Annotated in this window: 48 protein-coding genes and 1 tRNA gene (1 of these 49 cut by a window edge); 41 read left to right on the forward strand and 8 right to left on the reverse strand. The window is 72.7% G+C overall.

Annotated elements, in window-relative coordinates; genetic code table 11:
* A partial coding sequence (locus ACYVK5_RS08185; RefSeq protein WP_460703695.1) for an SDR family oxidoreductase occupies positions 1-1001 on the reverse strand: 1001 nt, incomplete at its 3' end.
* A 107-nt stretch (positions 1002-1108) separates the two neighbouring features.
* Here ACYVK5_RS08185 and ACYVK5_RS08190 point away from each other — a divergent pair.
* Entirely contained in the window at positions 1109-1708 is a 600-nt protein-coding gene (locus tag ACYVK5_RS08190; RefSeq protein ID WP_460703697.1) for a TetR/AcrR family transcriptional regulator, read from the forward strand.
* Positions 1709-1749: 41 nt separating this feature from the next.
* On the opposite strand, the gene ACYVK5_RS08195 is transcribed toward ACYVK5_RS08190, so the two are convergent.
* Together ACYVK5_RS08195 and ACYVK5_RS08200 are read right to left on the reverse strand one after the other, a co-directional pair.
* Positions 1750-4152, reverse strand: a complete 2403-nt coding sequence (locus tag ACYVK5_RS08195; RefSeq protein WP_460703699.1) for a tetratricopeptide repeat protein — start codon at positions 4150-4152, stop codon at positions 1750-1752.
* Between the two features lie 57 nt (positions 4153-4209).
* Positions 4210-4845 carry a metallophosphoesterase gene (locus ACYVK5_RS08200; RefSeq protein WP_460703700.1) on the reverse strand — a complete coding sequence of 212 codons (636 nt, stop codon included), beginning with the start codon at positions 4843-4845 and terminating at the stop codon, positions 4210-4212.
* A gap of 277 nt (positions 4846-5122) precedes the next feature.
* On the opposite strand from ACYVK5_RS08200, the gene ACYVK5_RS08205 reads away from it, so the two are divergent.
* A complete protein-coding gene (locus ACYVK5_RS08205) occupies positions 5123-5842 on the forward strand; it encodes an HAD family hydrolase (protein ID WP_460703702.1) in 720 nt (239 codons plus the stop codon).
* Between the two features lie 12 nt (positions 5843-5854).
* Here ACYVK5_RS08205 and ACYVK5_RS08210 read toward each other — a convergent pair whose 3' ends face one another.
* Entirely contained in the window at positions 5855-6709 is an 855-nt protein-coding gene (locus ACYVK5_RS08210; protein ID WP_460703704.1) for a RecB family exonuclease, read from the reverse strand.
* Positions 6710-6802: 93 nt separating this feature from the next.
* Between ACYVK5_RS08210 and ACYVK5_RS08215 the strand changes: the two genes are divergently transcribed.
* The 23 genes from ACYVK5_RS08215 to ACYVK5_RS08325 all read left to right on the forward strand — a co-directional run bounded on the left by ACYVK5_RS08215 (position 6803) and on the right by ACYVK5_RS08325 (position 31693).
* A complete protein-coding gene (locus tag ACYVK5_RS08215; protein ID WP_460703706.1) occupies positions 6803-7960 on the forward strand; it encodes a site-2 protease family protein in 1158 nt (385 codons plus the stop codon).
* 62 nt (positions 7961-8022) lie between these two features.
* Positions 8023-9069 (forward strand): tRNA (adenine-N1)-methyltransferase, encoded by a 1047-nt coding sequence (locus ACYVK5_RS08220; RefSeq protein WP_460703708.1) that lies wholly within the window; start codon positions 8023-8025, stop codon positions 9067-9069.
* Between the two features lie 122 nt (positions 9070-9191).
* Positions 9192-10577 carry an extracellular solute-binding protein gene (locus ACYVK5_RS08225; protein WP_460703710.1) on the forward strand — a complete coding sequence of 462 codons (1386 nt, stop codon included), beginning with the start codon at positions 9192-9194 and terminating at the stop codon, positions 10575-10577.
* 10 nt (positions 10578-10587) lie between these two features.
* Entirely contained in the window at positions 10588-11946 is a 1359-nt protein-coding gene (locus ACYVK5_RS08230; RefSeq protein WP_460703712.1) for a carbohydrate ABC transporter permease, read from the forward strand.
* Positions 11943-12884: a carbohydrate ABC transporter permease gene (locus ACYVK5_RS08235; RefSeq protein WP_460703714.1), complete on the forward strand. Its 942-nt coding sequence runs from the start codon at positions 11943-11945 to the stop codon at positions 12882-12884. The genes ACYVK5_RS08230 and ACYVK5_RS08235 overlap by 4 nt, the downstream gene beginning before the upstream one ends.
* Positions 12885-13169: 285 nt before the next feature.
* Positions 13170-14786 carry a proteasome ATPase gene (gene arc, locus ACYVK5_RS08240; protein ID WP_460703948.1) on the forward strand — a complete coding sequence of 539 codons (1617 nt, stop codon included), beginning with the start codon at positions 13170-13172 and terminating at the stop codon, positions 14784-14786.
* 172 nt (positions 14787-14958) lie between these two features.
* Entirely contained in the window at positions 14959-16635 is a 1677-nt protein-coding gene (gene dop, locus ACYVK5_RS08245) for a depupylase/deamidase Dop (protein ID WP_460703950.1), read from the forward strand.
* Between the two features lie 71 nt (positions 16636-16706).
* Complete coding sequence (locus ACYVK5_RS08250) at positions 16707-16904, forward strand: ubiquitin-like protein Pup (RefSeq protein ID WP_207276445.1); 198 nt, start codon at positions 16707-16709, stop codon at positions 16902-16904.
* Positions 16905-17831: a proteasome subunit beta gene (gene prcB, locus ACYVK5_RS08255; protein ID WP_460703716.1), complete on the forward strand. Its 927-nt coding sequence runs from the start codon at positions 16905-16907 to the stop codon at positions 17829-17831.
* A complete protein-coding gene (prcA, locus tag ACYVK5_RS08260; RefSeq protein WP_460703718.1) occupies positions 17828-18751 on the forward strand; it encodes a proteasome subunit alpha in 924 nt (307 codons plus the stop codon). Before prcB ends, prcA begins: the two co-directional genes overlap by 4 nt.
* A 57-nt stretch (positions 18752-18808) precedes the next feature.
* Complete coding sequence (pafA, locus tag ACYVK5_RS08265) at positions 18809-20170, forward strand: Pup--protein ligase (RefSeq protein WP_460703720.1); 1362 nt, start codon at positions 18809-18811, stop codon at positions 20168-20170.
* Between the two features lie 60 nt (positions 20171-20230).
* Positions 20231-21166, forward strand: a complete 936-nt coding sequence (locus ACYVK5_RS08270) for an FKBP-type peptidyl-prolyl cis-trans isomerase (RefSeq protein ID WP_460703722.1) — start codon at positions 20231-20233, stop codon at positions 21164-21166.
* A gap of 1 nt (position 21167) precedes the next feature.
* The gene (gene hisF, locus ACYVK5_RS08275) at positions 21168-21938 is read left to right on the forward strand and encodes an imidazole glycerol phosphate synthase subunit HisF (RefSeq protein WP_460703724.1); all 771 of its coding nucleotides are present in this window, start codon (positions 21168-21170) and stop codon (positions 21936-21938) included.
* Positions 21939-22043: 105 nt separating this feature from the next.
* On the forward strand, positions 22044-23213 hold the full coding sequence (locus tag ACYVK5_RS08280) for an MFS transporter (RefSeq protein WP_460703952.1): 1170 nt from the start codon (positions 22044-22046) through the stop codon (positions 23211-23213).
* A 203-nt stretch (positions 23214-23416) separates the two neighbouring features.
* Positions 23417-25264: an ABC transporter ATP-binding protein gene (locus tag ACYVK5_RS08285; RefSeq protein ID WP_460703726.1), complete on the forward strand. Its 1848-nt coding sequence runs from the start codon at positions 23417-23419 to the stop codon at positions 25262-25264.
* Positions 25261-27117 carry an ABC transporter ATP-binding protein gene (locus tag ACYVK5_RS08290; RefSeq protein ID WP_460703728.1) on the forward strand — a complete coding sequence of 619 codons (1857 nt, stop codon included), beginning with the start codon at positions 25261-25263 and terminating at the stop codon, positions 27115-27117. Before ACYVK5_RS08285 ends, ACYVK5_RS08290 begins: the two co-directional genes overlap by 4 nt.
* Positions 27118-27211: 94 nt before the next feature.
* The gene (locus ACYVK5_RS08295) at positions 27212-27841 is read left to right on the forward strand and encodes a hypothetical protein (RefSeq protein ID WP_460703730.1); all 630 of its coding nucleotides are present in this window, start codon (positions 27212-27214) and stop codon (positions 27839-27841) included.
* A 65-nt stretch (positions 27842-27906) separates the two neighbouring features.
* A complete protein-coding gene (gene hisI, locus ACYVK5_RS08300) occupies positions 27907-28335 on the forward strand; it encodes a phosphoribosyl-AMP cyclohydrolase (RefSeq protein ID WP_460703732.1) in 429 nt (142 codons plus the stop codon).
* On the forward strand, positions 28332-29918 hold the full coding sequence (locus ACYVK5_RS08305; RefSeq protein ID WP_460703734.1) for an anthranilate synthase component I: 1587 nt from the start codon (positions 28332-28334) through the stop codon (positions 29916-29918). The genes hisI and ACYVK5_RS08305 overlap by 4 nt, the downstream gene beginning before the upstream one ends.
* A complete protein-coding gene (locus ACYVK5_RS08310; RefSeq protein ID WP_460703736.1) occupies positions 29915-30616 on the forward strand; it encodes a Trp biosynthesis-associated membrane protein in 702 nt (233 codons plus the stop codon). The genes ACYVK5_RS08305 and ACYVK5_RS08310 overlap by 4 nt, the downstream gene beginning before the upstream one ends.
* A gap of 58 nt (positions 30617-30674) precedes the next feature.
* Entirely contained in the window at positions 30675-30920 is a 246-nt protein-coding gene (locus ACYVK5_RS08315) for an HGxxPAAW family protein (RefSeq protein WP_460703738.1), read from the forward strand.
* A complete protein-coding gene (locus tag ACYVK5_RS08320; protein ID WP_460703740.1) occupies positions 30917-31198 on the forward strand; it encodes a DUF4190 domain-containing protein in 282 nt (93 codons plus the stop codon). Before ACYVK5_RS08315 ends, ACYVK5_RS08320 begins: the two co-directional genes overlap by 4 nt.
* A gap of 6 nt (positions 31199-31204) precedes the next feature.
* On the forward strand, positions 31205-31693 hold the full coding sequence (locus ACYVK5_RS08325; RefSeq protein WP_460703742.1) for a DUF2752 domain-containing protein: 489 nt from the start codon (positions 31205-31207) through the stop codon (positions 31691-31693).
* 64 nt (positions 31694-31757) lie between these two features.
* Here ACYVK5_RS08325 and bioD read toward each other — a convergent pair whose 3' ends face one another.
* From bioD to bioB, 3 genes are all read right to left on the reverse strand, one after another.
* Complete coding sequence (gene bioD / locus ACYVK5_RS08330) at positions 31758-32606, reverse strand: dethiobiotin synthase (RefSeq protein WP_460703743.1); 849 nt, start codon at positions 32604-32606, stop codon at positions 31758-31760.
* Between the two features lie 74 nt (positions 32607-32680).
* A complete protein-coding gene (gene bioA, locus ACYVK5_RS08335; protein ID WP_460703745.1) occupies positions 32681-34105 on the reverse strand; it encodes an adenosylmethionine--8-amino-7-oxononanoate transaminase in 1425 nt (474 codons plus the stop codon).
* The gene (gene bioB, locus ACYVK5_RS08340) at positions 34098-35183 is read right to left on the reverse strand and encodes a biotin synthase BioB (RefSeq protein ID WP_460703747.1); all 1086 of its coding nucleotides are present in this window, start codon (positions 35181-35183) and stop codon (positions 34098-34100) included. The genes bioA and bioB overlap by 8 nt, the downstream gene beginning before the upstream one ends.
* Positions 35184-35319: 136 nt before the next feature.
* On the opposite strand from bioB, the gene ACYVK5_RS08345 reads away from it, so the two are divergent.
* The 15 genes from ACYVK5_RS08345 to ACYVK5_RS08415 all read left to right on the forward strand — a co-directional run bounded on the left by ACYVK5_RS08345 (position 35320) and on the right by ACYVK5_RS08415 (position 55758).
* Positions 35320-36528, forward strand: a complete 1209-nt coding sequence (locus ACYVK5_RS08345; protein ID WP_460703749.1) for an 8-amino-7-oxononanoate synthase — start codon at positions 35320-35322, stop codon at positions 36526-36528.
* A gap of 200 nt (positions 36529-36728) precedes the next feature.
* Positions 36729-37541 carry an indole-3-glycerol phosphate synthase TrpC gene (gene trpC, locus ACYVK5_RS08350; protein ID WP_460703751.1) on the forward strand — a complete coding sequence of 271 codons (813 nt, stop codon included), beginning with the start codon at positions 36729-36731 and terminating at the stop codon, positions 37539-37541.
* Between the two features lie 78 nt (positions 37542-37619).
* Positions 37620-38930, forward strand: coding sequence for a tryptophan synthase subunit beta (trpB, locus tag ACYVK5_RS08355; protein WP_460703753.1), 1311 nt, complete (start codon positions 37620-37622; stop codon positions 38928-38930).
* On the forward strand, positions 38930-39826 hold the full coding sequence (trpA, locus tag ACYVK5_RS08360) for a tryptophan synthase subunit alpha (RefSeq protein WP_460703755.1): 897 nt from the start codon (positions 38930-38932) through the stop codon (positions 39824-39826). The genes trpB and trpA overlap by 1 nt, the downstream gene beginning before the upstream one ends.
* Before the next feature lie 27 nt (positions 39827-39853).
* Positions 39854-40756, forward strand: coding sequence for a prolipoprotein diacylglyceryl transferase (lgt, locus tag ACYVK5_RS08365; protein ID WP_460703757.1), 903 nt, complete (start codon positions 39854-39856; stop codon positions 40754-40756).
* 106 nt (positions 40757-40862) lie between these two features.
* On the forward strand, positions 40863-45404 hold the full coding sequence (gene gltB / locus ACYVK5_RS08370; RefSeq protein ID WP_460703759.1) for a glutamate synthase large subunit: 4542 nt from the start codon (positions 40863-40865) through the stop codon (positions 45402-45404).
* A complete protein-coding gene (locus ACYVK5_RS08375) occupies positions 45397-46887 on the forward strand; it encodes a glutamate synthase subunit beta (protein ID WP_460703761.1) in 1491 nt (496 codons plus the stop codon). The genes gltB and ACYVK5_RS08375 overlap by 8 nt, the downstream gene beginning before the upstream one ends.
* A gap of 189 nt (positions 46888-47076) precedes the next feature.
* On the forward strand, positions 47077-48516 hold the full coding sequence (gene pyk / locus ACYVK5_RS08380; protein ID WP_460703763.1) for a pyruvate kinase: 1440 nt from the start codon (positions 47077-47079) through the stop codon (positions 48514-48516).
* A gap of 195 nt (positions 48517-48711) precedes the next feature.
* Positions 48712-50055, forward strand: coding sequence for an ABC transporter substrate-binding protein (locus ACYVK5_RS08385; RefSeq protein ID WP_460703765.1), 1344 nt, complete (start codon positions 48712-48714; stop codon positions 50053-50055).
* Positions 50056-50315: 260 nt separating this feature from the next.
* On the forward strand, positions 50316-51632 hold the full coding sequence (locus tag ACYVK5_RS08390; protein WP_460703767.1) for an ABC transporter substrate-binding protein: 1317 nt from the start codon (positions 50316-50318) through the stop codon (positions 51630-51632).
* 116 nt (positions 51633-51748) lie between these two features.
* The gene (locus ACYVK5_RS08395; protein WP_460703769.1) at positions 51749-52861 is read left to right on the forward strand and encodes a carbohydrate ABC transporter permease; all 1113 of its coding nucleotides are present in this window, start codon (positions 51749-51751) and stop codon (positions 52859-52861) included.
* Positions 52858-53784: a carbohydrate ABC transporter permease gene (locus ACYVK5_RS08400; RefSeq protein WP_460703771.1), complete on the forward strand. Its 927-nt coding sequence runs from the start codon at positions 52858-52860 to the stop codon at positions 53782-53784. Before ACYVK5_RS08395 ends, ACYVK5_RS08400 begins: the two co-directional genes overlap by 4 nt.
* Positions 53785-53871: 87 nt before the next feature.
* Positions 53872-53953, forward strand: a tRNA-Leu gene (locus ACYVK5_RS08405).
* A gap of 344 nt (positions 53954-54297) precedes the next feature.
* A complete protein-coding gene (locus ACYVK5_RS08410; protein ID WP_460703954.1) occupies positions 54298-54915 on the forward strand; it encodes an ANTAR domain-containing response regulator in 618 nt (205 codons plus the stop codon).
* Positions 54916-55092: 177 nt separating this feature from the next.
* Complete coding sequence (locus ACYVK5_RS08415) at positions 55093-55758, forward strand: GNAT family N-acetyltransferase (protein WP_460703773.1); 666 nt, start codon at positions 55093-55095, stop codon at positions 55756-55758.
* 33 nt (positions 55759-55791) lie between these two features.
* Here the strand turns inward: ACYVK5_RS08415 and ACYVK5_RS08420 are convergent, their stop codons facing one another.
* Positions 55792-56175 (reverse strand): hotdog fold thioesterase, encoded by a 384-nt coding sequence (locus ACYVK5_RS08420; RefSeq protein WP_460703956.1) that lies wholly within the window; start codon positions 56173-56175, stop codon positions 55792-55794.
* Between the two features lie 61 nt (positions 56176-56236).
* Between ACYVK5_RS08420 and polA the strand changes: the two genes are divergently transcribed.
* A protein-coding gene (gene polA / locus ACYVK5_RS08425; RefSeq protein WP_460703775.1) for a DNA polymerase I crosses the window boundary here: on the forward strand, positions 56237-57671 show its 5' portion. It continues 1301 nt past the right edge of the window; the window shows 1435 of its 2736 coding nt (coding positions 1-1435); it begins with the start codon at positions 56237-56239; the stop codon falls past the right edge of the window.

Below are 57671 nucleotides of genomic sequence, written 5' to 3' on the forward strand. Positions count from 1 at the left end.
AGGCCGTGGTCGATCAGGCTGTTCCCGGTGTCGACGAGCGTCTCCCGGACCGGCCGCATCCTCAGGCCGAGCTCCGTCACGGCCTTGTCGGCGCGGAGGTGCTCGGGGCGGTCCACGTAGTCGAGGGCGAGCCGCACCTCCCGGTCGAAGCGCGCGAGGGCCCACAGAAGCCAGTACGGCATCGGCGCCGTGGGGACGCGGTAGCCGCGCGGCCCGAACTCCTCGCGGAGGATCTCTGCCATCTCGCCGAGCCACACGTTCGGGCCGGCGCAGATGTACCGCTGGCCGGCGGCCTGCGGCGTCTCGAGGGCCCGCCGGTGCGCCGTGGCGAGGTCGCGTGCGTCCACGGGCGCGAAGCCCATCGACGGCACCGCAGGGACCTCGCGTCCGAGGAGTCGCCGCACCGTGCTCACCGAGGTGCCCGCGGAAGGGTGCTGGATCGGCCCGAGGACGAGCCCGGGATTGATCGCCACCACGTCGAGGGCGTGCTCGTCCGCGAACTGCCACGCGGCGCGCTCGGCGAGGGTCTTGCTCCGGGCGTACGGCGTGGCCTGGTCGAGGTCGGCCCAGTCGGACTCGTCGCGCACCCGGTCGTCGTTCTTCCCGGTCCGTGCCGAGACGGCCGCGATCGAGGACGTCACCACGACCCGCCCCACCCCGGCAGCCGCGCAGGCCCGGAGTACCCGCAGCGTGCCGTCGACGGCGGGCCGCACCAGGGTCGAGGCGTCGCGCGGCGGGGCGGGCGGGAACGGGGAGGCCATGTGCAGCACGCTCGTGCAGCCGTCGACGGCCTCGGGCCAGCCGGCGTCGTCGAGCAGGTCCGCCTCGACGAGTTCGAGGTCGCCGCCCGTGCGGTCGGCCAGGGCCCGCAGGTGTGCCGTACGCGCCGGGTCGTGGAGCGACCGCACCGTGGCGCGGACACGGTAGTCGTGGGTCAGGAGCTCTTCGATCACGTGTCCGGCGATGAAGCCGGTGGCCCCGGTGACGAGCGTCGTGGACATGGCAACCCAATCTAAGCGGCGATAAGAATGTGAGCACTGTACAGTTCGAGATCGCCCTGTCGTCAACCCCGCACGCCGCACCCGGCGGGTGCTCCTACGATCGACTCGTGCCCGAACCCGAGAAGAGCAGGACGACGTACCACCACGGAGCGCTGCGCGCGGAGCTCGTCGACGCATCCGTGCGCCTGGTGGAGAGCGAGGGCGTCGGAGCGGTCAGCCTCCGCAGGGTCGCCCGGGAGGCGGGCGTCAGCCCCGCCGCGCCGTACCACCACTTCGCCAACCGTGCCGCCCTCCTGTCCGCCATCTCGGCACAGGGCTTCCGCGAGCTCGCGGACGATCTCGGCGCTGTCGCGCGCACCACCGACGACGCCGATGCGGTGGCCGCGCTCGTGCGGTGCTACCTCGACTTCGCGCGGCGCCGGCCCGGGCACTTCCAGGTCATGTGGCGTCCCGAGCTGTCCGAGCCCGACAAGCACCCCGACGTGCGTGACGGCGGCGAGGCCGCTCTCCTGCGACTCACCGACCTGGTCGACGGACTCGAGGTCGCCGACCCGCGCGGCCTCGCCCTCGCGATCTGGGCCGTCGGGCACGGGCTCGCGTCTCTGATGCTGGACGGGCAGCTCGACCACACCGCGCGCAAGTGGGACACGACGGCGGACGACCTGCTGGAGCGATGCCTGGGGACGGTCTCCCGCATGGCGGGCTGAACGTCGCGCGGGCCGACCGCTCGACACCGGACCGGCCACAGTCAGGAGGCCGTCTGCCCCGTCGGCCCGGCCCGGGTCGCCTCGAGCGTCCGTACGAGCTCGTCGGAACGTTCCGCGAGCTCGCGGAAGCGGGCCGGGTTGCCGTCCGCCAGCCGGGCACGGAGCCGGGCCGCGCGCCGCGCCGCGGCCAGGGCCTCCTCGATCTCGTCGGCACCGGCCGAGGCGACGGCGAGATTCGTCAGGGCGAGGGCGAACTCCGGCTCGTACTTCTCCGGCTGCGTCCGCGCGAGGTCGTCGAGGATTCCCGCGGCCTCCCGCGCGGCGGCGACGGCGTCGGTGTGCCGGCCGACGTCCGCGTAGGTGCCCGCGAGGTTCGTCAGCGACGTGCCCAGGACCGGCAGGTGCTGGTGCCCGCTCCGCTCGGTCAGGCGCCTGCTGGCGGCGACCGCTTCTTCCGCGGGGTCGACGGCGTCCGGGGTGCGGCCGTTCTCGGCGAGCCGTGACGCGAGGTTCGACAGCGACTTCACCAGGCCGGGCAGATGGCGCGCGGGATGCTCGGTCGCGAGCTCGCGAAGGATCCCGGTGGCCTCGTCCTCCGCGGCGAGCGCCTCGGTCGCGTTCCCGAGGACCGAGTGGGTCACGCCGAGGTTCGACAGGGACGCGGCCAGGTCCGGCAGGTGCCGATCCGGGTTCGACGCCGCGAGCCGCCGCCGGATCGTGACGGCCTCCCGCTCGTGCTCGAGCCCCAGCCGCCGCCGGCCGAGCTGCGCGTTCAGGATGCCGAGGTTCGAGAGCGTCTGGGCGACGAACGGCAGGTATCCCTCGTGCTGCTCGGCGAGACGGCGGCGCAGTTCGAGCGCCTCGGCCGTCGCGCGGGCGGCCTCGCCGGGCCGTCCCAGCTCGCTCAGCCGTGCTCCGAGGTAGGACAGCGCGCTGGCCAGGTCCGGGTTGTAGCGGTATGGGTCGTCGCGCACCAGTTCCCGGCAGGTCTCGACCGCTTCGAGCGTGCATCGGTAGGCCTCGTCGGCGGAGCCGAGCTCGGCGTGGCGCTTGCCGAGGTTCCACAGGCTCTTCGCGAGCAGGGGTCGGATCTGATCGGGCTCGTCGTCGGACACGATGCGGGCGTGGGCGACGCCCTCCGCGGACGCGGCCAGCGCCTCCTGCGCCCGCCCGAGCTCGGCGAGGGCGCTGCCGGCGTTCGTCACCGCGCTCGCGAGCGCCGGCCGGTACCGGGCGGGGTGCTCGGCGAGGAGCTCGCGGTAGGCGGCGACGGCGGCCGCCTCGTCGTCGAGCGCCTCGTCGATACGTCCCCGGAACCACAGCAGCGCGCCCCGCAGCGCGCGGGCGGCGGCGACGGCCGGCTCGGGTCCGGCGCGGGAGGTGTCACCCGGTGCGCCGGTGAGGAGGTGCAACGCCGTGTCGGCCGCCTCGAGGGCCTGGGCGTAGCGGCCGTCGTGCTTGAGGGCGTCGGCCATCGTGACGTGGATCGCGGCCCGGCGGGAGCGGTCGCCGTCGAGCAGGACGACGGCGCGCCCGGCCAGTGACACGCGCGCGCACATGAAGGTGCCGGTCAGGTATTGCGGGTGGCAGGCGAACGTCTCCAGCACGTCGGCGTCGTCGGGCAGCTGCGCGGTCACGCGCTCGTAGGCGGCGGCCACCGCGTCGGCCGAGGCGTGTCGGGGACCGGCGGACATGATCCGCGCCAGGAGCCGGGCGGCGTGGATCGCCTGCCGCGGCGACAGGCCCGTGGTGACGCGCTCGGCGAACCGGGGGTCGTCGGCGAGCGCGCGGGCGACGAGGTTCTCGTTCGGCGGCGACGGCATTCCGTCCGGCCCGCTGCCCTCCTCGGCGCCCAGGAGCATCGCGGTGGCGAGGACGGCGGCGTGTCCCGGCGGGAGCGGCGCGGAGGGGGGCGCGGGCAGTCCGGGTGCGGGTCCCGGTGGTCCGCCGGCCGGGAGCTCCAGGACCGGCGACGCGTGGAGCAGGGCGCGGACGGCGGGGGTGCCGTGCTCGAGGCGGTCCCGCCAGACGGTCGTCCGCCGCGCGACCAGGAGGATGCGCGTCCGGCCGCGTTCCTCCCGGGCGGCTGCCAGGAGGAGCGGGCGCAGTCCGGGGAGGGTGTCGGCGTCGTCGACCAGGAGCAGACGACGACGAGCCGGCCGCTCGGTGGCCACGCGGGCGTCGTCGTCGTTCCGGATCTGCAGCACGGTCCAGCCCCGCCGGGCGAGCCGGCCGGCCAGCTCCCGCGCGAGGCGTGTCTTGCCCGCTCCCCGCGGACCGGTCACGAGGCACACGGCGAGGGGGTCCCTCGACCGGGCCCAGTGGAGCAGTGCCCTGAGCTCGGCGCGCTGCGCGGCCGGACGGCCGGGCTCGCCCACCGGAGCCGGCCGCGTCTCCGGGGCATCCGGGGGCTGTGCGCGATGCGGCGGCAGGCGGAGGTCCACCACGTCAGTGAACCGGACAATGATGATCCCTGCCAGAAATAGGGCGGGGAGGAGAGATCAGTCGGTCCAGGCGAGCGGTGCCAGTTCCCGGGGGCCGTCGTCGACGAGTGCGGCGAGGCGCTCGACGGCGACCGGCCGGCCGCCCCACGCGTCGACGCCGACGTTGAGCTGGCGGTCCCGCTGCCGCCACGTGTCGTGCACGTGGCCGTGCAGCACCCAGCCGCCGTCGTCCGCCGGGCGGTACTCGACGTACCGGTCCTCGCCGTGGGAGTCGCCGGAGAACGGGAAGTGGGAGACGGCGGCGTCCAGCCCGGCGACGGGGAACCTGCCGGGGTCGTCGTGGATCTCGGCGAACCCGGCGGCGAGGTAGCGGGACCGGGCCTTCTCCCGGCGTTCCGCGCGCACCTCGGGCGCCCCCTTGCGGAGGCCGCGGTCGCCGGCCCAGCAGCGGTCGTGGTTGCCGGGCACGAGGATCTTGTGCCCGGCGAGCCGGCCGATCCAGGTCAGCGAGTCGTCCAGGGTGCCGAGCGCGACGTCGCCGAGGACCCACACCGTGTCGTCGTCGGACACGGTGTCGTTCCAGAGTTCCGCGAGCCGGGCGTTCATGTGGCCGACGCCGCCGAAGGGCCGGTCGCAGAACCGGATGATGTTGGCGTGTCCGAAGTGCATGTCGGACGTGAAGTAGGTGGTCATGTCGCGGCCTATTCAACCGTACGTTCCGCCGTACGTTCCGCTGTATTTTCTACCGCATATACACGTGTCTGGGCATATATCGTGCTTGGACGCCATGATCAGGGTAGCGAATCGGGGTGGCGCCGAGGCAACCCGTCTGTGACGTTCATCGCAGCGCGGGCCTCCCGCGCGGTTTCGTCACCTTCTCGTCGCTCCTGCGTCATGCGGTGCTTCGCCGATGTGATGAGGTGGGGGCCGTACAGCGACCCCCTGCAGCACACGCCACCGGAGGCCACTCGTGAACACCGCTCTGCGCCGCGACCCGGAGTCCCGCGAGGACGCCGGCTCCCAGGCACTCCCCAAGGCCGTCCTCTTCGACATGGACGGCACCCTGGTCGACACGGAGCCGTACTGGATCGCGGCGGAGCACGAGCTCACCGAGGCCCACGGCGTGACCTGGACGCACGAGGACGCGCTGAAGCTCGTGGGACAGCAGTTGATCGTCAGCGCCGGGGTGCTGCGGGACGCGGGCGTGCCCATGGAGCCGGCCGAGATCGTGGACCGGCTCATCGCCCGCGTGCGGGACCGGCTGGCCGACGAGGTGCCGTGGCGCCCGGGCGTGCTGCCGCTGCTGGCCGACCTGAACGCGGCGGGAGTGCCCTGCGCCATCGTCACGATGTCGTACCGCAACCTGGCGGAGGCCGTCGCCGCGGGCGCCCCCGAGGACACGTTCGCCACGATCGTCGTGGGCGACGAGGTCACCCACGGCAAGCCGCACCCGGAGCCGTACCTCACGGCGGCCGAGCGGCTCGGCGTGTCCGCGGTGGACTGCGTGGCCGTCGAGGACTCGCCCGTCGGCATCACGTCCGCGCTCGCCAGCGGCGCCCGCACGCTCGGCGTCGAGGCCGTCCTCCCCGTCGGGGAACGCCCGGGCCTGAGCCGCCTGCGCTCGCTCGACGGCGCGGGCCTCGACCTCCTCGCGCGGCTCGCCGCGGGCGAGGTCGTCGACGAGTACTGACTCGCGGCGGCGCTACACGATCCCGAGCCGCAGCTCCACCGCGCCCTCCGGGATCGGCGGCGGCGTCCCGCCGAACGCGGGACACACCGACCGGTGCGCGCACCAGTCGCACAACTTGCTCGGCCGCGGCTCCCACGTCTCCTCGCGCGCCGCCTTCTCGATCTCGGACCACACCCAGCGCACCTTCCGCTCGGCGCCCTCGAGCTGCTCCGGCGTCGGCTCCGCCCGCAGGACTTGCCCGTCCCCGAGGTAGACGAGCTGCAGCATCTTCGGCACAACGCCCCGCTCACGCCACAGCACCAGCCCGTAGAACCGCAGCTGGAACAGCACCTTCCCCTCGAAGCGCGGGCTGGGGGAGCGGCCCGTCTTGTAGTCCACGACCCGCAGCGCGCCGTCGTCCGGCTTCACGTCCAGCCGGTCCACGATGCCACGCAGCAGCGGCCCGTCCGGCAGCTGCGTCTCGACCCTCAGCTCCCGCTCGGCCGGCTCCAGGCGGTTCGGGTCCTCCAGCGTGAAGTAGGTGCTCACCAGGCGACCCGCACCGTCGAGCCAGTTCTCGACACCCTCGGACTCGGCGTCCCCGCCCGGGGCGAACAGCTCCCGCACCCGCGGATCGGTCTCCTGGAGCTTCTCCCACTCCACGGGGAGGAGCTCCTGCGCGGCCGCGGGCGTCCGCTCGCCCGCCGGCGCGTCGTACAGGCGCTCCAGGACCGAGTGCACGAGCGTCCCGCGCGTCGCCGCCGACGAGGCCGGCTCCGGCAGGCGGTCCACCGTCCGCAGCCGGAACAGCAGCGGGCACTGCAGGAAGTCGCTCGCGCGCGACGGTGACAGGGCCGGCGGACGGGACGGAGGCGCGATCACGGTCATGGCGACAACCCTAGGGGGAGACACCGACAACGCCCCGGCGTCATCCACAGGCGCGCCGCGATCCCGCCGCACCCCGGCGGATACGCTGTGCCGGTGAACAGCAAGCCCTCGGCCCAGGCCGCACCCCCGCGCTCGCGCGGCTGGACGCTCGGGCACGTCGCCGGCGCGCCGGTCATCGTCACACCCTCCTGGTTCGTCGCCGCGGCGGTGCTGACCGTCATCTTCGGCCCCTGGGTCCTGCGGCAGCTCCCCGACCTCGGCGCGGTCGCCTACCTCGTGGCCGCCACCTTCGTGATCATGCTGTTCGCCTCCGTGTTCCTGCACGAGGTCGCCCACGCCCTCGTGGCCCGCGCCCGCGGGCAGGAGGTGCACGAGCTCGCGATCACCCTCTGGGGTGGTCACACCGCCTACTCCGGCGGCCTCGGCCGCCCGCTCGACGGCTTCCTGGTCGCCGTCGTCGGCCCGCTCACGAACGTCGCGCTCGCCGCCGGCTTCTGGCTCGTCTACCTCGCCCGGGCCGACAGCAGCCTGGACATCCCCGACGTGCTCCTGATCGCCGGCGCCCTCTCCAACGCGTTCGTCGGCGTGTTCAACCTGCTGCCCGGCCTCCCGCTGGACGGCGGCCAGATCCTGGAGGCCGCCGTCTGGGGCGTCACGGGCTCCCGCAGCACGGGGACCATCGTCGCCGGCTGGGCCGGACGGGTCATCGCGGTCGGCGTCGTCGCCTGGGGGCTCCTGCCGCTCCTGAGCGGGCAGCTGCCGGACAGCACCCTGCTCTTCGCCGTGCTCATCGCCGCCTTCCTCTGGTTCGGCGCCAGCGGCGCCATCGCCGGCGCACGCCGCCGCGCGGCCATCTCCTCCCTCCACGCCGGACACCTCGCCGACCCCGTCGTGCTCGTCCCGCTCGGCTCCACCGTGGCCACGGCGCTCGCGGCCCGCCCGGTCACCGGACCGGGGGAGAGGCCCGCGCGCGTCGTGGTGGTGGGGCACGACGACGTCCCGCTGGCCGTCCTCGACGACACCGCGGCCGCCTCGGTCCCGCCCGAGGCGCGCGAGCGTACCGGCGTCGACTCCGTCTCGGTGCCGTTCGTGCCGAAGTCCGCGGTCGGCCCGGACGTGAACGGTCAGGAGCTGCTGCGTCACCTGGCGGCGTCGTCGGGCGGCGCACGACTGGTCCCGGTGGTCGAGGCCGGCCGCGTGACCGGCGTCCTCGACCTGGCCCGGGTCGCGATGGCCGTCCGCAAGGCCTGATCCACGCGGCCGCGGCCGCCCTGGAACACGCGCTCGCCGCGGCGCACGTAGGATGGTCGGTCGTGACTTCTCCGACCGATGCCCCCGGCCCGACGGCCACCGGCGCCGACCAGCGCCGCGGACCGTTCCGCGAGGGCGACAAGGTGCAGCTGACCGACCCCAAGGGCCGGATGCACACCATCACCCTCAAGCCCGGTGCGACGTTCCACACCCACAAGGGGTACTTCAAGCACGAGGAACTCATCGGCAGGCCCGAGGGCTGGGTCGTCACGAACACCGCGGACGTCGAGTACCTGGCGCTGCGCCCGCTGCTGAACGACTACGTGCTGTCGATGCCGCGCGGGGCGGCCGTCGTCTACCCGAAGGACGCCGGCCAGATCGTCACGATGGCGGACATCTTCCCCGGCGCGCGCGTGGTCGAGGCCGGCGTCGGCTCCGGCGGCCTCACCCTGTCGCTGCTGCGCGCGGTCGGCGACACCGGCGAGCTGCACTCGATCGAGCGGCGCGCCGACTTCGCGGCCATCGCCAGCGGCAACGTCGAGACGTTCTTCGGCGGGCCGCACCCCGCATGGCACCTCCACACGGGCGACCTCGCCGACCGGCTGCCCGGCGTCGCCGAGCCCGGCACGGTGGACCGCGTCGTGCTCGACATGCTCGCGCCCTGGGAGAACCTCGACGTGGTGGCCGACGCGCTCGTGCCCGGCGGCGTGCTGATCTGCTACGTCGCCACCGCCACGCAGCTGTCCCGCACGGCCGAGGACCTGCGGGCCGGCGGCCGGTTCGCCGAGCCGTCCGCGTTCGAGACCATGGTGCGCGGCTGGCACCTGGAAGGCCTCGCGGTACGCCCGCAGCACCGGATGATCGGGCACACCGGCTTCCTCATCACGGCGCGGCGCCTGGCCGACGGCGTCGTCCCGCCCGAGCGCAAGCGGCGCCCGGCGAAGGGCGCCAAGACCGAGCGCGCGACGGCGAACGGCGCGGCGGCCGACGAGGCCGTCGACCCGGCCTGGTCCGAGGAGTGGTCCGAGGAGGCGCTGGGGGAGCGCGAGGTCTCCGCCAAGAAGATCCGGCGAGTCCGCCGCGAGGTCGGCAAGCCTCCCGAGGAGTGACGGTACGGGCCGTGCCGCCCGATCGTCATCCGGTGTTCATCCAGAATTTCTGATTCCTGACCATCTGGTCGTCTGACGTCGATACGTTCCCTGCGACATCGCACCGACGTCCAGGAGGAGTCATGAAGAATCGCACGCTGTGCGCCACGGCGGCGGGTACCGCCGCCGCGGCACTGGTGCTGGCCGGCTGCACCGGCAGCTCGGAGGCGGACACGGCAGGCGACGGCGTCGTCGACGTGTGGGTCGCTTTCACCGACGACACACGCCTCGGCTTCGTCCAGGAGAAGGCCGAAGAATTCGAGGCCGCGCACGAGGGCGTGACCGTCGAGGTCCAGGGCTTCGACGACTACGAGACCCTCTTCCAGCAGATGCAGCTCGCGCTCGACGGCGGCGACGCCCCCGAGATCGTGCACTACTTCGAGGCCGCCACCCGCGAGGCCCTCGACGCCGTCGACCCCGACGGCGAGCCCATCTTCCAGTCCGTGGCCGCGGCCACCGACGGCCGCGAGGAGATCCTCGGCGAGCCCGTCGTCCTGGACGACGTCGTCGCCCCGGCGAAGAACTACTACTCCGTCGACGGCGAGTTCTACTCCATGCCGTGGAACACGTCGTCCACCATCATGTACGGCAACGAGACCCTCATGACGGACGCCGGCGTCGAGGAGATCCCCGAGACGTGGCAGGAACTCGAGGACGCCTGCGAGAAGATCGCGGAGCTCGACGACGGCCCCGAGGCCTGCATCACCTGGCCCAACCACTCCTGGTGGATGGAGCAGGCCATGGGCCAGGCCGACACGAACCTCGGCAACAACGACAACGGCCGCTCCGGCCGCGCCACCGAGGTCGAGCTCGACAGCGACGGCATGGTCGACTACCTGAGCTGGTGGCAGGGCCTCGAGCAGGACGGCCACTACCTCTACACCGGCGTCCAGCGTGACTGGGACGGCACCCGCGCGGCGTTCTCCGCGCAGGAGGTCGCCTTCCTCATGTCGAGCTCCGGCGACGCCACCGGCGTCACCGAGGAGGGCGAGGAAGGCGGGTACGACGTCGTCGCCGGCCGCATGCCGTACGACGCCGACACGCCCTACGGCGGCAACCTCATCGGCGGCGCCACGCTCTGGCTGAGCGCCGGCCTCGACGAGGACACCACCGACGCCTCCCTCGCGTTCCTCAACTTCTTCAACAACCCCGAGAACGCCGCGGAGTGGCACAAGGTCAGCGGCTACGTCCCGATCACGAACTCCGCCGTCGACCTCCTGACCGAAGAGGGCTGGTTCGAGGAGAACCCGAACTTCAAGGTCGCCTCCGACCAGCTCGACCTCGCCGCCGACACCCCGGCGTCGACCGGCGTCCTCATGGGCAACTTCGTCGCGATCCGCGACGTCATCACCGCCGCCGCCGAGGACATCCTCGTGGGCGGGGACGACGTCGCCGACCGCCTCGGCGCCGCCGACGAGGAAGCCCAGCAGCTCCTCGACGACTACGAGCTGCTCTACTCCGCCGAGTGACACCCGCCACATGCTCCTGATCCTCACCGTGCTGGCCGCCGCCCTCATCGCGGTGGTCGCGTCGCGAGGCCGGCTGCACCCCCTCGTCGGGGGCGCGGTCGGCCTCGCCGGCGCGCTGGCCACCACCTGGTTCTTCGCCGGCTGCGCGCTCGGCGGCGACGTGGTCGGCGACAACACCGCCGTCCAGCGGATCCTGGCCGTCGCCGCCGTCGTGACCGTCGGCGCCGGCCTCACCCGGACCGTCGCCGCCGTCCGTGCGGGCTCCGGCCCCTCCGACGGCGCCCTGCTGACCGAACTGCGGTCCGGCATGTTCCGCACCGGCCCCTGGTGGCCCTGGCTGCTCCTCGCACCCACGCTCGCCGTGCTCGCCGTCTTCCTGTACTACCCCTCGATCCAGACGTTCGCGCTGTCCACGAAGCTCGCCCGCATGGGCGCGCCGCGCTCCGCCGACGTCTGCCTCAGCAACTTCGCCGAACTGCTCGTCCCCGCGCCCTACCTGGTCGCGGGGCTGCCGCTGGCCGCCGTCGCCGTCGTGGCGGGCCTCAGCCTGTGGCGCTCGCGGACGACGGCGGGGACGGCGTCGCACACCGTCGCCGCCGCACTCGCGCCGCTGGGGCCGATCGCCGTCGTCGTCGCGCTGTACTTCGTCTTCGCGCCGGGACGCACCGGCTACCGCGGCGTGTACGTCGCGACCGTGGGCATCTCGCTCGGCATCGTGGCGGTCAGCATGGTCGCGGGGCTCGCGCTGGCCTACCTGGTCGCACGCCGGTTCCGCGGCGCGTCGGTGTACCGGACGCTGCTCATCTGGCCGTACGCGGTGTCGCCGCCGGTGGCGGGCATCCTGTTCTTCATGATGTTCGACCCGACGGCGGGCGTCATGGCGCACCTGGCCGACGTCGTCGGGCTGGACTTCCCGTCCTACCGGTCCGACGGCGTGCTGGCCCAGGCGGCGATCGTGCTGGCGGCCTCCTGGAAGTGGGTGGGGCACAACATCCTGTTCTACGTGGCGGCGCTGCAGACCGTGCCGCGCGACATCGTCGAGGCGGCGGCCATCGACGGGGCCGGGGCGTGGCGCCGGTTCGCGCGGATCATCGTGCCGACGATCGCGCCGGTGACGTTCTTCCTGCTCGTCACCAACCTGACGTACGCGTTCTTCGACGTGTACGGGACCATCGACTACCTCACCCGCGGCGGGCCCAGCGGGCAGACCACCGTGGCGATCTACGAGATCATCCGCGTCGGCGTCGGCACCGGGGACCTCGGCCGGGGCGCGGCGCAGTCGGTGATCCTGTTCATCGCGGTCATCGGGCTGACCGTGTGGCAGTTCCGGCGGTCCGAGGGCCGGATCACCTACGGAGGCGGAGCATGAGCGCGCGCACGGACGCCGTCCGGCACGACGCCGGACAGGATGCCGCCGGGCTGACTGCCGGGCGGACACAGCAGCGCCGGGGAGGGCGTATGAGCGACAACCTGACGATCTCCGTGGGCCGGCGCGGGGTGTTCGCCGGGCGCACGTGGCACCTGCACGTGCTCTCGATCGCGTGCGTGCTGCTCATCGGGTTCCCGCTGCTGTACGCGGTGCTCGTGGCCACGCAGACGAACGCGGAGGTGTTCGCGTTCCGGCTCACGCCCGGCTCGTCGTTCGGCGAGCACTTCCACAAGGTGTGGGTCGAGCGCGGCATCGGCAGGGCGATGTGGAACTCGCTGGTGATGTCGACGCTGGTGACCGTGGCCAAGACGATCCTGTCGATGGCGGCCGGGCTGGCGTTCGTGTACTTCCGGTTCCGCGGGAAGTCGCTGGTGTTCTTCGGCGTGCTGATCACGCTGATGATGCCGACCGAGGTGATGATCCTGGCGCTCTTCCGGGTCACGTCCGACCTCGGGATGACGGACTCGCTGTGGGCGCTCGTGGTGCCGTTCGCGGCGTCGGCCACGAGCGTGTTCCTGTTCCGGCAGCACTTCATGTCGCTGCCGGCCGAGCTACCGGAGGCCGCGCAGCTCGACGGCGCGGGGCCGTTCCAGTTCTGCTTCCGCATCCTGCTGCCGCTGAGCTGGAACACGATCGGGGCGCTGGCGGTCGTGTCGTTCACGTACGCGTGGAACATGTACCTGTGGCCGGTCCTGGTGATCAAGGACGCGTCGGGGCAGGTGGTGCAGCAGTCCCTGTCCGCGCTGCGGGCCACCGACCAGGCGATCAGCTACGGCCCGCTGATGCTGGGCGCGCTGCTCGCCAGCATCCCGCCGCTGCTGGTCTTCCTCGCGCTGCAGAAGCCGTTCATGTCGGGGATGGCGATCTCGGACAAGTAGAGGGCGAGAGCGGTCGCAGGTGAAGTTCGTTCCCACGGGCTGAGACGGCGCGGGATCCGCCAAGAGCGAACACGGGCGTGCGCGCACGTCGTACGTGAACGGCGCGTAACGATCGGGTACCCGCGGCGTCTCGGACGGGCGTTCTACCTCCCGGAGTGTCAGACACTACGCCTACAGTGCTGTTCTCGGAGGCGGTCCACGTCGTAGGGTCGCCTTCCGGGCCCTACGAGAGGGGAAGCCATGACCGACAACACAGGTGGATACAACCTTCCCGATAACGGATCGATGCCGAATCGCGACTACGAGCGTCAGATTGCCCTCCTCTCAGCAAAGAACGAGCGCCTCGCCGAGGCGCTGCGCGCCGCTCGCGACCAGATCGTCGAGCTGAAGAAGCAGCTCGACGATCTCGCCAAGCCGCCGGGCACCTACGCCACCTTCCTGGGGGCGCACCCCGACGGATCGGTGGACATCTCGTCCTCGGGCCGCAAGATGCACGTGGCCGCCAGCCCCAACCTCGACGTCTCCCGGCTGAGCCCTGGCCAGGAGGTCAAGCTCAACGAGGCGATGACGGTGGTGGCCGCCGGGGAGTACGAGCGCACCGGCGAACTGGTCACCATCAAGGAACTGCTCGGCAGCGACCGGGTGCTCGTCGTCGGCCGGGCGGACGAGGAGCGCGTGGTGCGCCTCGCCGGCTCGATCTCCGACGAGATGCTGCGGGTCGGTGACTCGCTCACCGTGGACACCCGCAGCGGCTTCGTCTTCGAGGTGGTGCCCAAGTCCGAGGTCGAGGAACTCGTCCTCGAGGAGGTCCCCGAGATCGACTACGGCGACATCGGGGGTCTCGGCCCGCAGATCGAGGCGATCCGTGACGCCGTCGAACTGCCTTTCGCGCACCCGGACCTGTTCCGGGAGCACGGTCTGCGCCCGCCCAAGGGCGTCCTGCTGTACGGCCCGCCCGGTTGCGGCAAGACGCTCATCGCCAAGGCGGTGGCGCACTCCCTGGCCGGGATGGTCGCGAAGGCCAGTGGTGGCGACCCCTCGGCGAAGAGCTACTTCCTCAACGTCAAGGGTCCGGAACTGCTCAACAAGTACGTGGGCGAGACCGAGCGGCACATCCGCCTGATCTTCGCCCGCGCGCGGGAGAAGGCCTCCCAGGGCATGCCGGTGGTCGTGTTCTTCGACGAGATGGAGTCGCTGTTCCGCACCCGCGGCACGGGGCTCTCGTCCGACGTCGAGACCACGATCGTGCCGCAGCTCCTGGCGGAGATCGACGGCGTCGAGCGGCTCGACAACGTCATCGTCATCGGCGCGTCCAACCGTGAGGACATGATCGACCCGGCGATCCTGCGCCCGGGCCGGCTCGACGTGAAGATCAAGATCGAGCGTCCGGACGCCGAGGGCGCCAAGGAGATCTTCGCGAAGTACCTCACCGAGGGCCTGCCGATCCACCCGGAGGACGTCGCCGAGTACGGCGGGAACGTCCCCGCGGCGCTCGACGGGATGATCACCTCGGTCGTGGAGCGCATGTACGCCGAGGACGAGGAGAACCAGTTCCTGGAGGTCACGTACGCGTCCGGGGACAAGGAGACCCTGTTCTTCAAGGACTTCAACTCCGGCGCCATGATCGAGAACGTCGTGGACCGGGCGAAGAAGAACGCGATCAAGGACTTCCTGGCCACCGGTCAGAAGGGCATCCGCGTCGACCACCTGCTCTCGGCGTGCGTCGACGAGTTCCAGGAGAACGAGGACCTGCCCAACACCACCAACCCCGACGACTGGGCGCGCATCAGCGGGAAGAAGGGCGAGCGCATCGTGTTCATCCGCACCATCGTCCAGAAGAAGGGCGAGGGTGCGACACCGCGCACCATCGACACGGTCCAGAACACGGGTCAGTACCTGTGAGGGCCGGGGCCTCCGGAAGCGGGAACCCGTGAGGGACCGCTGACGGACGAGACCGGGGACCGGCCGGGTCGCCTACCGACCCGGCCGGTCCCCGGCCCCCGCAGGGCTCTCCGGGCCGGGCGGCTCCGGAGAATACTGACTTAGGGTTGGTGATGTGAGCGTGCGTCGCGTGATGGGAATCGAGACCGAGTACGGAGTGCTGCAGCCGGGTCGTCCGCTGGCGAACCCGATGTTGCTCTCGAGCCAGGTGGTGACGACGTACCGCGCTCTCGCGGATCGTGACGCCTCCGCGCGCAGCCGGGCGCGGTGGGACTACGACGACGAGGACCCGCTCCAGGACGCCCGCGGGTTCCGCCTCGAGCAGGCGTCGGCGCACCCCTCGATGATGACGAACGACCCGGCGCGCCCGGCGCCGTCGGGCCCGACGACGGGTCAGATGCCCGTGGTCGGCGCCCGACCCGGGACCGGGCAGATCCCGGTGGTGCGCGGCGGGCCGGGCTCGCCGCCGCAGGACGTGGAGCGCCCGGCCACCGAGGAGTACGACGACCCGAGCGCCGCGAACGTCATCCTCACCAACGGCGCGCGCCTGTACGTGGACCACGCGCACCCGGAGTACTCGTCGCCCGAGGTCACCAACCCGGTCGACCTGGTGCGCTGGGACGTCGCGGGGGAGCGGGTCATGCTCGCGGCCGTCCGCGCCCTGGCGGTGGTGCCGGGCAGCGAGACGGTCCTGTACAAGAACAACGTGGACGGCAAGGGCGCCAGCTACGGCACGCACGAGAACTACCTGGTGGACCGGGCCCTCTCGTTCGCCACCCTCGCGGAGCTCATCACCCCGTTCCTCGTGACCCGGCAGGTGTACACGGGCTCGGGCCGCGTGGGCCTCGGCGCCGCGGGCGGCCAGCCCGGCTACCAGCTCTCGCAGCGGGCGGACTACATCGAGGCCGAGATCGGCCTGGAGACCACGCTGCGCCGGCCCATCGTGAACACACGCGACGAACCGCACGCGGACCGGCAGCGCTGGCGCCGCCTGCATCTCATCCTCGGCGACGCGAACTGCATGGAGGTGCCGACCTATCTCAAGACCGGCGCGACGTCGCTGTTCCTGTGGGTGCTGGAGCACCTGGGCGAGCTCGCCGACGCCGGTGTGGACGCCCGCAAGGAGCTCGGCGCCCTGAAGCTCGCCGACCCCGTCGCCGCGGTCCAGCGCGTCTCGCGGGACCTGGACCTGTCGGTGGCGCTGGACCTGGCGGACGGGCGCACCATGACCGCGCTCGAGATCCAGGGCGCCTGCGCCGACGTGGTCAGGCGCTCGCTCAAGGCGCTGGGCAGCGACCCGGACTCGGACGCCGTGCTGGAGCGCTGGACGTCCCTGCTGGAGCGGCTCGCGGTGGACCGCGCGTCGTGCGTGCGTGAGGTGGAGTGGATCGCGAAGCTGCGCCTGCTGGAGGGGCTGCGCCGGCGCGACGGACTGGGCTGGGAGCATCCGCGCCTGCACGCCATGGACCTGCAGTGGTCCGACGTGCGGCCGGAACGCGGGATCTACCACCGGCTGCTCGCCAAGGGCGCCGTCGAGCGGATCGTCGACGAGGCCTCGGTGGCGCGCGCCGTCGACCATCCGCCGGCCGACACGCGGGCGTGGTTCCGCGGCGAGGTGATGGCGCGGTACGGCGACCAGGTCTCGGCGGCGAGCTGGGACTCGGTGATCTTCGACGTCGGCGGGCGGCAGACGCTGCAGCGCGTTCCGATGCTCGATCCGGCACGGGGAACCGAGGCGATCGTCGGTCCGTTGCTGGATGCAAGTCCCGATGCCGTGACTCTTTTGCGGAGACTTTCCGGCGAGGGATGATTCGCAAAGCGCAGTTAAGGTCCTAGGCTGGCGAGACCAGCGGCAGCCGTGAGCAATACCAGGAGGCGATCATGGCCGGTCAGGAACGTATCAACCCGTCACACGAGGACCGCACACCCGACGACGACGCCGCTGACGTCCCGGCCCCCGCGGGCCAGGCGCAGCAGCGTGATGACGAGGTCGACGAACTGCTGGACGAGATCGACGACGTGCTCGAGTCGAACGCCGAGTCGTTCGTGCGTGGCTTCGTGCAGAAGGGCGGCCAGTAGTTGGACGGCTTCGGAGGCGGCCCCGGTGGTCGCGGTCACGGACGGCTCCCGGACGCGTTCCTGCGTCCGGGATCGTCGTCGTTCTTCGAGTTTCTCGCGGAGCACGCACCCGATCGCCTGCCGGGCGCGGGCGGTGCCGGTCAGGGAGCGTGGTCCGGCGTGCCGGGCGCGATGCCGGGGCAGGGCGGGTACCGCAACGACCTGTCGCCGCACGCCACCACGATCGTCGCGGTGACGTTCCGCAACGGGGCAGCAGGTGACGACGGCGGCGGGCCCGCGGCCGGCGGCGTCGTCATGGCGGGCGACCGCCGCGCGACGGCCGGCCCCATGATCGCCAGCCGGTCCATCGAGAAGGTGTTCCCCGCCGACGACTACTCGGCGGTGGGGATCGCCGGTGCGGCCGGGATCGGCATCGAGCTGGTCAAGCTCTACCAGCTCGAGCTGGAGCACTACGAGAAGATCGAGGGCTCCCTGCTCTCGCTGGAGGGCAAGGCGAACCGCCTGGCCACGATGCTGCGCGGCAACCTGCCGATGGCGATGCAGGGCCTGACGGTCGTGCCGCTGTTCGCGGGCTACGACCGGGAGCGCGGCGAGGGGCGGATCTTCTCCTACGACCCGACCGGCGGGTGCTACGAGGAGCGCGAGCACCACGGCGTGGGCTCGGGCTCCCTGTTCGCGCGGGGTGCCATGAAGAAGCTGTGGCGGCGGGACATGGATGCGGCGGACGCGGTCTCGGTCGCCGTCGAGGCGCTGTACGACGCCGCCGATGACGACTCCGCCACGGGCGGCCCCGACACCGTCCGGCGGATCTTCCCCGTCGTGGCCACGGTCACCGCCGACGGCTACTCCCGCCTGCCCGACGACGACGTCGCCGCCGTCGCCGAGCAGATCGTCGCCGAGCGGCGGGAACGGGGGTCGCTCGCATGAACATGCCCTTCTACGTCTCGCCCGAGCAGCTGATGAAGGACCGGGCGGACTTCGCCCGCAAGGGCATCGCCCGCGGACGCTCCGTCGTCGTCCTCGCCTACGACGGCGGCATCGCGTTCGCCACCGAGAACCCGTCCCGCGCGCTGCACAAGATCTCCGAGATCTATGACCGCATCGGTTTCGCGGCCGTCGGCAAGTACAACGAGTTCGAGAACCTGCGCGTCGCCGGCGTGCGGTACGCCGACCTGCGCGGCTACACGTACGACCGCTCGGACGTCACCGCTCGCGGCCTGGCCAACGCGTACGCGCAGATCCTCGGGACCGTGTTCATCACCGAGTCCAAGCCGCTGGAGGTGGAGCTCGTCGTCGCCGAGGTCGGCCGGACCGCGGAGGACGACCAGATCTACCGGCTCACCTACGACGGCACGGTCGCCGACGAGCACGGCCACGTCGTCATGGGCGGCCAGGCCGAGCAGCTCGGCCGCAAGGTCGGCGAGGGCTGGCGGGAGGACATGACGCTGGGCGAGGCCCTGCGGCTCGCGGTCACGGTGCTCGGCTCGTCGGAGAGCGGGACACCTCGCACCATCGAGCCGGGTCAGCTCGAGGTGGCGGTGCTGGAGCGGTCGCGACCGCGGCGCGCGTTCCGCCGCCTGACCAAGCAGGCGCTGGCCGAGCTGCTCGCCCGGGAGTCCGGCGAGGCTCCGAGGGAGGGCGATGCCGAGGGCCCGGGCGGGGTCGCGGCACCGCAGGCCGTGCCCGAGAAGGAGTCCACCAAGAAGGAGGAGTCCACCAAGAAGAAGGAGTCCGCCAAGAAGACGGAGCCCGCCGAGGAGGCGGAGTCCACCGAGGAGACGGACGACGACGGCCCCGCCCCCGAGTCGCCACCCGCCGGGCCGGAGAAGGGGTCGCCACAGGACTGACCGCCGTCGGACATCACCGCACAGACCACCGCACGCACAGATGAGGGAGGGACCGCCATGGATCGCAGGATCTTCGGACTGGAGACCGAGTACGGCGTCACCTGCGCCGCCGAGGACGGGCGCGGCCTCTCGGCCGACGAGGTCGCCCGCTATCTGTTCCGCAAGGTCGTGGCGTGGGGACGCAGCTCCAACGTGTTCCTGCGCAACGGCTCCCGGCTGTACCTCGACGTGGGGTCGCACCCCGAGTACGCGACCGCCGAGTGCGACGACGTGCGGCAGCTGGTCGCGTACGACCGCGGTGGCGAGCGGATCCTGGAGGGCCTGGTCGAGGACGCGCAGCAGCGGCTGGAGCACGAGGACCTGCCCGGCCGGATCCACCTGTTCAAGAACAACACGGACTCGGCCGGCAACTCCTACGGCTGCCACGAGAACTACCTGGTGCGGCGTGGCGGCGACTTCGCACGGCTGAGTGACGTGCTGGTGCCCTTCCTCATCACCCGGCAGGTCCTGGTCGGTGCCGGCAAGGTGCTCGCCACCCCGCGCGGCGCCGTCTACTGCCTGTCGCAGCGCGCCGACCACATCTGGGAGGCGGTCTCGTCGGCGACCACGCGGTCGCGGCCGATCATCAACACCCGCGACGAGCCGCACGCCGACGCCGAGCACTACCGGCGCCTGCACGTCATCGTCGGGGACTCGTCCATGGCCGAGCCCACCACGATGCTCAAGGTCGGGGCCACGGACCTGGTGCTGCGGCTCGTGGAGGCCGGCCTGCCGATGCGGGACCTCAGCCTGGAGAACCCGATCCGCGCGATCCGGGAGATCAGCCACGACCGGTCCGGCAAGCACGCGGTGACGCTCGCCAACGGCCGGTCCATGACTGCCGTGGAGATCCAGACCGAGTACTACGAGCGGGTGCGGGACTTCGTCGAGGGCCAGGGCGACCCGACGCCGGTGGTCAAGCAGGTGCTCGACCTGTGGGAGCGCGGCCTGCGGGCGCTCGACACCGGCGACCTGTCGCTGGTGGACCGGGAGCTGGACTGGGTGATCAAGCTCCGCCTGATCCAGCGCTACCAGGCCAAGCACGACCTCTCGCTGGACGACCCGCGGATCGCGCGCCTCGACCTGGCGTACCACGACATCTCCCGGACCCAGGGCCTGTACAACCTGCTCGCAGCGCGCGGCATGGTGGAGCGGGTGGCCACGGACCTGGAGATATTCGAGTCGACGGCGGTCCCGCCGCAGACCACGCGGGCGAAGCTGCGCGGCGACTTCGTACGGGCCGCGCAGGACGCCCGCCGCGACTACACGGTCGACTGGGTCCACCTCAAGCTCAACGACCAGGCCCAGCGCACGGTCCTGTGCAAGGACCCGTTCCGGAACGTCGACGAGCGGGTGGAGCGCCTCATCGAGTCGATGTAGTCCGGAGCTGTGTTGTCCGGAGCGCCAGGCTCGGCCCGGCGCTCCGGATATCATCTGCTGGTGCTCCGCCGTCCGCTTGTCGCCCTGGTCTCCGCCGGGCTGGTGGTGACGGCCGCCGCGTGTGCTCCGGCGTCGCTGCCGTACGAGATCCGCCCGGCCGCCACGGCGTCGGCGTCGCAGGCGCCGCTCGACGTGGACGGCACCCCGGGGCAGGTGCCCCAGCTGACCTACGACAAGCCGTTCGACGTGCTGCGTCCGGGATCCCGGACGGTGTGGCCGGGCACCGGGGAACAGCTCGAGCGGGACGGCCCCGTGCTCCTCAACATCTACGCGGAGGACGGCCGCGACGGCGCCGAGCTGCAGAACACGTTCCGCAGCGCGCCCGCGCCGTACACGATGACGGAGAGCTCCCTCGGCAACCATCTCTTCGACGCCCTGCGCGGCAAACGGGCAGGAGCCCGGGTGATGCTGATGGAGCGCGACACCGCCGAGGGCGAGGAGGTACCGGTGGTGCTGGTGGTGGACGTGCTGCCGACGCGCGCGTCCGGCACGGAACTGTCCGACCCGCCCGCCGGGCTGCCGCGCGTGGACCGCGACGAGCTGGGCGCGCCGACGGTGCGGATCCCGCGTGGCGCGGAGCCGCCCCGGGACCTCGAGGTGGTGCCACTGATCCAGGGCCGGGGCCCGCAGGTGTCGAAGGGGCAGGTCATCACGGTCGAACTGCATGCCGTGACCTGGGCCGGCGGCACCGTGGTGGAGTCCACCTGGGAGGAGGGCGCCCCTCCGCGCTCGGCGCAGGTGGGGATCGGCGCGCTGATCGAGGGCTGGGACGCCGGCCTGGTCCAGCAGCCGGTGGGCTCCCAGGTGATGCTCGTCGTGCCACCCGGCATGGCGTACGCCGGCACGGAGAATCCGCTCGCCGGCGAGACACTGGTGTACGTGATCGACATCCTGGACGCACACCAGCCCGTCAGCGAGAACGAGAAGAAGGACTGAGATGCCTGTCGCGATCCGCGTGATCCCCTGCCTCGACGTCGACGCCGGACGCGTCGTCAAGGGGGTCAACTTCCAGAACCTGCGCGATGCCGGGGACCCGGTCGAGCTCGCCGCCCGGTACGACGCCGAGGGCGCGGACGAGCTGACGTTCCTCGACGTCTCGGCCTCCTCGGCGGGCCGCGACACCACGGTCGACGTGGTCCGGCGCACCGCGGAGCAGGTCTTCGTGCCGCTCACGGTGGGCGGCGGCGTCCGGTCCGCCGACGACGTCGACCGCCTCCTGCGGGCCGGCGCGGACAAGGTCGGCGTGAACACGGCGGCGATCGCCCGGCCGGAGCTGATCGCGGAGATCGCCGAGCGGTTCGGCTCGCAGGTGCTCGTGCTGAGCGTGGACGCGCGACGCGTCACGGGGGAGACGACGACGCCGTCCGGGTACGAGGTCACGACCCACGGCGGCCGGAAGGGCACCGGGATCGACGCCGTCGCCTGGGCCGAGCGGGCGGCCGCCCTGGGCGCGGGCGAGATCCTGCTGAACTCGATGGACGCGGACGGGACGGCGGGCGGCTTCGACCTGGAGATGCTGGCGGAGGTGCGGGCCCGGGTCACGGTGCCCCTGATCGCCTCGGGCGGGGCGGGAACGCCGGCCGACTTCGTCGCGGCGGCACGGTCGGGCGCTGACGCGGTCCTGGCGGCCAGCGTCTTCCACTTCGGCACGCTCACGATCCCGGAGGTCAAGCAGGAGCTGCGGGAGGCGGGCCTGGAGGTCCGCTAGGCGCGGGGGACAAGTGTAGTCTGCTCCCGATCCCCTCGCTCGTCGCCGGTGTCGCCGACGGTCACCCCCCGAATCGATTCGACCGTCTGGAGCCCCTTGGCGACCATCGACCCCCGGAAGGCCCCCGCGCTCATCGCCCTGGCGGCCGGCGGCTTCACCATCGGCACGACGGAGTTCGCCGCGATGGGCCTGCTGCCCGACATCGGCGCCGATCTCGGCGCGACCGACCCGCAGGTGGGGCACACCATCACGGCGTACGCTCTCGGCGTCGTCGTCGGGGCGCCGCTGCTGACCGTCGCCGCGTCCCGGATGCCGCGCAAGCGGCTGCTGCTGGTGCTGATGGGTGCCTACACGCTCGCGAACGTGCTGTCCGCGCTCGCGCCCGATATCGGCTGGCTCGTGGTGGGCCGGTTCCTGGCCGGGCTGCCGCACGGCGCGTTCTTCGGCGTCGGCGCCGCCGTGGGCGCCGCGGTCGCCGGGCCGGCCCACCGGGGGCGGGCCGTGGCGACCATGATGACCGGCCTGACCATCGCGAACGTCGTCGGCGTGCCGCTGTCCACCGGGGTCGGGCAGGCCTTCGGCTGGCGCATCTCCTACGTGTTGATCGGCGTGCTCGGACTGGTGACGCTGCTCGGCCTCTGGCGCCTCGTACCGATCGGCGCCGGCGGAGCGGGCCGCTCGGTGCGGACCGAGCTGTCGACACTGCGGAACGCGCCGCTGTGGTTCGCGTTCGTGGCGGGCGCCATCGGCTTCGGCGGGATGTTCGCCGTCTACACGTACGTGGCCCCGACCGTGACCGGGGTGACCGGGCTGCCCGGCGGCGCCGTGCCCTGGGTGCTCGCCCTGTTCGGCGTCGGGATGACGGTAGGGACCCAGATCGGCGGGCGGCTCGCGGATCGTGGCGTGCTGCGCGCGGTGCTGATCGGCTTCGTGGCGACGACGGCGTCACTGGTCCTGTTCGCGCTCACGGGAGCCTCGACGGTGCCCGCGCTCCTCTCGCTGTTCCTGCTCGGGGTCACCTCGCAGGTGCTCGGCCTCGCGTTCCAGACCCGGCTCATGGACCTGTCGCCCGGCGCGCCGTCGCTGGGCGCCGCGCTCTGCCACGCCGGGCTCAACGTGGCCAACGGCGCCGGGGCGTTCCTCGGCGGGGTGGTCATCGACGCGGGCTGGGGCTACCTGGCCCCGGCGTGGGCCGGGGCGGTGGTCACCGTGCTGGGCCTCGGCGTACTCCTGGCGTTCGGGCGGCAGCGGGTGGCGCACCAGCCGGCGGATTGACCTCAAGCGTGGTTCAGGTCCTAGCGTCGATGTCGCCCTCGGCGAAAAGGTGTCGAATCGTTTCCCGGGGCATGAGAAGATCGACAGATCCCCGACGGAAGCGAGGTCTCGCCGTGCCCTCAGCCGCGCCCCGAACCACCCCCTCGGACGCCGCCGGCGACCCGGATCCAGGTATCCACCGGCCCGGTCGCCATCCCCGCCCGATGACGCTGATGGGTTCCCGCACGCGCCGGTCGCTCGTCCTGATGTGGCGCGGCATGCGTGCCCATCCCGGCACCTATGTCCTGGCCGTCGCCGCGTCGGCGCTGTTCGGCGCCATGACCGTGGGCGTCAGCCGGGCCGTGGGCTGGGCCACCGACGCCGTCGTCGTCCCCGCGATCGCCGGCGACGGGGACGCGCGGGACCGCATCTGGGTCGCGGGTGTCGTGCTCGGCGTGGTCGCCCTCACGCTGGCCCTCTCCGTGGCCGGGCGGCGCACCTGGGCGGGCTACGGGTTCTCGGACAACATCGCCGACCATCGCAGCGCCCTGACCACCCAGTACCTGCGCCTGCCGGTGTCCTGGCACCGCGCGCATCCCGCCGGGCAGCTCCTGAACCACACGACCTCGGACGCGGAGGCGGCGAACGGCGTGTTCAACCCGCTGCCGTTCGCGCTCGGCGTCGTCGTCATGATCATCACCGCCGTGGCGATGCTCGTCTCCATCGACCCGTGGCTGGCGCTGGCCGCCCTCGTGATCTTCCCGGTCACGGTCGTGGCCAACACGATCTACCAGCGCTACATGTCCCCGGCCGTCACCCGGGCGCAGCAGCTGCGCGGCGACGTCGCGGACGTCGCGCACGAGTCCTTCGAGGCCGCGCTCCTGGTCAAGGCCCTCGGTACCGAGGCGCGCGAGGAGTCCCGCTTCGCCGGCACGGCCGGTGACCTGCGCGCGGCCAACGTGCGCGTCGGCGTGGTGCGGGCGATCTTCGACCCGGTCATCCAGAACCTCCCCGCGCTCGGCACGCTCGTCGTGCTCGCGGTCGGCACCTGGCGCGCCACCACGGGCGATGTCGAGGCCGGCGACGTCGTGAGCGCCGCCTACCTGCTGACGATGATGACGGTGCCGCTCATGGCGTTCGGCTGGGTGCTCGGCGAGCTGCCGCGCGCGCTCGTGGGCTACGACCGCATCTCGGAGGTCGTCGACGCCGCCGGCGAGCTGGCCTACGGCACGGGCCGGCTGCCCGCGTCCGACGCCGGTCTGGGCGTGCGGTTCGAGCAGGTCGGGGTCGACGTCGAGACCACGGGGCTCGAACCGGGGACCCGCACGCTCCTGCGGGGCATCGACCTGACCGTGTCACCCGGCACGACGGTCGCCGTCGTCGGCCCCACGGGCGCGGGCAAGACCACTCTCGTCTCGCTGCTCGCGCGGCTGTCCGACCCGACGCGCGGCCGCGTCCTGCTCGACGGCACGGACGCCCGCGACCTCGCGGCCGGCGAGATCCCCGCGCAGGTCGCCCTCGTCACGCAGAGCACCTTCGTGTTCGAGGACTCCGTGCGCGCCAACATCACGCTCGCGGATCAGGGCGAGGACGGCTCGCCGTCGGACGACGAGGTCTGGGAGGCGCTGCGCCTCGCCCGGCTGGACGACACGATCCGTGCGCACCCCGACGGCCTCGACGCCCCGCTCGGTGAGCGCGGCGCCAACCTCTCGGGCGGGCAGCGTCAGCGCCTCGCCATCGCCCGTGCGCTGGTGCGGCGCCCGCGCCTGCTCGTGCTCGACGACGCCACGAGCGCCGTCGACCCGCGGGTCGAGCAGGCGATCCTGCGCGGCCTCGCCGAACAGGGAAGCGGGGCCACCACGGTGATCATGGTCGCCTACCGGATGAGCTCGGTGGCGCTCGCCGACACGGTGGTGCATCTCGACGACGGCGGCGTGGCCGACATCGGCCCGCACGACGACCTCATGGCTCGCGACCCCGGCTACCGCGAGCTCGCCACCGCCTACCAGGCCGAGGCGGAACGCCGGGAGAAGGCCGACCGCGACGACGAGCTGCAGGAGGCTGCCCGATGAGCACCACCACGGACGAGCCCCGTGTCAGCGAGGACCTCCTCGACGCCAACGGCGCGCACATCGAGTCGGTGAGCAGCCTCGGGGTGTTCGCGACGCTGCGCCGCGGGATCCAGCTCTCCCCCGAGATGCTGAACGGGGTGTGGCTCACGCTCGGCCTGGCGGTGCTCGCGGCAGGGGGCCGGGTGGTCGTGCCGCTGGCCGTGCAGCGCACCATCGACGACGGCATCCTCGCCGAGAGCGGCCCCGACCCGAGCCGTGTCGTCACGCTCACCGTGCTCGCCGCGGTGGGACTCGTCCTGGCGGGGGCGTGTGCCGCACTGGTCAACGTGCGCCTGTTCCGGTCCACGGAGGCCGGGCTGGCGACGCTGCGCACGCGGGCGTTCCGGCACGTGCACGACCTGTCGACCCTCACGCAGAACACGGAGCGGCGTGGCGCGCTGGTGTCGCGGGTGACCAACGACGTCGACACCATCTCGCTGTTCGTGCAGTGGGGCGGGATCATGCTGCTGGTCAGCATCATGCAGATCCTCGTCGCGACGGCGCTGATGGCCTGGTACTCACCGGTGCTCACGGTCGTGGTGTGGGTGTGCTTCGTGCCGATGTTCCTGTTCATGCGTGTGGGCCAGCGCAAGGTGAACGCCGCCTACACGCTGGTGCGCGAGCGGGTCGGGGCGATGCTGGGCGCGATCAGCGAATCCGTGGTCGGGGCCGAGACGGTGCGCGCGTACGGCGTGTCCGACCGGACTGGGCGGCGCATCTCGGGCGCCGTCGAGGCGACCCGGCGGGCACAGCGGCGTTCCATGGAGCTCGTCGCGGTCGTGTTCTCGTCGGGCGTGTTCGTGGCCAACCTCGTACTGGCGGTCGTGGTGGTGCTGGGCGCCTGGCTCGGCATCGGCGGCGCGCTGACCGCGGGCGAGATCGTCGCATTCCTGTTCCTCGTGCAGCTGTTCACCGGGCCGGTCCAGATGGGTACGGAGATCCTCAACGAGATGCAGAACGCGGTCGCGGGCTGGCGCCGCGTGATCGCGGTCGTCGAGACGCCCGTGGAGGTCACCGAGGCGCCCGACGCCGTGGACCTGCCGCGCGGGCCCGCCCGCGTCACCCTGCGCGACGTGCGGTTCGCGTACTCCGGTGGCCCGGACGTCCTGCACGGCGTGTCGCTCGACCTGCCGCCGCGTACCAGGGTCGCCGTCGTCGGGCAGACCGGTTCCGGCAAGACGACGATCGCCAAGCTCGTCACGCGGCTCATGGACCCGGTCGAGGGGACGGTCGAGCTCGACGGGACGGACCTGCGCAAGGTCTCGTTCGCGTCGCTGCGCGAGCGGGTCGTGCTGGTGCCGCAGGAGGGGTTCCTGTTCGACGGCACCGTACTGGAGAACGCGGCGTACGGGCTGCGCGGCGCGGCGGGCCCGGCGCCGGCCGGAGCGGGTGAGGTGCGGACCCTCGTCGCCGACGCCTTCGCGGAGCTCGGGCTGACCGACTGGGTCGAGACCCTGCCCGACGGCCTCGACACCCGGGTCGGCCAGCGGGGAGAGGCGCTGAGCGCGGGTGAGCGGCAGCTCGTCGCGATCGCGCGCGCCTTCCTCGCGGCGCCGGACCTGCTCGTCCTGGACGAGGCCACGTCCGCGGTGGACCCGGCGGCCGAGGTGCGGATCGCCCGCGCCCTGGACTCCCTGACCGCCGGCCGGTCGACGATCACGATCGCGCACCGGCTCTCGACGGCGGAAGCGGCGGACCTGGTGGTGGTGGTCGACGAGGGCGAGATCGTCGAGACCGGCCCGCATGCCGAGCTGGCCGCGGCGGACGGGACCTACGCCCGCATGCACGCGAGCTGGGTGTCGCAGACGCGGTGAGGGGGTCGACGGCTTGTCCGGGATTCCCCGGAGGACACCCGGAACTTCGATGTCCAGCCTGGTCAATGGGGCATCCTCAGGCTAGTTTCCTCGCGTGAGCGTTATCGACATACCTCGTATTGCGGCAACTCCCGTCCTTCCCGGCGGCCCCCAGGCCCTCCGTGGCCTGGGGCGGCCGGGACGTGCGGTGTACGTGGTCCTGTCCCGGAGCACCACCGTGCCTGCCCGGCTGATCGGCGCGCTGACGCGCGATCGCGTCACGCACGCCGCGCTGGCCCTGGACCCGGACCTGGAGTACATGTTCGGGTTCGGCCGGCGGGGGACGAGGAACGCGCTGTCCGGCTGCTTCCGGCGGGAGCGCCTGGACGACCCGCTGTACGAGCGCATGGGAAGCCTGCCCGGGCTGGTCCTCGAGGTGTCGGTCACGGCCGTGCAGCACGAGGCGATCCGTGCGCAGGTGGAGGCGTTCCTGCTGGACGGGCATCGCTACCGGTACAACTTCGCGGGACTGCTTGATCACGTCACCGGCCGGACCAGGGAGGACGCCTACCGGTTCTTCTGCTCCGAGTTCGTGTACCACGTGCTGTACCAAGCCGGCGTGGCCGACCTGCGCGTTCCGCGCAGCCAGGTGCGGCCGATGACGCTGCTGTCGCTCCCCGGCCGCGTCGTGTTCGACGGCGACCTGCTCCGCTACCACGCGCGCCGCGTGGCTACCGCGCACTAGGCGTGCACCATGGACGCACCATGGACGACGCGGCCCTCGCCCGTCGTAGGTGGCAGGATTCTCCTGTGCAAGGTTCCAGCTCCGAGAACGAGACAACCCCCGGGCTCGATCCCGCGGTAGCCGAGCGGCTGAAGCGGGACGACGCCGGCCTCGTGGCCGCGATCGTCCAGCAGCACGACACCCGCGAGGTGCTCATGCTCGGCTGGATGGACGACGAGGCGGTGCACCGCACCCTGACCTCCGGCCGCGTGACGTTCTGGTCCCGCTCGCGCGGCGAGTACTGGCGCAAGGGCGACACCTCGGGGCACGCGCAGTACGTGAAGACCGTCAGCGTCGACTGCGACGGCGACGCCCTGCTGGTCCAGGTGGACCAGGTCGGCGCCGCCTGCCACACCGGCGCCCGCACCTGCTTCGAGGCGGGCGGTGACCTCGGCGCGACGCCCGCCGCCCGCCCCGCCTCCGGCGCTCTCGACCTCCAGGAGGACCACCGGTGACCCAGCAGACGACCGCCCCCGCGCCCACCGGCGCGCCCGCCGACCTCGCCTGGGGCGACACGTGGCCCGGCCTCGCCGACTTCCGCGCGCTGGCCCCCGACCGCCGCGTCATCCCGGTGGTTCGCAAGGTCCTCGCCGACGGCACCACGCCCGTCGGCCTCTACCGCACGCTCGCGTCCGGCGCCGGCTCGTTCATCATGGAGTCGGCCGAGGCCACGGGGGAGTGGTCACGCTGGTCGTTCGTGGGCGTGGCCGCCCGCGCCGTCCTGACCTCGACCGACGGCCGCGCGCACTGGACCGGCGACGTCCCCGTCGGCGTCCCGGCCGAGGGCGACGTGCTCGACGTCGTCCAGGCGACCCTCGATGCCCTGCGCACCCCGCGCCTGGCGAACCTCCCGCCGTTCACGGGCGGCCTCGCCGGGGCGCTCGGCTGGGACGTGGTGCGCCACTGGGAACCCACGCTGCCCTCCGACGCCCCCGACGAGCTCCACGCCCCCGAACTGGCGCTCTGCCTGGCCACGGACCTCGCGGTGGTGGACCACCGCGAGGGCACGGTGTGGCTCGTCGCCAACGCGATCAACGGGGACGACACCGCCGAACGCGTCGACGAGGCCCACGCCGACGCCGTCGCCCGGCTCGACGCGATGCAGGCCCGCCTCGCGGCAGGGACGCCACCGGTCACCACGATCGTCGCCCCGGCGGCCCCGGGGGAGGACACCCTGACGGAGCCCGCCCTCGAGTTCCGCTCCACCCGCCAGGAGTTCGAGGACGCCGTGGCCGCCGCCAAGGAGGCGATCCGCGACGGCGAGGTCTTCCAGGTCGTCCTGTCCCAGCGTCTCGACCTCGACTGCCCGGCCGACCCGCTCGACGTGTACCGCGCGCTGCGCACCATCAACCCGAGCCCGTACATGTACTACTTCCGGCTGCAGGACGCCGGCGCGCGCCCGGTCGCCGTCGTCGGCTCCAGCCCCGAGACGCTCGTCAAGGTGAGCGACGGCCACGTGACCACCTACCCGATCGCCGGGTCCCGTCCCCGCGGCGCCCACCCCGAGGAGGACGTGGCCCTCGGCGAGGAACTGCTCGCCGATCCGAAGGAACGCGCCGAGCACCTCATGCTCGTCGACCTGTCCCGCAACGACCTCGTCAAGGTGTGCGAGCCCACCTCCGTGGAGGTCGTGGAGTTCATGCGGGTGCGCCGCTTCAGCCACATCATGCACATGTGCTCCACGGTCGTGGGCCGGCTCCGCGCCGCGGCCACCTCGCTGGACGCGCTCCGTGCCACGTTCCCCGCGGGAACCCTGTCCGGCGCGCCGAAGCCTCGCGCGATCGCGCTCATCGACGAGCTCGAACCCGCCTCGCGCGGCATCTACGGCGGCACCGTCGGCTACTTCGACTTCGACGGCGACATGGACATGGCCATCGCCATCCGCACCGCGATGATCGCCGACGGCCGCGCCCACGTGCAGGCAGGCGCCGGCATCGTCGCCGACTCCGTCCCCCGCCTCGAGTACGAGGAGTCACGCAACAAGGCCGCCGCCGCCGTGCGCGCCGTCCAGCTCGCCGCGAGGTTCCGCCAGGCATGAGCGAGCCCGCGACGGCGAACCGGCCCGTGAAACCCCCGCTCACCCGCACGCGCGCGCTGCTGGCCCTCCTCGCGCTCGGCGGCATCGCCCTCGCGGCGACGTCCGCCACGTGGGTGACCACCGAGGTCGCCACGGCCCTGCGCCCCGACGTCGCCGTGGCCGCCACCGGCGCCGAGGCGGCCCCGGTCGTGAGCGCCGCCGCGCTCGTGCTGCTCGCCTGCGGACCCGCGCTCGCCCTGACGGGCCGCGCGGGCCGGTACCTCGCCCTCGCCGCCGCCGCGCTCGCCGGGGCCGGCGTGACCGCCGGCGCGCTCGCAGTCGTCGCCGATCCGGACGCCGCGGGCATCGCCGCGGCCGCCGACGCCGCCGGCGTCACCGACCTGACCGGCCCCGTCGTCCTGTCCCCCTGGCCGTGGACGGCGGCGGCCACAGGCGTGCTCGCCCTGCTGCTGGCGGTCGCGGCGGCGCTCGCGGCCCGGCGCTGGCCCCGGGCCTCCCGCCGCCACGAGCGGGACGCAGGCCCGGGCGGGGTCCCCTCCGGATCGCCGGGGGCGGAGTCTCCGGGGTCCGGGATCCCGGCCTCCGGGTCTCCGCGGGCGGCGTCGCCGACGGCGGCGTCCGGGCAGGACGAGCCCGATCCGGCCGGCGACTGGGACGCCCTCACGCGTGGCGAGGACCCGACGCGCGATGACCGTTAGGCTGGGTCAGGGCGGCACGGCCGCTCACGATCCTGACGTCGAAAGGCACCACACCACGATGACCGAGAACCAGTCCGCAGCCGCCGAGGTCGCCTACCTGCCGGAGGCCGCCCCGCCGCACAACCACGGGCACACGGTGGCCGCCTGGGTCACGATGATCGGCGTCATGATCGGCGCCCTGGTGTCGACGGCCGGCGTCGTCGTGGACGGCGCGTTCTGGCTGTTCTGGGCCGGTCTGGTGGTCTGCGCCGGCAGCCTCGTGGTGGGCGGCGTGCTCAAGGGAATGGGCCTGGGGCAGCGATGAGCACGACGGCGCCCGGCCGGGCCCGCAACTCGCTGGGCGTCTGGTCCCTCGTGCTCGGCGGTGCGTCGTTCCTGCTCTTCCTCGGCGTGCTGACCGGTATCCCCGCGATCCTCGTCGGGAACGACGGCCGCCGCGCGGTACGGGCCGGCGAGGCCGACAACGAGGGTGTCGCGACGGCGGGCGTGGTGCTGGGCTGGGCGTCGGTCGTCCTGACGCTGGTCGGCGCCGGCGTCGTTGCGTACCTGGTGGCGACCGGCAACTCATGGCGCGCCGGGTGACGAGGCATGCCTGAGCCGACGACGGCGGTCGTGGCCGGCCGGGGCGAGGGCGTTCCCGCCGCGGCGAACCCTGGCCGCGGCTCCGGCTCTGAGTCGCTGCTCCGCCGTCTGCGCGCGCCGCTGATCACGGCCGGATCGGTCGCCGCAGGGACGCTCCTCGTGGCGCTGCGTACCCCGCACGAGCCGAACAGCTACGGCTTCTGCCCCTTGCTGCTCTTCACCGGGCTGGCGTGCCCGCTGTGCGGCGGCCTGCGCGGCACGTACGAGATGGCGCATCTCGACCTGGCGGGCGCCTGGGCGATGAACCCGCTGTGGGTGCTGCTCGCGCCGGCGCTGGTGGTGCTGTGGGGGGTGTGGTTCCTCTACCGGGCCCGCGGTCTGGAGGGCCCTCGGCTCCCCTCCTGGACGCCGTGGGCCTTCCTGGGCTCCCTGGTGGCGTTCGGCATCCTCCGCAACCTCCCGCCGCTGATCCCGTACCTCACGCCCTGGCTCTGACCCGTGAGTTCGCTGGCGAACCATGAGCCTGCTTACGGATCAGGGGGTCGTGGCGTAAGGAAGCTCATGGCGCGTGGGCAACCTCATGGTCGAGGGCCGTCGCGATGGGTCGCCCCGGCGCGGATGTCCGGAAGCCGGCCCGGTCGGGCATGGAAGCCCCGGCGAGCCAGTCGTCCGCGCGGGTACGGAACTCCTGCGGCGGCAGGGCGCCTGCTCCCTCCGGCATCACGCCCAGGAGCGGGGCGTCCGCCACGCGGGGCAGGTCCTCGATGTTGCAGCGGGACGCCAGGTCCGGGTCCGCGGGCATGCTGCCGATGACCACGCCGCGGCACGTGAGCCCGCGGTGCCGCAGGGCCTCGGCCGTGAGCGCGGTCGCGTTGAGCGTGCCCAGGCCGGCGGCCGCCACGATCACCAGCGGTGCGTCGAGGGTGAGCGCGAGGTCCGCCAGGGTGGTGCCGTCGTCGTCGAATCTCACGAGCAGGCCGCCGGCGCCCTCGACGAGGACCAGGTCGTGACCCGCGGCCAGCCGCCGGACCTCGCGGGCGACGTCGTCCGTCCGGACCGCCGGCAGGCCCGCGCGCCGGGCGGCGGTGGCCGGGGCGAGCGGTTCGGGGTAGCGGGCGTGCTCGTGCACCGTCACGCCGCTCGCGAGGCGAGCGATCTCGTGGACGTCACCCGGTTCGCCGTCGGACACCCCGGTCTGCGCGGGCTTGACCACCGCGACCGACCGCCCCTGCCCGAGGGCTGCCGCCGCGATCGCGGCCGTGACCACGGTCTTGCCGACGCCGGTCCCCGTCCCCGTGACGACGAGCACGTCGCCGAGGCGGCCCGCGCTGCCGGCGCCCGGCCTGCCGTTCGCCCGATGCGAGGTCGCCCGTGCGTCCGGTCCGCCGCCCGTCCGCGGCGATGCCACGCCTACGGCCGACTCGCCGGCGGCGCGAGGCGAGCTACCGCGCGTGCCGGGTCCGCCGCCCGTCCGTGGCGCCGTCATGCGGACGCCCGGGCCGCGGCCACGACCGCGGCGCAGACGCGCGCGAGGTCGGCGTCCCCGGTGACGTACGGCGGCATCGTGTAGATCGTGTCGCGGAACGGCCGCAGCCAGACGCCCTCGCCGACGGCGGCGCGCGTCGCGGCCGGCACGTCGACATCGTGGTCGAGCTGCACGACGCCGATCGCGCCGAGCACGCGCACGTCCCGCACCCCGGGCAGGTCCCGGGCCGGAGCCAGACCCGCGCGCAGGCCCGCCTCGATCCGGTGCACCTCGGCCCGCCAGTCCTGGCCGAGCAGCAGGTCCACGGACGCGCCCGCGACCGCCGTGGCCAGCGGGTTGCCCATGAACGTCGGCCCGTGCGCCAGCACCGGCACGTCGCCGCGCGAGATGCCGTCCGCGACGCGCGGCGTGCAGAGCGTCGCGCCCAGTGTGAGGTAGCCGCCGGTCAGGGCCTTGCCGAGGCACATCACGTCCGGCGTGATCCCGGCGTGCTCCGCCGCGAACAGGGCGCCCGTCCGGCCGAACCCGGTCGCGATCTCGTCGAGCACGAGCAGCACGTCGTGGCGGTCACAGATCTCGCGCACGGCGCGGACGTAGGCGGGGGAGTGGAACCGCATCCCGCCCGCCCCCTGCACCACGGGCTCCACGATCACGGCGGCCAGCTCGTGCGCGTGCTGGGCGACCAGCGCGTCCAGCACCGCGACGTAGCCGGCGTCGGCCGTGCCATCTCCGGCGGTACCGCCTCCGGCCGTACCGCCGGCGTGCGCCGCGCCGGATCCCGCCGCCGGTGCCGCGCCGGATCCCGCCGGGGGTGCCGGGGCGAACACCTGCTCCGGCAGCGCGCCCGACCACAGGGCGTGCATCCCGCCGACCGGGTCGCACACCGACATCGTGTGCCACGTGTCGCCGTGGTACCCGCCGCGCCAGGTGAGGAAGCGGCGCTTGCCCGGCCGCCCCACCGACGCCCAGTACTGCAGGCACATCTTCAGCGCCACCTCGACCGCGACCGACCCCGAGTCCGCGAGGAACACGTGCCGCAGCGGTTCCGGCGTGATCTCCACCAGCCGCGCCGCCAGCCGCACGGCGGGCTCGTGCGTCAGCCCGCCGAACATGACATGGCTCATCCGGCCGAGCTGGTCGCGCACCGCCGCGTCGAGCACGGGGTGCCGGTAGCCGTGGATCGCCGCCCACCAGGACGACATCCCGTCGACCAGCTCGCGCTGCCCCCACGCCGGCTCGGCCAGCCGCAGCTTGACGCCCTCGGCGGACTCGACCACCAGCGGCGCCGTCGTCCCCGGCATCGGCCCGTACGGGTGCCACACGTGCGCCCGGTCGAGCGCGAGGAGCTCGGCGGCGGGCAGCCGTTCGCGTCCGACGGCGGCTCCCGGGCGACCGCCGTCGCCCCCGGAGGCCTCACGCATTGGGCGCCACCTCGGTTCCCGCCCCGCGCTTACGCGGCACGGCGTCGCGCCGGTACTCCGGCATCGTGTCCGTGCCCGCGCCCTCGACGACGAACCCCGCGTCCGCGATCAGCTCCAGGTCCGCCCTGCCCGCCTGGCCCTCGCTCGTCAGGTAGTCGCCGAGGAACACCGAGTTCGCGCAGTGCAGCGCCAGCGGCTGCAGCGTCCGCAGGTGCAGCTCCCGGCCTCCCGCCAGCCGCACCTCCACGTCCGGGTGCACGAACCGCACCATCGCCAGGATCCGCAGCGCCTTCGCCGGCGTCAGCTCCCACGTCCCGGCCAGCGGCGTCCCCTCGAACGGCATGAGGAAGTTCACCGGCACCGAGTCCGGCCCCAGTGACCGCAGCTCCAGCGCCACGTCCACCAGGTCCTCGGCCGTCTCGCCCATCCCCGCGATCAGGCCCGAGCAGGGCGACAGCCCCGCGTCCTTCGCCCGCTCCACCGTCTCCACCCGGTCGGAGAACTCGTGCGTGGTGCAGATGTCCCGGTAGGTCGCCTCGGATGTGTTCAGGTTGTGGTTGTACGCGTCCACGCCCGCCTCGCGCAGCCGCGCCGCCTGCCCGTCGCCCAGCAGACCCAGGCACGCGCACACCTCCACCTCCGGGTTGCGCTCGCGGACGGCCTCGACGACCCGGGAGACGCGGTCCACGTCGCGGTCCGTGGGGCCGCGCCCGCTGGCCACGAGGCAGACCCGCTTCGCGCCGCCCGCGACCCCGGCGGCCGCCGCGTCGGCGGCGTCACCGGGCGAGAGCCACGTGTACTTCAGCACGTCCGCCTCCGAACCCAGCCGCTGCGAGCAGTAGAAGCAGTCCTCCGGGCACAGCCCGGACTTGAGGTTGACCAGGTAGTTCAGCTTCACGCGGTTGCCGAACCAGCGTCGCCGCACCCGCCCGGCCGCCGCGACGACGTCCAGGAGGTCCTCGTCGCCGGTGGCCAGCACGGCCAGCGCCTCGGCGCGCGTGACCGGGTCGTCCGGGTCGGCGGCGAGCCCCTTGGCGACGAGGGAGGACAGCAGTTCGGGCAGGGCGACGGTGCTCATGACGTCCGATCCTGATGCACGACCGCCCCTACGGGAACTGTGGGTTAGCGACAACATCCTCCCCGGGCTGTGTGCCTCCCGGCAGGTCACAGCCGATGGTCCGGCGGATACCTTCGCAGGGACTCAGGGAGCAATGATGGGAAACCTACAAACCAGCGCGCGGTCCGGGCCGTCCGGGCCGTCCGGGCGCGACCCCTTCGGCTGGATCGGCGGCGAGACCGACCGCCGCCGCCGGGCCGGCCTGCTGCGCGAGATCCACCCGCGCGCCGCCGGCGACCGGGCCCTCGACCTCGCGAGCAACGACTACCTCTCCCTCGCCCGGCACCCCGAGGTGACCGGCGCCGCGGCCGACGCCGCCCGCACCTGGGGCGCCGGCGCGACCGGATCGCGCCTCGTGACCGGCTCCACCGCACTGCACGCCGAGCTCGAGGCCGAGCTCGCCGACTTCTGCGGCGCCGAGGCCGCCCTCGTCCTCGCGAGCGGGTACGCCGCGAACCTCGGCGCGTGCGCGGCCCTCGCCCCGCGCGGCAGCCTCCTCGTGTCCGACGCCGGGAACCACGCCTCGGTCATCGACGGCTGCCGCCTCGCCGGGGGAGAGGTCCGCGTCGCCGCCCACGCCTCGCCCGCCGACGTCGCCGCGCAGCTCGCCGAGAGGACGAGCGGCGAGGAACCCGCCGCACCCGGCGACGCCCGCCCCGCCCTCGTGGTGACCGACGGCGTCTTCTCCGTCGACGGCGACGTCGCACCCCTGCGCGAGCTCGCCCGGGTGTGCCGCGCCGCCGGGGCCGGCCTGCTCGTGGACGACGCGCACGGGCTCGGCGTCGTCGGTGACGGCGGACGCGGCAGCGTGCACGACGCCGGGCTCGCCGGCGCGCCCGGCGTCGTCACCACCCTCACCCTGTCCAAGGCCCTCGGCTCCCAGGGCGGGGCGATCCTCGGACCCGCCCCCGTCATCGAGTACCTCGTCAGCGCCGCGCGCACCTTCATGTTCGACACCGGCCTCGCCCCCGCCGCCACCGCCGCCGCCCTCGCCGCCCTCGCCGGGCTGCGGCGCGAGCCCGAGCGCGCCGAACGATGCCGCGCGGCCGCGGCCGACCTGTCCGACCGGCTCCGCGCGGCCGGCCTCGACGCGACCCGGCCCGCCGCCGCCGTTGTCTCCGTGCCCGCACCCACGGCCGCCGACGCCGTCGCCTGGGCCGCCCGCTGCCGCGCCGCGGGCATCGGCGTCCACTGCTTCCGGCCCCCGTCCGTCCCGTGGCCCCGCCTGCGCCTCACGGCCCGCTCCACCCTGACTCGCGACGAGATCGCCCGCGCGGCGGCCACGATCGCCCGGACCGCCCCGTGACGCGGCCCGGACGACCCGCGCCCGACGGGAGCCCGCGCCGCGCCGGCCGTTCCGGGCTGCCCGGATGGTCCGCATGGTCCATGCTGGGAGCGCACACCCGTCCCGACAGGTGGCGAGTGGCCGGGACACCGTCCGCAACGTCCTACGATGAACCGCGGAGCGGACACCGCAGCTCAGGCAATCGCACGGGAGGCACACGTATGGCGGTCCTGGACGACATCGTCGCAGGGGTCCTCGAGGACCTCGCGGAACGTGAGGCGCGCACGCCGCTCGACGACCTCAAGGAGAAGGCGCAGCGCGTCCCCGGAGCGCTCGACGCCGTCGGCCGGCTCAAGGACCCCGAGGCCGTCGCCGTCATCGCGGAGGTGAAGCGGTCCAGCCCGTCCAAGGGGTCACTCGCTCCCATCACCGACCCGGCCGCGCTGGCGGTCGAGTACGCGCACGGCGGCGCGGCGGCGATCTCCGTGCTCACGGAGCAGCGCCGGTTCTCCGGGTCGCTGGCGGACCTCGACGAGGTACGCGCCCGCGTGGACGTGCCCGTGCTGCGCAAGGACTTCATCGTCACGCCGTACCAGGTGTGGGAGGCCCGCGCGCACGGGGCCGACATCGTTCTTCTCATCGTGGCCGCACTGGAGCAGACGGTGCTGACCTCGCTGATCGAGCGCGTGCACTCGCTCGGCATGACCGCGCTGGTCGAGGCGCACGACCTGGAGGAGGTGCGCCGCGCGCTGGACGCCGGCGCCCGCGTCGTGGGCATCAACCACCGCAACCTCAAGACCCTCGAGATCGACATGACGGTGTTCCAGCGGCTCGCCCCGTACGTCCCCGACGACGTGGTGCGGATCGCGGAGTCCGGCATCGGCGGGCCGCGGGACGTCATGGAGATGGCACGGGCGGGAGCCGACGCCGTCCTCGTGGGCGAGGCCCTCGTCACGGGCGAGGCGCCCCGCGCCTCGGTGGCGGACCTCGTGGCCGCGGGTGCGCACCCGTCGCTGCGCTCCGTGCGACCCTGACCCGGCCGCGACGGCCGTCGCCCGCGACCGAACGACGCGAACAACGACGAGAACGCAGCATCGCAAAGGAGACCATCCATGAGCCTGGCCGAACGCCTGGCGGACGTGACCGGGCCGTACTTCGGCGAGTTCGGCGGCCGGTTCGTGCCGGAGGCGCTCATCGCGGCCCTCGACGAGCTCGAGACCGAGTACGCGAAGGCGGCCGGGGATCCGGCGTTCGTCGACGAGCTCGCCCGGCTGCACCGTGAGTACACCGGCCGCCCGAGCCCGCTGACCGAGGTGCCGCGGTTCGCGGCGCACGCCACAGGGGCGGGCGAACCTCCCGCCCCGGCGCACCCGGGAGTGCGTGTCCTGCTCAAGCGCGAGGACCTGAACCACACCGGCTCGCACAAGATCAACAACGTGCTGGGCCAGGCGCTGCTGGTCAAGCGCATGGGCAAGCGCCGCGTGATCGCGGAGACCGGGGCGGGCCAGCACGGCGTCGCGACGGCGACCGCCGCCGCCCTGATGGACCTCGAGTGCGTCATCTACATGGGCGAGGAGGACACGCGCCGGCAGGCGCTGAACGTCGCCCGGATGCGGCTGCTCGGCGCCGAGGTGGTGCCGGTGACCGCCGGTACGCGCACCCTCAAGGACGCGATCAACGAGGCGCTGCGGGACTGGGTGACCAACGTCGAGCACACGCACTACGTGCTGGGCACCGTCACCGGCCCCCACCCGTTCCCGGAGATGGTGCGGCAGTTCCACCGCATCATCGGCGAGGAGGCGCGCGGTCAGATGCTGGAGCGCACGGGCCGGCTGCCCGACGTGGTCGCGGCCTGCGTGGGCGGCGGCTCGAACGCGCTCGGCATCTTCAACGCGTTCCTGGACGACGAGGGCGTGGCGCTGTACGGCTTCGAGGCCGGCGGCGAGGGCGTCGGGACCGGCCGGCACGCCGCGCGGTTCTCCGGCGGCTCGCCCGGCGTGCTGCACGGCGCGCGCTCCTACCTGCTGCAGGACGACGACGGGCAGACCCGCCCCAGCCACTCGGTGTCGGCGGGACTGGACTACCCGAGCGTCGGCCCGGCGCACTCGTGGCTGCACGACCTCGGCCGGGCCGAGTACGAGCCCGTGACCGACGACGAGGCCATGGAGGCCTTCCGGCTGCTGTGCCACACGGAGGGCATCATCCCCGCGATCGAGTCAGCGCACGCCCTGGCGGGCGCGCTGCGGCTGGGCCGCCGGGCCGTCGCCGAGGGCAGGACCGGCCCGGAGGGCGAGCCGTACACGATCCTCGTGAACCTGTCGGGCCGCGGCGACAAGGACGTGGCCACCGCGGCGCGGTGGTTCGGCCTGCTCGACGAGGGCGTGGCTTCCGAGGAACTGGAGAAGATGGAGGGACGAGGGTGATGGTCTCGACGAGCCCGGCCGCGGAGCCGGGGACCGGAACGGGGACGACGGCGGGTGCGGTGGGCGTCGCGCCCCGCGCCGGCGAGCTGATCGCGCGCCTGCGCGACGAGGAGAACCGGCCCGCGCTGGTGGGTTACCTCCCCGTGGGCTTCCCGGACGTGGAGCGGTCGATCGAGGCCATGCTCACGCTGACGGACAACGGCGTGGACATCATCGAGCTCGGCATCCCGTACTCCGACCCGGTGATGGACGGCCTGGTGATCCAGGAGGCGGCCCAGGCCGCGCTCGACGGCGGCGTCCGCGTGGCGCACGTGTTCGAGGCGATGCGCCGGATCCGGGAGCACGCCCCGCACGTCGCGGTGCTGCCGATGACCTACTGGAACCCGGTGCTGCGGTACGGCGTCGGGGAGTTCGCGCGGGACCTGGCCGCCGCGGGCGGTTCCGGGCTCATCACGCCGGACCTCATCCCCGACGAGGCCGGTGCCTGGGTCGCGGCGAGCGACGAGCTCGGCCTGGACCGGGTGTTCCTCGTCGCGCCGAGCTCCACGCCGGAGCGGCTGGCGCTCACGGCGCACGCGTCGCGCGGGTTCGTCTACGCGACGTCCCTCATGGGCGTCACGGGCGTGCGGGCCAGCGTGGGTGACCGGGCCGAGCGGCTCGTGGCCGACACGCGGGCGGCGGGCGCGGAGCACGTCTGCGTGGGCATCGGCGTGTCCACCGGGGCACAGGCCGCCGAGGTGGGCCGCTGGGCCGACGGCGTGATCGTCGGGTCCGCCCTGGTCCGTACCCTGCTCGGGGACGAGCCGTGGGACGCGCGTCTCAGCGATCTGGCCGAGCTCACCCGCGACCTGGCTTCCGGGGTACGGTCGGCACGTGCCGCGCACGGCGCGCACTGACCTGCCGCCGAGCATCCCGGAGCGTACGTGATCCCGTCGTGGCTTCCCGCGAGCCTGCCCAGCCCGCCCGAGCACACCTGGTACCTGGGCGTCGTCCCGGTCCGGGCCTACGCGGTGGCGCTGCTGGCGGGGATCGTCGTGGCGGCCTGGGTGACGATGGTGCGCTGGCGGGCGCGCGGCGGTGACCCGTGGGACGTGGTGGACATCGCGTTCTGGACCGTGCCGTTCGGTCTCGTCGGCGCGCGGGCCTATCACGTGCTGTCCATGCCCGGTACCTACTTCGGGTCCGGCGCCGATCCGCTCGCCGCGCTGCGCGTCTGGGAGGGCGGCCTGTCGTTCTACGGCGCGCTGGCGTTCGGCGCGCTGGGCGCGTGGATCGGGTGCCGGACGCGCGGCCTGCGGCTGCCCTCGTTCGCCGACGCCCTGGCCCCGGGCCTGCTCCTGGGGCAGGCGGTCGGGCGCCTCGGCAGCTGGTTCAACCAGGAGCTGTACGGGCGGCCCACGGACATGCCGTGGGCGCTGGAGATCTCCCGCGAGCACCTCGTGACGAACCCCGCCACGGGTGTCGCCTACCCCGAGGGCACCACCTTCCACCCGACCTTCCTGTACGAGATCCTGTGGTATGTCGCCGCCGCCGGAGTTCTGCTTTTCCTCGACCGACGGTTCAAGTTCGGTCATGGCCGGGTATTCTGGGCGTACGTCGTGCTCTACACTCTCGGCCGGGTCTGGATCGAGATGATGCGGATCGACGAGACGGAGATCCTGCTGGGTCTCCGGCTCAATGTCTGGACGTCGGTGGTCCTGGGCCTCGTGGCTCTGGCAGTCTCGGCAGTCCTGGCACGCCGGTTCCCTCAGCGGGAGGAATCGGTGGAACGGGGATCGGGTCCGGACACCACCGGGCCGGTACCCGAGACCATGCGAAGGGCGTGAGCGACCGACCACCCATCGGGAGCGCGCCCAGTCCGATTCCGGGCCGACGGCGCCCCGGTGACCAGTTCGATGTGCGTCCGGCGTGCCCGGACGTCTGTGAGGATCCATGACCATGCCGTTGCACCGGAACGAAGCCCGAGGGCTCTACGACCCGTCCGCGGAGCATGATGCCTGCGGTGTGGCGTTCGTCGCCACGCTCCGCGGCACGCCCGGACGCGACATCGTGGACGCCGGTCTGACCGCCCTGCTGAACCTGGACCACCGCGGCGCGGTCGGCGCGGAGGAGGACACCGGGGACGGTGCCGGCATCCTGACGCAGATCCCCGACGCGTTCCTGCGCGACGTGGTGGACGCGGAGCTGCCGCCCGCCGGCAGGTACGCCATCGGGACCGCGTTCCTGCCCACGGACGACGCGGAGCGCGACCAGGTCGTCGCGCGCGTCGAGGCCCTTGCGGCCGAGGAGAAGCTCGACGTGCTCTCCTGGCGGGACGTGCCGGTCGACGCCTCGATGGTGGGCCCAACGGCCCGCGCCAGCATGCCGGTGTTCCGCCAGCTCGTGGTGGCCGACCCGTCCCGGGAGCTCGGCGGCATCGACCTCGACCGCCGCTGCTACCGCCTGCGCAAGCGCGCGGAGCGGGAGCTGGACCTGTACTTCGCCTCGCTCTCGGCGCGCACGGTCACGTACAAGGGCATGCTCACCACGGCCCAGCTCGAGCCGTTCTTCGGGGACCTCCAGGACCCGCGGTACGCGACCGAGATCGCGCTCGTGCACTCGCGCTTCTCCACGAACACGTTCCCGTCCTGGCCGCTGGCCCAGCCCTTCCGCACCATCGCCCACAACGGCGAGATCAACACCGTGCGCGGGAACCGCAACTGGGTGGCGGCCCGCGAGGGCACCATGGCCTCGGACGTGCTCGGCGACTTCGACCAGCTGCGCCCGGTGTGCTCGCCCGGGGCCAGCGACTCGGCGAGCTTCGACGAGGTGCTGGAGCTGCTGCACCTGTCCGGCCGCTCCCTCCCGCACGCCGTGCTGATGATGGTGCCCGAGGCGTGGGAGAACCACACCGAGATGGACGCCGACCGGCGCGCGTTCTACGAGTACAACTCCAACCTCATCGAGCCGTGGGACGGCCCGGCCGCCCTCACGTTCACCGACGGCGAGCTGATCGGCGCGGTGCTGGACCGCAACGGCCTGCGCCCGGGCCGGTTCTGGGTGACCGACGACGGCCTCGTGGTCCTGGCCTCCGAGGCCGGCGTGCTCGACATCGACCCCGCCTCGGTGGTGCGCAAGGGCCGCCTCGAGCCCGGCCGGATGTTCCTGGTCGACACCGGCTCGGGCCGGATCGTCGAGGATGACGAGGTCAAGACGGGCCTGGCCACGCGCCACCCGTACCGCCAGTGGATCGACGAGCACTCCGTGCACCTCGACGACCTGCCCGAGCGGGAGCACGTCGCGCACAGCACCGCGTCCGTGCGCCGCCGCCAGCGGGCCTTCGGGTACACGGAGGAGGAGCTGAAGATCCTCCTGACGCCGATGGCGTCGACGGCCGCCGAACCACTCGGCGCGATGGGGTCCGACACCCCGATCGCGGTGCTCTCGCAGCGCCCGCGTCTGCTGTTCGACTACTTCACGCAGATGTTCGCGCAGGTGACCAACCCGCCGCTGGACGCCATCCGCGAGGAGCTGGTGACGTCGATCGGCAGCGCCATCGGCCCGGAGCCGAACCTGCTGGCCGACCTGCCGGAGCACGCGCGCAAGCTCGTCGTCGGCTTCCCCGTGCTCGACAACGACAAGCTCGCCAAGATCGTGCACGTGGACCGCGACCCGGACCTCGAGGGAGTGTTCCGCAGCGAGGTCGTGCGCGGCCTGTACGACGTGTCGGGCGGGGGAGCGGCGCTGCACGCGCGTCTCGAGGAGATCTTCGCCGAGGTCGACGCCCACGTGGAGGCCGGCGCGAGCTTCATCGTGCTGTCCGACCGGCACTCCACCGCCGAGCTCGCCCCGATCCCGTCCCTGCTGCTGACCAGCGCCGTGCACCACCACCTCGTGCGCAAGCACACCCGCACGCGGGTCTCGCTCGTCGTCGAGGCCGGCGACGTGCGCGAGGTGCACCACGTCGCGCTCCTGATCGGGTACGGCGCCGCCGCGGTCAACCCGTACCTCGCGATGGAGACGGTCGAGGACCTGGCCCTCCGCGGCTACCTCGGCGTGACCCCCACGGCGGCCGTCGCGAACCTCATCAAGGCCCTCGGCAAGGGCGTGCTCAAGGTGATGTCCAAGATGGGCATCTCCACGATCATGTCCTACCGCGGCGCCCAGATCTTCGAGGCCGTCGGGCTCTCGCACGAGCTCGTCGAGAACTACTTCACCGGCACGACGTCGCGCCTGGGCGGCATCGGGCTCGACGTCATCGCGGCCGAGACGGCCGCGCGGCACGCCGAGGCCTACCCCCGCTCGGGCAACCGCGGCCCCGCCGACCGCCTCACCACCGGCGGCGAGTACCAGTGGCGCCGCGACGGCGAGGAGCACCTCTTCGACCCGGAGACCGTGTTCCGGCTGCAGCACGCCACGCGTGAGGGCCGGATGGACGTGTTCCGGCAGTACACGCGCCGGGTCGACGAGCAGTCCCAGCGGCTCATGACGCTGCGCGGCCTGCTGCGGTTCAGCCCGGACCGCGAGCCGGTGCCGATCGACGAGGTCGAGTCCGTCTCCGAGATCGTCAAGCGGTTCAACACCGGGGCGATGTCCTACGGCTCCATCTCCGCGGAGGCCCACGAGACGCTCGCGATCGCGATGAACCGCCTCGGCGGACGCTCCAACACGGGCGAGGGTGGCGAGAACTCCGAGCGCCTCCACGACCCGGCCCGCCGCAGCAAGGTCAAGCAGATCGCCTCGGGCCGCTTCGGCGTGACGTCGGAGTACCTGACCAACGCCGACGACATCCAGATCAAGCTCGCGCAGGGCGCCAAGCCCGGCGAGGGCGGACAGCTGCCCGGCAACAAGGTCTACCCGTGGGTGGCGCGCACCCGGCACTCCACGCCCGGCGTCGGGCTCATCTCGCCGCCGCCGCACCACGACATCTACTCGATCGAGGACCTCAAGCAGCTCATCCACGACGCGAAGAACGCCAACCCGGCCGCGCGGATCCACGTCAAGCTCGTGAGCGAGTTCGGCGTCGGCACGGTCGCCACCGGCGTCTCCAAGGCGCGGGCGGACGTCGTCCTCATCTCGGGGCACGACGGCGGCACCGGCGCGTCCCCGCTCACCTCGCTCAAGCACGCGGGCACGCCGTGGGAGATCGGCCTGGCCGAGACCCAGCAGACGCTCGTGCTGAACAACCTGCGCGACCGCATCACCGTGCAGGTGGACGGCCAGATGAAGACCGGCCGCGACGTCGTCGTGGCCGCGCTGCTCGGCGCGGAGGAGTACGGCTTCGCCACGGCGCCGATGGTCGTCTCGGGCTGCGTCATGATGCGCGTGTGCCACCTGGACACCTGCCCGGTGGGCGTGGCGACGCAGAACCCCGAGCTGCGCAAGCGGTTCACGGGCAAGCCGGAGTTCGTCGAGAACTTCTTCGAGTTCATCGCCCAGGAGGTCCGCGAGCACCTCGCGGCGCTCGGCTTCCGCTCCCTCGAGGAGGCGGTGGGCCACGTGCAGGTGCTGGACACCCGCAAGGCCGTGGACCACTGGAAGGCGCAGGGCCTCGACCTCGGCCCGGTGCTGGAGCGCATCGAGCCGCCGGCCGGCTCGGCGCTGCACCGCACCCAGGACCAGGACCACGGCCTGGACCGCGCGCTCGACAACCAGCTGATCTCGGCCGCCGGGCCCGCCCTGGAGCGTGGCGAGCCCGTGACGGTCGAGCTGCCGGTGCGCAACGTCAACCGCACGGTCGGCACGCTGCTGGGCCACGAGGTGACCCGGCGCTACGGCGGCGACGGGCTGCCGGACGGCACGATCGACGTGACCCTCACCGGATCGGCCGGCCAGTCCTTCGGGGCGTTCGTCCCGCGCGGCGTGACGCTGCGCCTGTACGGCGACGCGAACGACTACCTGGGCAAGGGCCTCTCGGGCGGCCGCATCGTGGTGCGCCCCGACCGGGCGGCGGTGCTCGACGGCGCGGCGAACGTCATCGCCGGCAACGTCATCGGGTACGGCGCCACGTCCGGCGAGGTCTTCCTGCGCGGCCGGGTCGGCGAGCGCTTCGGCGTGCGCAACTCCGGCGCCACCCTGGTGACCGAGGGCGTGGGCGACCACGCCTGCGAGTACATGACGGGCGGCACCGTGCTGGTGCTGGGCCCGACGGGCCGGAACGTCGGCGCGGGCATGTCCGGCGGAATCGCGTACGTGCTGAACCTGCGCGACGGCGCGACCAACCCGACCGCGCTGGCGTCGGGCGAGCTGTCGCTGACGCCGCTCGACGACGCCGACTGGGACACGGTCCGCACCCTGCTGGAGCGGCACCGGGCCGAGACGGGCTCGCTCGTGGCGGGCGAGCTGCTGGAGGACCCGGACGCCCGCGAGCGCTTCACGCGCGTCCTGCCCCCGGGCTGGGCTCGCGTGCGCGAGGCGCTCGCGACGCATCATCTGGACGAGAACGAGTGGGACCCCGCGCAGTGGGACCGGATCATGGAGGTGGCTCGTGGCTGACCCGCGGGGGTTTCTGAAGGTGACCGAGCGGGAACTCCCGCCGAACCGTCCCGTTGAGGTACGACTGCTGGACTGGAAGGACACGCACGACGTGCGGGTCGCCGGGCAGCCGTTCCTCAAGGAGCAGGCCGGGCGCTGCATGGACTGCGGCATCCCGTTCTGCCACCAGGGCTGCCCGCTGGGCAACCTCATCCCGGAGTGGAACGACCTGGTGTGGCGCGGCCAGTGGGGCGACGCCATCGACCGGCTGCACGCGACCAACAACTTCCCGGAGTTCACCGGGCGCGTGTGCCCGGCCCCGTGCGAGACCTCGTGCGTGCTGGGCATCAACCAGCCGGCCGTGACGATCAAGAACGTCGAGGTGTCCATCATCGACGAGGCGTTCGCGCGCGGGCTCGTCACCCCGCACGTGCCCGAGCGTCTGACCGACTCCACGGTCGCCGTCGTCGGCTCCGGGCCGGCCGGGCTCGCCGCGGCGCAGCAGCTCACGCGTGCCGGGCACACCGTCGTCGTGTACGAGCGGGACGACGCGATCGGCGGCCTGCTGCGGTACGGCATCCCGGACTTCAAGCTGGAGAAGCAGCACATCGACCGCCGCCTGGCGCAGATGGAGGCCGAGGGCACGCGCTTCCGGCCCGGCGTCGAGATCGGCCGGGACATCTCCTGGGACGCGCTGCGGCGCCGGTTCGACGCCGTCGTCGTCGCCACGGGCGCGACGGTCCCGCGCGACCTGCGCCTGCCCGGCCGGGAGCTGGACGGCGTGCACTTCGCGATGGACTTCCTGACGCCGCAGAACGAGGTGGTGGCCCACGCCGCCGACGACGGGTCGCTGCCGGAGCTGCCGCAGGGCGCGCCGTCGGCGGCGGGCAAGCACGTCGTCGTGATCGGCGGCGGCGACACCGGCTCGGACTGCGTCGGGACCGCGCTGCGGCAGGGCGCCGCCAGCGTCACGACGCTCGCGATCGGCCGCAGGCCGCCGAGCGAGCGGCCCGCGAACCAGCCGTGGCCGACCGACCCGATCCTGTTCGAGGTCTCCAGCTCCCACGAGGAGGGCGGCGAGCGGAAGTACCTCGCCTCGACCGTCGCGTTCACCGGCGACGACGAGGGCAGGGTGCGCTCGCTGAGGGTCGCCGAGACGGAGTACCTGCCGGGCGGCGCCCGCGCTCCCCGGGCCGGTACCGAGCGGGAGATCCCGGCCGATCTGGTCCTGATCGCGATGGGCTTCACCGGACCGGAGACCCAGCCGCTCGAGGAGCAGACGGGTATCGAGATCACGGATCGCGGCCTGGTGGCGCGCGGCGAGGACTACGCTGCGAGTCTGCCGGGCGTGTTCGTGGCCGGCGACGCGGGCCGCGGTCAGTCGCTCATCGTGTGGGCCATCGCGGAGGGCCGCGCCGCGGCCGCCGCGGTGGACGAGTACCTGGCGGGCGGCACCGAACTGCCCGCCCCGGTGCGCCCCCGGACCCACGCCCTGCGGGCCTGAGCCCGGGGCCCGACAGAAAGTTCACCTGACGTTGTGCGCGCCCACAGCGCATCATGCCCGTGGGCGGGCATAGCCTGAGACCGAGAAGACCATGGCCCGGAGCGGGCCATGCGGACCCCGAGCCTGTGTTCGTGCCACTGCCTCGCACGTACAGACGCGCGGGCGCCGCGAGATGACGAGGCTGGAGACATGCGCAGAGCAAAGATCGTGTGCACCATCGGACCCGCGACCGCGTCGCCCGAGCGACTGCGGGAGCTGGTGGACGCCGGTATGAACGTGGCGCGGATCAACCGCAGCCACGGCGAGCAGTCCGAGCACGCAGAGATCATCAAGAACGTCCGGCAGGCCGCGGAGGACGCCGGCACCTCGGTGGCCGTCCTCGTGGACCTGCAGGGCCCCAAGATCCGCCTGGGCCGGTTCGCCGGGAACGAGAAGCACTTCCTCGAGGTCGGTGACCGGTTCACCATCACGACCGAGGACGTGGAGGGCACCAGGGAACTGGTCTCCACCACGCACAAGGGCCTGACCGAGGACGCCCGCGTGGGTGACCCGATCCTCATCGACGACGGCAAGGTGCGCGTCGTCGTCGAGGCCGTGGAGGGCCCGCGGGTCGTCACGCGCGTCGAGGTCGCCGGGCCCGTGTCCAACAACAAGGGCCTGAACCTGCCGGGCGTGGCCGTGTCGGTCCCCGCGCTGTCCGAGAAGGACACAGACGACCTGCGCTGGGGCCTGCGCCAGGGCGCCGACTTCATCGCCCTGTCGTTCGTGCGGTCCGCCAAGGACTACGAGGACGTGCGCCGGATCATGGAGGAGGAGAACCGCACGGTTCCCGTCATCGCCAAGATCGAGAAGCCGCAGGCGGTCGAGAACCTCGCCGAGGTCGTGGCGGCGTTCGACGGCGTCATGGTGGCCCGTGGCGACCTCGCCGTCGAGATGCCGCTCGAGCAGGTGCCGCTGGTGCAGAAGCGGATCGTAGAGCTCGCGCGCCGCAACGCCAAGCCCGTGATCGTGGCCACGCAGGTCCTGGAGTCGATGACGAACTCGCCGACGCCGACCCGCGCGGAGGCGTCGGACTGCGCGAACGCGGTGCTCGACGGCGCGGACGCGGTGATGCTCTCGGGCGAGACGTCGGTGGGCGAGTACCCGATCGTCACGGTCGAGACGATGGCCCGGATCATCAAGGCGACGGAGGAGGCGGGTCGCGAGCGGATCGCCCCGCTGGGCTCGACGCCCCACACCCGCGGTGGCGCGATCACGCGGGCGGCGGCCGAGATCGGCGAGCGGCTGGGCGTGAAGTACCTGGTGACGTTCACGCAGTCGGGCGACTCGGCGCGGCGCATGTCGCGGCTGCGTTCGTCGATCCCGCTGCTGGCGTTCACGCCGGAGGCCGGCGTGCGCAACGCGCTGTCGATGACCTGGGGGACCACGCAGTACCTGGTGCCGAAGGTGGACAACGTGGACGCGATGGTGGGCCAGGTGGACACGACCCTGCAGGCCAACGGGCTGGCCGAGAAGGGCGACCTCGTGGTCGTCGTCTCGGGGGCGCCCGTCGGGGTGCCCGGGACCACCAACTCGATCCTGGTGCACCGGATCGGGACCAAGGCCGACGGGCGGACCGCCACCGTCTGACACCGGACGGCTCGCTGAGGGCGCGCGGACGGGGACAGCTCCCCGTCCGCGCGCCCTTTTCATCCTTGTCCGCCGCCAGCGACCTGTGGGAGCGTTACCAGCCAACAACGGGCGGCCGGTCGCCGTCCCGCGGTGGCACGGGGGCAACCGCTGACGACGACGTCAGGCACCACCAACGAGGGTGAAGAGCGAGAAATGATACGAAAGACCCGTGCCACTTCCGCGGTCGGCGTGATCGCCGCTACCGCTACCCTGGCCGGCTGCGCAAGTATTCTCGGCGCCGACGCCGAGCCGGAGGACGACGGCCCCGTCACGCTGACGATCACCACGTTCGGGACCATGGGCTTCGACGGGCTCTACGACAGCTACGAGCAGAGTCATCCCGGGATCACGATCGAGGCGACGAACTACGAGCAGGGTGGCGAGGCCCGGGCCGCGCTGTTCGACGCATTCTCCTCGGGTGCCGCCCCGCCGGACATCGTGGCTCTGGAGGAGGGCTGGCTCGGCCAGGTGATGGCCGTGGACGACAGGTTCGTCGACCTGCGGGACTACCACATCGACTCGTCGAGCTGGCGATGGGTGCCCTGGAAGTACGAGCAGGGCACGGCCCCGTCCGGACGGGTCATCGGCGCCGGGACCGACATCGGCCCGATGGGGCTCTGCTATCGCAGGGACCTGTTCGCGGAGGCCGGCCTCCCGACCGGCCGCGAGGAGGTCGCCAGGTACTTCGAGGCCGACGGCGGCGGCTGGGACCGCTACTTCGCCGTCGGGCGCGAGTACCGGGCGGCGACCGGCAACGCCTGGTACGACCAGCCGCTGTACGTCTGGAACGCGATGGTGAACCAGCTGGACCAGGGCTACTACGACATCGACGGACGCCTGGTGGTCCGCGAGAACGACGACCTCCGGGCGCAGTGGGACCGCCTGGTCTCGGCGCAGGCCGACGGACTGTCCGCCGGCGAGGCGGCGTGGGACTGGGGCGGTGGCAACGCGTTCACCGACGAGTCGTTCGCGACGTTCATGTGTCCCGGCTGGATGCTCGGCGTCGTCAAGGACCAGCTGCGGAACGCCGGCGGCGGCCCCGAGACCGGCTGGGACTTCGCCGACGTGTTCCCGGGCGGCGCGGCCAACTGGGGCGGCTCGTTCCTGGGCGTCCCGACCACGTCCGAGCACCGCGACGAGGCGGCCGAGCTGGTGCTCTGGCTCACCAAGGCCGAGCAGCAGCAGGAGGCCTTCGACGTGGCGGGGACCTTCCCGAGCACCGAGGAGATGATCTACGTCTACCAGTCGTCGCAGGAGGGCGACCCCGTCTTCGGTGGCGCGCCGACCGCGGCGATCCTCGCCCGCCGTACCGAGGGCGTGCGGTCGCAGTACAAGGGCCCGCTCGACTCCCAGATCCAGGACGACGCCTTCGGCACCGCGCTCACGGCGCTGGACCAGGGCGAGCTCACCGCGGACGAGGCGTGGAGACAGGCCCTCGCCGACGTGGACGAGCTGGCGGCGGACTCCGGCGACGTGCCGGGCGGGGACGGCGGGTAGGCCGTGTCGACCGGCATGGCGGAGGCACGAAAGAGTAACGATCTGACATGTCAGCAACCGGATTGTGCCTGATGCCGCGTGATCGTCGTCGTCGGCTCCGCTTGGGGACTTGACGGAGCGTCGTGACCTTGGGCACGATTGCGACCACACACGGTGGAAGCGCTCCCACGCACCTCGTGGACGGCGTCCCCAGGGACGTGCCGGCTCGGCACGTCGGAAGAAAGCGTCAGCAAGACACCCGTAAGACAAAGGAGTCAACCGTGCTCAGAAGCACTCGATCAGGTGGCCGGATCGCGGCCACCGCCGGAATCGCCACCCTGGCACTCACGCTGTCCGCGTGTGGGGGCAGCAGCAACGAGGGCGGTGGCAGTGAGACCGAAGGCGGCGACGAGCCGATCACCCTCACCGTCGCCACCTTCAACAACTTCGGCTACACCGACGAGCTCCTCGCGAAGTACACCGAGGAGAACCCGAACGTCACCGTGGAGCAGACCGTGGCCGCGGAGGCCGGCGACGCGCGGACCAACCTCACCACGAAGCTCGCCGCGGGTGGCGAGGGCCTGGCCGATATCGAGGCCATCGAGGTCGACTGGATCAGCGAGCTGGCCCAGTACCCCGACCTGTTCACCGACATGGCCGACCCGGAGCTCGAGGGCCGCTGGGTGGACTGGAAGGTGGCACAGGCCACGACCGCCGACGGCAAGCTCATCGGCTACGGGACGGACATCGGCCCCGAGGCGATCTGCTACCGGCAGGACCTCCTCGAGGACGCCGGTCTCCCGTCCGCGCCGGACGAGGTCGCCGAGCTGCTCGGCGGCGAGGGCGCCACGTGGGAGGACTACTTCGCCGCGGGCGCGGACTTCGTCGAGAACTCGGACGCCGCCTGGTACGACTCGGGCAATGCCATCTACCAGGGCCTGGTCAACCAGATCGACTACGCCTACGAGAACGAGGACGGCACGCACAAGTCCCTCGCGGACAACGCCGAGATCATCGACCTGTACGACACCGTGATGGAGCAGGACGAGGCGGGGCTGTCGGCCGGTCTCCAGCAGTGGAGCCCGGACTGGGACTCCGGGTTCCAGAACGACGCCTTCGCCACGATGCTGTGCCCGGCGTGGATGACCGGCCCGATCGAGGAGCGCGCCGGCGGCATCGACGGCTGGAACGTCGCCGACGTCTTCCCCGGCGGCGGTGGCAACTGGGGCGGATCGTTCCTGACGGTCCCGGCGTCCGGTGAGCACACCGAGGAGGCCAAGGCGCTGGCGGCGTGGCTGACCGCGCCCGAGCAGCAGACCGCGGCGTTCGAGAACGCCGGCACCTTCCCGTCGCAGATCGAGGCGCAGGGCTCCGACGCCGTGCAGTCGTTCGCGAACGGGTTCATGAACGACGCGCCGGTCGGCCAGATCTTCTCGAACCGCGCCCAGGCGATCGAGGGCAACCCGTTCAAGGGCCCGAACTACTTCGCGATCCACCAGACCGTCCAGGACGGCATCACCCGGGTGGAGACCGAGGGTGAGGACGCGGAGACGTCCTGGGAGAAGTCGCTCGCGGCCTACGACGAGCTCGGCCTGTAACAGGCACGACGCGTGAGTGGGATGGTCATCCCTACGCCCCGGCGTAGCGGGTGACCATCCCGCGTACCGCGCCACGCACCGTCCTCATCCCTCGCGCAGCTGATCAGGAAGACGACATGGCCGCACTCACCTCCACGGAGCCCGCCGCCGGCTCCACGACGCCGGCGCCCCGGGCGCCGCGAAAGCTCGGGTTCTCCCAGACCCTGGGCCGCTGGGACGTCAAGGTCTCGCCCTATCTCTACATCTCCCCGTTCTTCGTCCTGTTCGCCCTCACCGGCCTGTTCCCGCTGGCGTACACGGCCGTGGTGTCGGTGTACGAGTGGAACCTGCTGGGCGGGCAGGGCGAGTTCGTCGGCTTCCAGAACTACGCCGATGTGCTGGGGCAGGCGACGTTCTGGAAGTCGCTGGTCAACACGCTGTCGATCTTCCTGCTCTCGGCGGTGCCGCAGGTCGTCATCGCGATCACGCTGGCGGCGCTGCTGGACCAGAACCTCCGGAACGCCACGTTCTGGCGGATGGGCGTCCTGATCCCGTACGTGGTGGCGCCGATCGCGGTGTCGCTGATCTTCGGGCGCCTGTTCGCCGATCAGTACGGCCTGATCAACGACCTCCTCAGCACCGTGGGCCTCGAGCCGATCGGCTGGCACCAGGATCGCCTGGCCAGCCACTTCGCGATCGCGGCCATGGTGAACTACCGGTGGACGGGGTACAACGCCCTGATCTTCCTGGCCGCGATGCAGGCCGTGCCGCGTGACCTGTACGAGGCCGCGACCATCGACGGCGCCGGTCCGTGGCGGCAGTTCTTCTCCGTCACCGTGCCGCAGATCCGCTCGACGGTGATCTTCGTGGTCATCACCGCCAGCATCGGCGGCCTGCAGATCTTCGACGAGCCGCGCCTGTTCGACTCCGGGGGCCTGGGCGGCGCGGATCGGCAGTGGATGACCACCGTGCTGTACATGTACGACGTCGCCTGGGGGAACCAGCGTGACTTCGGCCGGGCGGCCGCGGTGGCGTGGATGCTGTTCGTGCTCATCCTCGCGATCGGGTTCGTCAACTTCCTGCTCAGCCAGCGGATCGCGTCGTCGGGCCCGAAGGCGCCGCGAGTGAAACGCGCCGTGACACGCAGGCTGCTCGCCGAGGCGCGCTCGGCGGGTGCCGCGGGGCGCGGCGCCACGGGCACGAACAGCGCGGACAGCACCGTCACGACCACGGACCGGAGGGACTCATGAGCTCCGTCGCAGCCGTCGCGCAGAGCGCCGGCAAGGGGGCCGCGAAGGCCGCCGCCCGCAAGCGGGCACGCACGCAGCAGCACGGCACCGGATCCGCGGTGCGCCGCCCGGGCTGGGTCACGTACGCGGTCCTGGCGGTCGTGCTGGCCGTCTCGGCGTTCCCGCTGTACTACACGCTGCTGCTCGGCTCGTCCGACCAGGTGGCGATCTCCCAGCGCGCGCTGCCGCAGCTGCTGCCCGACCCGAGCATCTTCGCGGGGTTCGCCAACGTCATGTCGTCCACCCAGATCAACTTCTGGCTCGCGCTGACGAACTCGGTGATCATCTCCGTGGTCGTGTCGGTGGCGACCGTGCTGACGTCGACGCTGGCCGGGTTCTCGTTCGCGAAGCTGCGCTACCCCGGGCGGAACGCGCTGCTCGTGTTCGTCATCGCCACCATGGCCGTCCCCACACAGCTCGGCGTCATCCCGATGTACATCCTCATGTCGGAGCTCGACTGGATCGGCAAGATCCAGGCGGTCATCGTGCCCGCGCTGGTCTCCGCGTTCGGCGTGTTCTGGATGACGCAGTACCTCGACTCGGCGCTGCCGTACGAGCTGATCGAGGCCGCCCGGGTGGACGGCGCCTCCATGATCCGCACCTTCTGGAGCATCGCCATGCCGGCGGCCCTGCCGGCAGCCTCGATGCTGGGCCTGTTCATCTTCGTGATGCAGTGGACGATGTTCTTCTGGCCGTCGATCGTTCTCGGCTCGCAGAATCCGACGCTACCCATCGCGGTGCAGAACCTGACGGCCGGTTACCACAACGACTACTCGCTGATCATGGCCGGTGTCTTCCTCGTCACGCTGCCGCTGCTCCTCATCTTCGCGGTGGTGGGCCGCCAGCTCGTGGCCGGCATCATGCAGGGCGCCGTCAAGGGCTGACCGGGCATCACCGCAGGAAGGTGGCGGTCGGTCCCTTCCGAACGGATATAGTGGTGGCCGCACGACGGCGATCGTGCGGCCACCCCGGCCCGCCTGGCGGAACTGGCAGACGCGCGCGACTCAAAATCGTGTCTCTTCGGAGGTGAGGGTTCGAGTCCCTCGGCGGGCACGAGACGGAGGCCGTGCTGTGCCCGCGGTGAGCGCGGCCACAGCACGGCCGTTGTTCGTGAACGGCACCTGTGGGCCGCGGTGCGCGACCACCGCCCCGGTCACCGGCGCGACGAACGGACCCTCGTCGGTCGACACCCGATTCACCGTGACGCCGGGGCTGTCCGGGCGGTGTCCGCCATGTGGACCGCGGCGGAGTGACGAAGAACAACTCGCCCGGAGGCAGGTCGGCAAGCTGCGCACGGTGACCGGACAAGTAGGATGTGACCCGTGACCGACGAGACCACTCCCACGACCGAGGCGACCGCGGGCGACGCCAGCCAGGTAGAGCTGGATCTGCCTCCGATGACGGAGGAGGCGAAGGCCGAGGAAGCCGCCCGGGCCCGTGCCCCGCGGCGCGCCGTCGTCGCCGAGGACGAGGCACTGATCCGCATGGACGTGGTGGAGACGCTGCGTGAGGCGGGGTTCGACGTCGTCGGCGAGGCCGGCGACGGCGAGACCGCCGTGAACCTGGCGCTCGAGCTCAAGCCCGACGTCGTCGTCATGGACGTCAAGATGCCCGAGCTGGACGGCATCTCGGCGGCCGAGCGGATCGGCAAGGCGCACGCCGCTCCGGTGGTGCTGCTGACGGCGTTCTCCCAGACCGAGCTCGTCGAGCGGGCGCGCGACGCCGGCGCGATGGCGTACGTCGTCAAGCCGTTCACCCCGGCCGACCTGCTCCCCTCGGTGGAGATCGCCATCTCCCGGTACCAGCAGCTCGGAGCCCTCGAGGCCGAGGTCACCGACCTCAAGGAGCGGTTCGAGACCCGCAAGCGGGTCGACCGCGCCAAGGGCCTGCTCATGACGAAGATGGGCCTGACGGAGCCGGAGTCGTTCCGCTGGATCCAGAAGACGTCGATGGACCGCCGGCTGACGATGCGCGAGGTCGCCGACGCCGTGATCGATCAGGTCGGGAACTCCTGAGCGGTTCCGCGGTGGACGAGGCTCAGGAGACGCCTCCGCGGCGGCCTGGCCTCGGGACTTGGCCACGGCGGGGCCTGGGGCCTATTCTCGTGCGCTGAGTCGGACGGTCGTCCAAGACGGTCCGGCACCCGCGGGAGCCCAGACCGCGCGGGGGTGTGCGAGCTGCGGAGGTGGCGAGTGAGAGAGCGAGCGGCAGTCGAGGTGAGGTCGGCGGGTCCCGCCGACCTGGAGGCGATCGCGGATCTCGCGGTACGCGGACGCGACGAGTCGCCCGCCGGCGCGCAGGTGACCGCGGGCGATCACGAACGGCTCCGGGAACAGCTCTCCGTGCTGCTCGCCGTCGACGGGCACGTGCTCGTCGCCGAGCGCGGCGGGCGGATCGTGGGCGTCGTGCTCGGCCGCGTCGTGGGCCCGCACCTGTTCATGCTCCGGCCCGCGCTGTACCTGGACACCGTGTTCGTGGCGCCCGACGCGCGGCGTCGCGGCGTCGGGCACGCGCTCCTGCGCGCCGTGGCCGTCCTGGCGCTCGAGAACGACTGCGACGAGGTCTACGCCGCGCCCGTGGCCGGCACCCGCGGCGTGCAGCGCTTCCTGGCGCGCCTGGGCTTCGCCCCGGCCTGCGGCCACCGCGTCGCGCCGACCACCACCCTGCTGCGCCGCCTCGCCCAGGACAGCCCGTTCGCGAAGGACGCGGACCAGCACCGGCGCCGACCCGTCCGGGCCGGCCTCGAGGACCTCATCGCGAGGCGCCGGCGCGCCCGCTCCGCGGAGTCGGGCCCGCTCGACCTCCGTGCCGTCCCGGCCGCCGTCGAGGAGTCCCACCCGGAACACGTCCCGGGCTGACCCGGCGCCGACGGCCCGGCGCGGAAGGCGGGGTCAGCCGCCGATGATCATGCACGTGAGACGAGCCGTGCAGACCCGCCTGTTCCTCTCGTCCGTGATGACGATCTCGTAGCCCGCCGTCGTGCGGCCCAGATGGATGGCGGTCGCGACCCCCGTGACCGTGCCCGAGCGGACGCCGCGGTGGTGGGTCGCGTTGAGGTCGATCCCCACGGCCTGACGGCCCGCACCCGCGTGCACCTGGGCCGCCACCGACGCGAGGGTCTCGGCGAGAACCGCCGACGAGCCACCGTGGAGGAGCCCCGCCGGCTGCGTGTTGCCCTCCACCGGCATCCGCCCCGACGTCCGCTCCGCGGAGATCTCCGTGAACTCGATGCCGAGCTTGTCGATCACCGTCACCTCGGGGGCGTCCGGGTACATCGCGCGCATGTCCAGCGCGCCGCGGGGGGTGCTCACAGCGCCACCGGGCTGAGTGTCAGTCATGGGGGATAGGTTTGCACCCGTGACGACCGAAGCGCGAACCGACCTCCCTTCCGGCGCCCCCGCCGGCACCCGCCCCCGGCTGCTCCTCGTGGACGGCCACTCCATGGCCTACCGGGCGTTCTTCGCCCTGCCCGACACGCTGGCCACCACCTCCGGGCAGGTCACCAACGCGGTGTTCGGTTTCACCTCGATGCTCACCAACCTCCTGCGGGACGAGCAGCCCACGCACGCCGCCGTCGCCTTCGACGCCGGCCGCGTCACCTTCCGCACCGAGAGGTACCCGGAGTACAAGGCGGGCCGCGCCGCGACACCCGACGAGTTCCGCTCCCAGGTACCGCTCATCCACGAGGTGCTCGACGCCCTGCACATGCGGTACCTGTCGGCCGAGGGCATCGAGGCCGACGACATCCTCGCCACCCTCGCCGCGCAGGCGTCCGCCGCCGGCATGGAGGTGCTCGTCTGCTCCGGCGACCGCGACGCCCTCCAGCTCGTGAACGCCGACGTCACCGTGCTCTACCCCGTCAAGGGCGTCTCCGAGCTGGCCCGCATGACACCCGACGCCGTCGAGGGCAAGTACGGGGTGCCGCCGCGGCAGTACCCTGACCTCGCCGCCCTCGTCGGGGAGAAGAGCGACAACCTCCCGGGCATCCCCGGCGTCGGCCCCAAGACCGCCGCGAAGTGGGTCACCACCTTCGGCGGCCTCGACGAACTGCTCGCCCGCGCCGACGAGGTCAAGGGCAAGGCGGGGGAGAAGCTCCGCGACCACCTCGACCAGGTGCGCACCAACCGCGAGCTCAACGCACTCCTCACCGACGTCACCCTCGACGCCGGCCTCGACGACCTCGCCCTGACGCCCTTCGACCGCGAGGCCGTGCACCGCGTCTCCGACGCGCTGCAGTTCGGCCAGATGCGCGACCGGATCCTCGCCGTCGACCCGGCCGGCGAGCCGGAGGCCGAGGACGCCGCCGGCAGCATCGAGATCGAGGTGGACGACGTCGCCCCCGGCGGCCTCGCCGACTGGCTCGCCGCCCGCACCGGCCGCCTCGGCCTCGACGTCTCCGGCACGACGACACCCGCGGGCGGGGACGCCTGGAAGGTGGCCGTCGCGAGCCCGGACGGACACGCCGTCGTGTACGACACCGCGGACCTGGGACCCGACGACGACAAGGCGCTCGCGGCCTGGCTCGCCGACGAGGCCGCGCCGAAGGTGGTGCACGGCGCGAAGGCCGCGTGGCACGCGCTCGCGGGGCGTGGCTGGGAGCTGCGGGGCGTCGACTTCGACACCGAGCTGGCCGCCTACCTGTGCCACCCGGACCAGCGGGGCTACGACCTCGGTGACCTCGCGGAGCGGCACCTGGGGCGGCGCCTCGGCGAGGCGCCGCCCGCCGCGCAGGGCGCGCTCGACCTCGACCTGGACGGTGGAGCCACCGGAG

Source organism: Myceligenerans halotolerans (assembly GCF_054782975.1).

Bases quoted from the DNA above. Each gene is read 5' to 3' on its own strand.
- bioB (WP_460703747.1), bottom strand. From the start codon at position 35,183: ATGAGCACCGTCGCCCTGCCCGAACTGCTGTCCTCCCTCGTCGCCAAG.
- prcA (WP_460703718.1), top strand. From the start codon at position 17,828: ATGAACATGCCCTTCTACGTCTCGCCCGAGCAGCTGATGAAGGACCGG.
- pafA (WP_460703720.1), top strand. From the start codon at position 18,809: ATGGATCGCAGGATCTTCGGACTGGAGACCGAGTACGGCGTCACCTGC.
- ACYVK5_RS08385 (WP_460703765.1), top strand. From the start codon at position 48,712: ATGATACGAAAGACCCGTGCCACTTCCGCGGTCGGCGTGATCGCCGCT.
- pyk (WP_460703763.1), top strand. From the start codon at position 47,077: ATGCGCAGAGCAAAGATCGTGTGCACCATCGGACCCGCGACCGCGTCG.
- ACYVK5_RS08410 (WP_460703954.1), top strand. From the start codon at position 54,298: ATGACGGAGGAGGCGAAGGCCGAGGAAGCCGCCCGGGCCCGTGCCCCG.
- ACYVK5_RS08210 (WP_460703704.1), bottom strand. From the start codon at position 6,709: ATGACCGTGATCGCGCCTCCGTCCCGTCCGCCGGCCCTGTCACCGTCG.
- trpB (WP_460703753.1), top strand. From the start codon at position 37,620: ATGAGCCTGGCCGAACGCCTGGCGGACGTGACCGGGCCGTACTTCGGC.
- trpC (WP_460703751.1), top strand. From the start codon at position 36,729: ATGGCGGTCCTGGACGACATCGTCGCAGGGGTCCTCGAGGACCTCGCG.
- ACYVK5_RS08225 (WP_460703710.1), top strand. From the start codon at position 9,192: ATGAAGAATCGCACGCTGTGCGCCACGGCGGCGGGTACCGCCGCCGCG.
- ACYVK5_RS08400 (WP_460703771.1), top strand. From the start codon at position 52,858: ATGAGCTCCGTCGCAGCCGTCGCGCAGAGCGCCGGCAAGGGGGCCGCG.
- dop (WP_460703950.1), top strand. From the start codon at position 14,959: ATGGGAATCGAGACCGAGTACGGAGTGCTGCAGCCGGGTCGTCCGCTG.
- ACYVK5_RS08285 (WP_460703726.1), top strand. From the start codon at position 23,417: ATGACGCTGATGGGTTCCCGCACGCGCCGGTCGCTCGTCCTGATGTGG.
- ACYVK5_RS08250 (WP_207276445.1), top strand. From the start codon at position 16,707: ATGGCCGGTCAGGAACGTATCAACCCGTCACACGAGGACCGCACACCC.
- ACYVK5_RS08200 (WP_460703700.1), bottom strand. From the start codon at position 4,845: ATGACCACCTACTTCACGTCCGACATGCACTTCGGACACGCCAACATC.
- ACYVK5_RS08345 (WP_460703749.1), top strand. From the start codon at position 35,320: ATGGGAAACCTACAAACCAGCGCGCGGTCCGGGCCGTCCGGGCCGTCC.
- ACYVK5_RS08420 (WP_460703956.1), bottom strand. From the start codon at position 56,175: ATGTACCCGGACGCCCCCGAGGTGACGGTGATCGACAAGCTCGGCATC.
- trpA (WP_460703755.1), top strand. From the start codon at position 38,930: ATGGTCTCGACGAGCCCGGCCGCGGAGCCGGGGACCGGAACGGGGACG.
- ACYVK5_RS08235 (WP_460703714.1), top strand. From the start codon at position 11,943: ATGAGCGCGCGCACGGACGCCGTCCGGCACGACGCCGGACAGGATGCC.
- ACYVK5_RS08230 (WP_460703712.1), top strand. From the start codon at position 10,588: ATGCTCCTGATCCTCACCGTGCTGGCCGCCGCCCTCATCGCGGTGGTC.
- ACYVK5_RS08395 (WP_460703769.1), top strand. From the start codon at position 51,749: ATGGCCGCACTCACCTCCACGGAGCCCGCCGCCGGCTCCACGACGCCG.
- ACYVK5_RS08325 (WP_460703742.1), top strand. From the start codon at position 31,205: ATGCCTGAGCCGACGACGGCGGTCGTGGCCGGCCGGGGCGAGGGCGTT.
- arc (WP_460703948.1), top strand. From the start codon at position 13,170: ATGCCGAATCGCGACTACGAGCGTCAGATTGCCCTCCTCTCAGCAAAG.
- ACYVK5_RS08290 (WP_460703728.1), top strand. From the start codon at position 25,261: ATGAGCACCACCACGGACGAGCCCCGTGTCAGCGAGGACCTCCTCGAC.
- hisF (WP_460703724.1), top strand. From the start codon at position 21,168: ATGCCTGTCGCGATCCGCGTGATCCCCTGCCTCGACGTCGACGCCGGA.
- bioA (WP_460703745.1), bottom strand. From the start codon at position 34,105: ATGCGTGAGGCCTCCGGGGGCGACGGCGGTCGCCCGGGAGCCGCCGTC.
- ACYVK5_RS08310 (WP_460703736.1), top strand. From the start codon at position 29,915: ATGAGCGAGCCCGCGACGGCGAACCGGCCCGTGAAACCCCCGCTCACC.
- ACYVK5_RS08315 (WP_460703738.1), top strand. From the start codon at position 30,675: ATGACCGAGAACCAGTCCGCAGCCGCCGAGGTCGCCTACCTGCCGGAG.
- ACYVK5_RS08320 (WP_460703740.1), top strand. From the start codon at position 30,917: ATGAGCACGACGGCGCCCGGCCGGGCCCGCAACTCGCTGGGCGTCTGG.
- gltB (WP_460703759.1), top strand. From the start codon at position 40,863: ATGACCATGCCGTTGCACCGGAACGAAGCCCGAGGGCTCTACGACCCG.